This window comes from Herbidospora sp. RD11066 (genome assembly GCF_054661255.1).
Genome location: NZ_BAAGDO010000018.1, coordinates 1 through 57015 on the forward strand (window position 1 = coordinate 1; position 57015 = coordinate 57015).

At 69.7% G+C, this 57015-nt stretch carries 53 protein-coding genes and 1 pseudogene (1 of these 54 only partly in view); 31 read left to right on the forward strand and 23 right to left on the reverse strand.

From position 1 onward, the window contains the following. A pseudogene (locus ACYQ78_RS38575) lies at positions 1–501 on the forward strand (NDP-hexose 4-ketoreductase); the annotation flags it as partial. Positions 502–797: 296 nt separating this feature from the next. Next, positions 798–1715, forward strand: a complete 918-nt coding sequence (locus ACYQ78_RS38580) for a TIM barrel protein (RefSeq protein WP_459805954.1) — start codon at positions 798–800, stop codon at positions 1713–1715. Here the strand turns inward: ACYQ78_RS38580 and ACYQ78_RS38585 are convergent. Next, entirely contained in the window at positions 1712–2608 is an 897-nt protein-coding gene (locus ACYQ78_RS38585; RefSeq protein ID WP_459805955.1) for a HEAT repeat domain-containing protein, read from the reverse strand. The two genes, ACYQ78_RS38580 and ACYQ78_RS38585, sit on opposite strands and share 4 nt — an antisense overlap. A 53-nt stretch (positions 2609–2661) precedes the next feature. Continuing rightward, positions 2662–3708 carry an NAD(P)-dependent alcohol dehydrogenase gene (locus ACYQ78_RS38590; RefSeq protein WP_459805956.1) on the reverse strand — a complete coding sequence of 349 codons (1047 nt, stop codon included), beginning with the start codon at positions 3706–3708 and terminating at the stop codon, positions 2662–2664. Positions 3709–3829: 121 nt separating this feature from the next. Between ACYQ78_RS38590 and ACYQ78_RS38595 the strand changes: the two genes are divergently transcribed. Continuing rightward, a complete protein-coding gene (locus tag ACYQ78_RS38595; RefSeq protein ID WP_459805957.1) occupies positions 3830–4675 on the forward strand; it encodes a helix-turn-helix transcriptional regulator in 846 nt (281 codons plus the stop codon). On the opposite strand, the gene ACYQ78_RS38600 is transcribed toward ACYQ78_RS38595, so the two are convergent. Continuing rightward, the gene (locus ACYQ78_RS38600; protein ID WP_459805958.1) at positions 4657–5523 is read right to left on the reverse strand and encodes an HhH-GPD family protein; all 867 of its coding nucleotides are present in this window, start codon (positions 5521–5523) and stop codon (positions 4657–4659) included. The two genes, ACYQ78_RS38595 and ACYQ78_RS38600, sit on opposite strands and share 19 nt — an antisense overlap. A 77-nt stretch (positions 5524–5600) precedes the next feature. Between ACYQ78_RS38600 and ACYQ78_RS38605 the strand changes: the two genes are divergently transcribed. From ACYQ78_RS38605 to ACYQ78_RS38615, 3 genes are all read left to right on the forward strand, one after another. After that, a complete protein-coding gene (locus ACYQ78_RS38605; RefSeq protein WP_459805959.1) occupies positions 5601–6272 on the forward strand; it encodes a hypothetical protein in 672 nt (223 codons plus the stop codon). A gap of 72 nt (positions 6273–6344) precedes the next feature. Continuing rightward, positions 6345–6752, forward strand: a complete 408-nt coding sequence (locus tag ACYQ78_RS38610) for a hypothetical protein (RefSeq protein ID WP_459805960.1) — start codon at positions 6345–6347, stop codon at positions 6750–6752. 8 nt (positions 6753–6760) lie between these two features. Further along, the gene (locus ACYQ78_RS38615; protein WP_459805961.1) at positions 6761–6961 is read left to right on the forward strand and encodes a helix-turn-helix transcriptional regulator; all 201 of its coding nucleotides are present in this window, start codon (positions 6761–6763) and stop codon (positions 6959–6961) included. Here the strand turns inward: ACYQ78_RS38615 and disA are convergent. The 3 genes from disA to ACYQ78_RS38630 all read right to left on the reverse strand — a co-directional run bounded on the left by disA (position 6952) and on the right by ACYQ78_RS38630 (position 10419). Beyond that, complete coding sequence (disA, locus tag ACYQ78_RS38620) at positions 6952–8037, reverse strand: DNA integrity scanning diadenylate cyclase DisA (protein WP_459805962.1); 1086 nt, start codon at positions 8035–8037, stop codon at positions 6952–6954. The genes ACYQ78_RS38615 and disA overlap by 10 nt on opposite strands. A 59-nt stretch (positions 8038–8096) precedes the next feature. Further along, on the reverse strand, positions 8097–9530 hold the full coding sequence (gene radA, locus ACYQ78_RS38625) for a DNA repair protein RadA (RefSeq protein WP_459805963.1): 1434 nt from the start codon (positions 9528–9530) through the stop codon (positions 8097–8099). A 187-nt stretch (positions 9531–9717) separates the two neighbouring features. Continuing rightward, positions 9718–10419: a class I SAM-dependent methyltransferase gene (locus ACYQ78_RS38630; protein WP_459805964.1), complete on the reverse strand. Its 702-nt coding sequence runs from the start codon at positions 10417–10419 to the stop codon at positions 9718–9720. Positions 10420–10472: 53 nt separating this feature from the next. Between ACYQ78_RS38630 and ACYQ78_RS38635 the strand changes: the two genes are divergently transcribed. The 6 genes from ACYQ78_RS38635 (at position 10473) to ACYQ78_RS38660 (ending at position 16833) form a co-directional block, all read left to right on the forward strand. Further along, positions 10473–11327, forward strand: a complete 855-nt coding sequence (locus ACYQ78_RS38635; RefSeq protein WP_459805965.1) for a sugar phosphate isomerase/epimerase family protein — start codon at positions 10473–10475, stop codon at positions 11325–11327. Between the two features lie 13 nt (positions 11328–11340). After that, entirely contained in the window at positions 11341–12081 is a 741-nt protein-coding gene (locus ACYQ78_RS38640) for a class I SAM-dependent methyltransferase (RefSeq protein WP_459805966.1), read from the forward strand. After that, a complete protein-coding gene (locus tag ACYQ78_RS38645) occupies positions 12078–12662 on the forward strand; it encodes a TetR/AcrR family transcriptional regulator (protein ID WP_459805967.1) in 585 nt (194 codons plus the stop codon). Before ACYQ78_RS38640 ends, ACYQ78_RS38645 begins: the two co-directional genes overlap by 4 nt. Before the next feature lie 69 nt (positions 12663–12731). Beyond that, a complete protein-coding gene (locus ACYQ78_RS38650; protein ID WP_459805968.1) occupies positions 12732–14846 on the forward strand; it encodes a (Fe-S)-binding protein in 2115 nt (704 codons plus the stop codon). A 131-nt stretch (positions 14847–14977) separates the two neighbouring features. Beyond that, positions 14978–15763 (forward strand): hypothetical protein, encoded by a 786-nt coding sequence (locus ACYQ78_RS38655; protein ID WP_459805969.1) that lies wholly within the window; start codon positions 14978–14980, stop codon positions 15761–15763. Then, positions 15760–16833: a glycosyltransferase gene (locus tag ACYQ78_RS38660; RefSeq protein ID WP_459805970.1), complete on the forward strand. Its 1074-nt coding sequence runs from the start codon at positions 15760–15762 to the stop codon at positions 16831–16833. The genes ACYQ78_RS38655 and ACYQ78_RS38660 overlap by 4 nt, the downstream gene beginning before the upstream one ends. Before the next feature lie 446 nt (positions 16834–17279). On the opposite strand, the gene ACYQ78_RS38665 is transcribed toward ACYQ78_RS38660, so the two are convergent. Next, positions 17280–18644, reverse strand: coding sequence for a hypothetical protein (locus ACYQ78_RS38665; RefSeq protein ID WP_459805971.1), 1365 nt, complete (start codon positions 18642–18644; stop codon positions 17280–17282). Between the two features lie 112 nt (positions 18645–18756). Here ACYQ78_RS38665 and ACYQ78_RS38670 point away from each other — a divergent pair, with 112 nt between their 5' ends. Further along, positions 18757–19920, forward strand: coding sequence for a mannosyltransferase family protein (locus tag ACYQ78_RS38670; RefSeq protein WP_459805972.1), 1164 nt, complete (start codon positions 18757–18759; stop codon positions 19918–19920). Beyond that, a complete protein-coding gene (locus ACYQ78_RS38675; RefSeq protein ID WP_459805973.1) occupies positions 19913–20434 on the forward strand; it encodes a gamma carbonic anhydrase family protein in 522 nt (173 codons plus the stop codon). Before ACYQ78_RS38670 ends, ACYQ78_RS38675 begins: the two co-directional genes overlap by 8 nt. A gap of 13 nt (positions 20435–20447) precedes the next feature. Here ACYQ78_RS38675 and ACYQ78_RS38680 read toward each other — a convergent pair whose 3' ends face one another. Continuing rightward, positions 20448–21239, reverse strand: a complete 792-nt coding sequence (locus ACYQ78_RS38680) for an alpha/beta fold hydrolase (protein WP_459805974.1) — start codon at positions 21237–21239, stop codon at positions 20448–20450. 143 nt (positions 21240–21382) lie between these two features. Here ACYQ78_RS38680 and ACYQ78_RS38685 point away from each other — a divergent pair, with 143 nt between their 5' ends. From ACYQ78_RS38685 to ACYQ78_RS38695, 3 genes are all read left to right on the forward strand, one after another. Continuing rightward, positions 21383–24088: a helix-turn-helix transcriptional regulator gene (locus tag ACYQ78_RS38685; RefSeq protein ID WP_459805975.1), complete on the forward strand. Its 2706-nt coding sequence runs from the start codon at positions 21383–21385 to the stop codon at positions 24086–24088. Between the two features lie 10 nt (positions 24089–24098). Beyond that, entirely contained in the window at positions 24099–24869 is a 771-nt protein-coding gene (locus ACYQ78_RS38690; RefSeq protein WP_459805976.1) for an oxidoreductase, read from the forward strand. 244 nt (positions 24870–25113) lie between these two features. Next, positions 25114–26166, forward strand: a complete 1053-nt coding sequence (locus ACYQ78_RS38695; protein WP_459805977.1) for a hypothetical protein — start codon at positions 25114–25116, stop codon at positions 26164–26166. Positions 26167–26767: 601 nt separating this feature from the next. On the opposite strand, the gene ACYQ78_RS38700 is transcribed toward ACYQ78_RS38695, so the two are convergent. Together ACYQ78_RS38700 and ACYQ78_RS38705 are read right to left on the reverse strand one after the other, a co-directional pair. Continuing rightward, positions 26768–27520: a GntR family transcriptional regulator gene (locus ACYQ78_RS38700; RefSeq protein ID WP_061291274.1), complete on the reverse strand. Its 753-nt coding sequence runs from the start codon at positions 27518–27520 to the stop codon at positions 26768–26770. 178 nt (positions 27521–27698) lie between these two features. Further along, positions 27699–28085, reverse strand: a complete 387-nt coding sequence (locus ACYQ78_RS38705) for a VanZ family protein (RefSeq protein WP_459805978.1) — start codon at positions 28083–28085, stop codon at positions 27699–27701. Between the two features lie 323 nt (positions 28086–28408). Between ACYQ78_RS38705 and kynU the strand changes: the two genes are divergently transcribed. After that, positions 28409–29626: a kynureninase gene (gene kynU, locus ACYQ78_RS38710; protein ID WP_459805979.1), complete on the forward strand. Its 1218-nt coding sequence runs from the start codon at positions 28409–28411 to the stop codon at positions 29624–29626. Here kynU and ACYQ78_RS38715 read toward each other — a convergent pair. After that, positions 29619–30020: a ClpX C4-type zinc finger protein gene (locus ACYQ78_RS38715; protein ID WP_459805980.1), complete on the reverse strand. Its 402-nt coding sequence runs from the start codon at positions 30018–30020 to the stop codon at positions 29619–29621. The two genes, kynU and ACYQ78_RS38715, sit on opposite strands and share 8 nt — an antisense overlap. A gap of 27 nt (positions 30021–30047) precedes the next feature. Further along, positions 30048–30383 carry an MmcQ/YjbR family DNA-binding protein gene (locus ACYQ78_RS38720; protein WP_459805981.1) on the reverse strand — a complete coding sequence of 112 codons (336 nt, stop codon included), beginning with the start codon at positions 30381–30383 and terminating at the stop codon, positions 30048–30050. A 69-nt stretch (positions 30384–30452) separates the two neighbouring features. Here ACYQ78_RS38720 and ACYQ78_RS38725 point away from each other — a divergent pair, with 69 nt between their 5' ends. Further along, positions 30453–30734, forward strand: a complete 282-nt coding sequence (locus ACYQ78_RS38725; RefSeq protein ID WP_459805982.1) for a YiaA/YiaB family inner membrane protein — start codon at positions 30453–30455, stop codon at positions 30732–30734. Here ACYQ78_RS38725 and ACYQ78_RS38730 read toward each other — a convergent pair. The 7 genes from ACYQ78_RS38730 to ACYQ78_RS38760 form a co-directional block, all read right to left on the reverse strand. After that, positions 30731–32020 (reverse strand): L,D-transpeptidase family protein, encoded by a 1290-nt coding sequence (locus ACYQ78_RS38730; protein WP_459805983.1) that lies wholly within the window; start codon positions 32018–32020, stop codon positions 30731–30733. The genes ACYQ78_RS38725 and ACYQ78_RS38730 overlap by 4 nt on opposite strands. Positions 32021–32089: 69 nt before the next feature. After that, positions 32090–33109 carry a polysaccharide deacetylase family protein gene (locus ACYQ78_RS38735; protein WP_459805984.1) on the reverse strand — a complete coding sequence of 340 codons (1020 nt, stop codon included), beginning with the start codon at positions 33107–33109 and terminating at the stop codon, positions 32090–32092. 211 nt (positions 33110–33320) lie between these two features. Beyond that, positions 33321–34151 (reverse strand): formate dehydrogenase accessory sulfurtransferase FdhD, encoded by an 831-nt coding sequence (gene fdhD, locus ACYQ78_RS38740; RefSeq protein WP_459805985.1) that lies wholly within the window; start codon positions 34149–34151, stop codon positions 33321–33323. Positions 34152–34322: 171 nt separating this feature from the next. Further along, a complete protein-coding gene (locus ACYQ78_RS38745) occupies positions 34323–35189 on the reverse strand; it encodes a 2Fe-2S iron-sulfur cluster-binding protein (protein WP_459805986.1) in 867 nt (288 codons plus the stop codon). Then, positions 35186–37069, reverse strand: coding sequence for an NAD(P)H-dependent oxidoreductase subunit E (locus ACYQ78_RS38750; protein WP_459805987.1), 1884 nt, complete (start codon positions 37067–37069; stop codon positions 35186–35188). The genes ACYQ78_RS38745 and ACYQ78_RS38750 overlap by 4 nt, the downstream gene beginning before the upstream one ends. A 7-nt stretch (positions 37070–37076) precedes the next feature. Then, positions 37077–39002 (reverse strand): molybdopterin oxidoreductase family protein, encoded by a 1926-nt coding sequence (locus ACYQ78_RS38755; RefSeq protein WP_459805988.1) that lies wholly within the window; start codon positions 39000–39002, stop codon positions 37077–37079. Between the two features lie 103 nt (positions 39003–39105). Then, positions 39106–40089 carry a 2-dehydropantoate 2-reductase gene (locus ACYQ78_RS38760; RefSeq protein ID WP_459805989.1) on the reverse strand — a complete coding sequence of 328 codons (984 nt, stop codon included), beginning with the start codon at positions 40087–40089 and terminating at the stop codon, positions 39106–39108. 73 nt (positions 40090–40162) lie between these two features. Here ACYQ78_RS38760 and ACYQ78_RS38765 point away from each other — a divergent pair, with 73 nt between their 5' ends. The 8 genes from ACYQ78_RS38765 (at position 40163) to ACYQ78_RS38800 (ending at position 50395) form a co-directional block, all read left to right on the forward strand. Continuing rightward, positions 40163–41392 carry a molybdopterin molybdotransferase MoeA gene (locus tag ACYQ78_RS38765; RefSeq protein ID WP_459805990.1) on the forward strand — a complete coding sequence of 410 codons (1230 nt, stop codon included), beginning with the start codon at positions 40163–40165 and terminating at the stop codon, positions 41390–41392. Positions 41393–41534: 142 nt separating this feature from the next. Continuing rightward, on the forward strand, positions 41535–43217 hold the full coding sequence (locus ACYQ78_RS38770) for a thiamine pyrophosphate-binding protein (RefSeq protein ID WP_459805991.1): 1683 nt from the start codon (positions 41535–41537) through the stop codon (positions 43215–43217). A 10-nt stretch (positions 43218–43227) separates the two neighbouring features. Then, on the forward strand, positions 43228–44454 hold the full coding sequence (gene frc, locus ACYQ78_RS38775) for a formyl-CoA transferase (protein WP_459805992.1): 1227 nt from the start codon (positions 43228–43230) through the stop codon (positions 44452–44454). A 1-nt stretch (position 44455) separates the two neighbouring features. Continuing rightward, positions 44456–46582, forward strand: a complete 2127-nt coding sequence (locus tag ACYQ78_RS38780; protein WP_459805993.1) for an acetate--CoA ligase family protein — start codon at positions 44456–44458, stop codon at positions 46580–46582. Between the two features lie 238 nt (positions 46583–46820). Further along, entirely contained in the window at positions 46821–48227 is a 1407-nt protein-coding gene (locus ACYQ78_RS38785; protein WP_459805994.1) for an Nramp family divalent metal transporter, read from the forward strand. A gap of 1 nt (position 48228) precedes the next feature. Next, entirely contained in the window at positions 48229–48777 is a 549-nt protein-coding gene (locus ACYQ78_RS38790; protein WP_459805995.1) for a hypothetical protein, read from the forward strand. Continuing rightward, a complete protein-coding gene (locus ACYQ78_RS38795) occupies positions 48774–49802 on the forward strand; it encodes a TerC family protein (RefSeq protein ID WP_459805996.1) in 1029 nt (342 codons plus the stop codon). Before ACYQ78_RS38790 ends, ACYQ78_RS38795 begins: the two co-directional genes overlap by 4 nt. Positions 49803–49894: 92 nt before the next feature. Continuing rightward, entirely contained in the window at positions 49895–50395 is a 501-nt protein-coding gene (locus ACYQ78_RS38800) for a TilS substrate-binding domain-containing protein (RefSeq protein WP_459805997.1), read from the forward strand. A 78-nt stretch (positions 50396–50473) separates the two neighbouring features. Here ACYQ78_RS38800 and ACYQ78_RS38805 read toward each other — a convergent pair whose 3' ends face one another. From ACYQ78_RS38805 to ACYQ78_RS38820, 4 genes are all read right to left on the reverse strand, one after another. Next, positions 50474–50650, reverse strand: coding sequence for a hypothetical protein (locus tag ACYQ78_RS38805; RefSeq protein WP_459805998.1), 177 nt, complete (start codon positions 50648–50650; stop codon positions 50474–50476). A 250-nt stretch (positions 50651–50900) separates the two neighbouring features. Then, on the reverse strand, positions 50901–51041 hold the full coding sequence (locus tag ACYQ78_RS38810) for a hypothetical protein (RefSeq protein ID WP_459805999.1): 141 nt from the start codon (positions 51039–51041) through the stop codon (positions 50901–50903). A gap of 83 nt (positions 51042–51124) precedes the next feature. Continuing rightward, positions 51125–51853, reverse strand: coding sequence for a GntR family transcriptional regulator (locus tag ACYQ78_RS38815; protein ID WP_459806024.1), 729 nt, complete (start codon positions 51851–51853; stop codon positions 51125–51127). Between the two features lie 163 nt (positions 51854–52016). Next, positions 52017–53291, reverse strand: a complete 1275-nt coding sequence (locus tag ACYQ78_RS38820) for an MFS transporter (protein ID WP_459806000.1) — start codon at positions 53289–53291, stop codon at positions 52017–52019. Positions 53292–53403: 112 nt separating this feature from the next. Here ACYQ78_RS38820 and sucC point away from each other — a divergent pair, with 112 nt between their 5' ends. The 4 genes in view from sucC to ACYQ78_RS38840 are tightly spaced (at most 13 nt apart) and all read left to right on the forward strand, a layout consistent with a single transcriptional unit that may run on beyond the window. Then, positions 53404–54555, forward strand: a complete 1152-nt coding sequence (sucC, locus tag ACYQ78_RS38825) for an ADP-forming succinate--CoA ligase subunit beta (RefSeq protein ID WP_459806001.1) — start codon at positions 53404–53406, stop codon at positions 54553–54555. 13 nt (positions 54556–54568) lie between these two features. Continuing rightward, positions 54569–55438, forward strand: a complete 870-nt coding sequence (gene sucD, locus ACYQ78_RS38830; protein ID WP_459806002.1) for a succinate--CoA ligase subunit alpha — start codon at positions 54569–54571, stop codon at positions 55436–55438. Next, complete coding sequence (locus ACYQ78_RS38835; RefSeq protein WP_459806003.1) at positions 55435–56229, forward strand: hydroxypyruvate isomerase family protein; 795 nt, start codon at positions 55435–55437, stop codon at positions 56227–56229. Before sucD ends, ACYQ78_RS38835 begins: the two co-directional genes overlap by 4 nt. After that, a protein-coding gene (locus tag ACYQ78_RS38840) for a 2-hydroxy-3-oxopropionate reductase (protein ID WP_459806004.1) crosses the window boundary here: on the forward strand, positions 56226–57015 show its 5' portion. Its footprint extends 80 nt past the window's final position; only the first 790 of its 870 coding nucleotides appear in the window; the start codon lies at positions 56226–56228; its stop codon lies off the right edge, out of view. The genes ACYQ78_RS38835 and ACYQ78_RS38840 overlap by 4 nt, the downstream gene beginning before the upstream one ends.

Below are 57015 nucleotides of genomic sequence, written 5' to 3' on the forward strand. Positions count from 1 at the left end.
TCCAAGGGCATCGGGGTCGGGTTCGCCAAGAACAACGACGTCGAGGGCAACTACGACCGGATGAAGGCCAAGGTCCAAGAGGAGCTCAAGCAGCACTTCCGGCCCGAGTTCCTCAACCGCGTCGACGACACCGTCGTCTTCCACCAGCTGACCATGAACGAGATCATCAAGATCGTCGACCTCATGCTGGCTCAGGTCGACGCCCGCCTGAAGGACCGGGACATGGGCCTCGAGCTCACCCCGGCCGCCAAGCAGGTGCTCGCCGACCGCGGTTACGACCCGGTCCTCGGCGCCCGTCCGCTCCGCCGGACGATCCAGCGTGAGCTGGAGGACTCGCTGTCGGAGAAGATCCTCTACGGCGAGCTGCGCCCCGGCCAGATCGTCAAGATCGACGTCGAGGGTGAGGGCGAGGCCGCGAAGTTCGTCTTCGTCGGTGAGGCCAAGACCGAGGGCGTGCCCGACAGCGCCGCGGCGATTGTCGACGCCATCACCAAGAGCTAGTCACAGAGCCGGCCACAGCGGTTCACCAGCGGGCCGTCCCTTCGGGGGCGGCCCGCTGTTTTACGTTCACGTCACAACTGGGTGAAGGTACGTCGCAGCACCACCAAAGGTAGTACTACACTCCGTAGAGCGAAGGGACGTCCACCTACAGGCGTACCTCCGAATCAACTGCGGGGTGGACGCACCGGAGCGCCGTACGACGGCATGCTCTGGAATCCCGGCGTCCCGGGACTCAGGCCCCATGCGATCAGGACAGATGGCGTGAGTGGATTTGAGTCGGACCTTTGGAGGCATCGATGCGGCTGCGCCACGACGACGGAACCGTTGTCCACCTGGCCTACAACGCGGGCGTTCACCCGGCTGAGGATCTGGAGAACCTGATCGCCCACCTCACCCGCTACGCCGTGCCGGTCCGGAAGAAGCTCGGCGTCGACCGCCTGGGCATCGGCCTGTGGCTGGCGCCCAACGTGGCCGACAACCTGGTCTCCGACCGCATCGAGCTGGTGCGCCTGCGGCGCTCGCTCGAGGAGCGCGGCCTGGAGGTCGTGAGCCTCAACGGCACCGGCGGCCGTCACCAGGAGACGCCCGGTCCCGACTGGGCCAAGCCCGAGCGCTACCGCTACACGATGTCGCTGGCGAAGATCCTCGCGTTCCTGCTGCCCGACGACGTCCAGTTCGGGTCGATCTCGACGATCCCCATCGGCTGGCGCCGCGACTGGCCCGCCGACCTTCACGCCATCGCCTCCCGGCGGCTGGAGCGCCTGTCGCGGGAACTGCGCGGGATCTACAGCGTGACCGGCAAGCACATCCGGGTCGGGTTCGAGCCGTGGCCGGGCTGCGTCCTCGAAACCACCGAGCAGGCCCTCCAGCGGGTGTGCGGCATCGACTCCGAGCACCTGGGAGTGTGCCTGGACGCGTGCCATTTGACCTGTGGCGGCGCGGAGGAGGCCGGGAAGGCTCTCCGTGGGCTGGCACAAGCCGGGGCGCCTGTCGTCAAACTGGGGCACGTCCACAACAACATGGACGAAATCCCCAACACGCTGAACGCCCTGCTGTCGGGCGCGGTGCACAAGAGCGCGCACATCGAGGTCGAGGCCCACGAGTGGGTCGCCCCGAAGACCAAGGGTCCGGCGGCGCTGGTGGCCCGCCTGGCCGACGACCTCGACTGGACCAGGCGGAACCTGACGGCGTTGGGCCTGAAGCTGGCCGCCTAGCGGTGTTTGGGGGGATTGATCCGGCACCGCATCGGGGAGTGGGATCGGGGCCGTTTCTCCCCTCGGGTGTAGATCACGCCATGCGGTGGCGGCGGGGGTGGGGTGCAGGCCTCCATGGCCACCGAGAGGTCCTCGTGGCTCCAGCCCTCGCCCGAAAGCCGTCTGAGCAGCGGTAGCAGGCGTGGATCGCCGATCTCCCCGGCGGCCTCGACATAGAGGCTGCCGACGTCCGGATCGGCGAGTTCCCGCAGCAGGACGGGCATGACCCGCGCGTCGCGCCGTTTGGCCAGGCCGAAGGCGGCCTCGGCGGCCGTGTCACCTTCGGGGTCGTCGAGGCGTTCGAGGAGGGCGTCGCGGATCTCCGGCGAGTCGGTCCCGCCGCTGTAGGCGAGCGCGAAGGTGGCCCAGTCGCGCACCCCTCCGTCGGGGTCGCGCATGAGCGTCAGCAGCACCCGCACGACCTGCTCGGGATACACGTCGAAATAGGGCATTCCGCGCGCCACCTGCCAGCGGACGTCCCGGTGGGCGTCGTCGGCGAAGCGCAGGAGCGAGCCGAGGGCCTCCGGGTTGTCGTTGAGCGCGCTGAGCGCGTGGGCGGCGCACCAGCGCAGTTCGTAGGGGGCCGTACTGAGGGGGACGGCGTCGGCCGCCTCGATGAGGGCCTGGACGAGGTGGGCGCCGTCGTCGTCGTGGAGGGCCAGCAGGTCGAATCCGAGCGTCTGGACCCGCCAGTCGGGATCGGCCCACCAGAAGCGGGCCTGCGCCAGGACCTCCTCCGGGGTGGAGAGCGTGGCGGTGAGGTGTCTGAGCTTGTCGAAATGCGCGTCGAAGGTGTGCTCGTCCCAGTCGTTCAGGTCGGCGAGCTGACCGGGGGAGAGCTGAATGATCGACATGCTTCCGAGTATGCGTAGGCGCTTCCGGCGAAGTCGATCCCATTTCTGGTGGTTTAGATCGTCGCGTTGTCGATGACGAAGCGGTAGCGGACGTCTCCCTTGTTCAGGCGCTCGTAGGCGGTGTTGACGTACGCGGCCTCGATGGTCTCGATTTCGGTCTCGATGCCGTGCGCGGCGCAGAAGTCGAGCATCTCCTGGGTCTCGGTGAGGCTGCCGGCCGCCGAGGAGGTGAAGGAGCGGCGGCCCATGATGATCGGGAACATGCTCATCGAGATCGGTCCGTCGGGCACGCCGAGGTTGACGAGGGCGCCGTCGAAGGCGAGCAGCCCGAGGACGTGGTCGAAGTTCAGGCTCGCCGAGACCGTCGAGACGATGATCGCGAAGTGGTCGGCGAGGTCGGTCAGGGTGGCCGGGTCTTCGGTCGCGCGGTAGTCGACGGCGCCGTAGGCCAGACCGTCGTCGCGCTTGCCCAGGGTCCGGCTGAGCACGGTGACCTCGGCGCCGAGCGCGACGGCCATCTTCACGGCGAGGTGGCCGAGGCCGCCCATGCCGAGCACGGCGATCTTCGTGCCGGGGCCCACTCCGAAGCGCTTCAGGGGGGCGTACACGGTGATGCCCGCGCACATCAGCGGCGCGGCCTTGGCCAGGTCGAGCGCGTCGGGGACGCGGACGACGTAGTTCTCGTCCACGACCACTCCGGTCGAGTAGCCGCCGTGGGTGGGGGTGCCGTCGGCCTCGTACCCGCCATAGGTCAGCACCGAAGATCGGCAGTAGGTGGGCTCGCCGGCCAGGCAGAACGCGCACTCGCGGCACGAGTCGACCAGGGTGCCCACGCCGACCCGGTCGCCGACGGCGAACCTGGTGACACCGGCGCCGGTCGCCGAGACGACGCCGGTGAACTCGTGCCCGGGCACCATCGGGAAGCTGCCGCCGCCCCAGGCCCCCTCGACCTGGAGGACGTCGGAGTGGCAGATGCCGCTGTACGAGATGTCGATGCGCACGTCGTGGTCGCCCACGGCCCGGCGGGGGATCCGGATCTTCTCCAGCGGGGCCTTCGGAGCGGGCGCGGCGTAGGCGTCGACGAGGGTGGAGGTGTTCATGCGTCCATCCGAACAGGGCGCGCTGGGGTGCCGGTAGAGGTTGGCGGGCACCCTCGCACCTGGCACTGGCAGTACCAGCCAGGACCGTCCACCACCTGGTCGGCGGCGTGAGAATGGGAGGGTGAACCCGCTCAAGGAGTTCCTGACGTCCCGGCGTGCGCGGATCGAGCCCGGCGACGTCGGGCTGCCTCCGTCGACCACGCCGCGGCGCTCCAAGGGCCTGCGGCGTGAGGAGGTCGCGATCCTGGCCGGGGTCAGCGTCGACTACTACACGCGGCTGGAGCAGGGGCGGGTCGGCAACGTCTCCGACCAGGTCCTGGTGGCGGTCGAGAACGCCCTGCGGCTCGACCCGCTCGAACGCGACCACTTCCGCACCCTGATCACCCCCGCTCCGGCGCGGCCCAGGCGTGATCCCGCGCCCAGGGCCGGGGCCCGCCCGGCGCTGCGGCGGATGGTCGACGTGCTCGACCCCGTTCCCGCGCTGCTCCAGGGCCCCCGCATGGAGATCCTGGCGATCAACGGCGCCGCGAAGGCCCTGCTCGCCGACTTCGGCGCGATGCCGGTCGCCGACCGGAACATCGCCCGGTGGGTGTTCCTCGATCCGCGCGCCAAGGTCGTCTTCCCCGAGTGGGACATGATCGCCGCCGACATCGTGGCCGCGCTGCGCCGCAACCTCAACCCGCGCCGGGCCGACGAGGCGCTCAACCGGGTCGTCGGCGAGCTGACCTGCGCCTCTCCCGAGTTCAGCCGCCTGTGGGCCGACTACAAGCTGTTCCAGCACGGCCACGGGCGCAAGAAGTTCTTCAACGAACTCGTCGGCACGCTGACCCTCAACTACGAGACCTTCCACCCGCCGGGCGGCGAGGGCCAGGCGTTGTCGATCTACACCGCCGACGCGGGCTCCCCCGACCAGGACAAGCTCGACCTCCTGGTGAACTGGGCCGGGGTTCAGGCGGGCAGGGCGTAGAGGTCGTCGTCGACCAGTTCGGCCAGGCCGTCGGTCAGGAGGCCGTCGAGGGCGCGCTCGCGCTGGACGGCGTCGGCCCAGACCGCGTCCAAGAGCGCCTTCTCGACCGGGCCGGGGGCGTCGCGCAGGACCGCCAGCAGGCGGCCGCGGCACTGGCGGTCGGTTCCGGCGTAGGTCTGGCCCTTGCGTTCGGGGCCGTCGTGGGCCGGTTTGCCCGCCAGGAGCCAGGCGCAGCGGCCCGCCACCGGGCAGTCGGCGCAGCGCGGGGAGCGGGCCGTGCAGACCAGCGCGCCGAGTTCCATGACCGCGACCGCCCAGCGAGGGGCCCCGACCGGCGGGATCAGCGACTCGGCCAGGCGCTTCTCTGGCGTGGTGGTGGCCTTGGGGGGATGTTCGTCGCCGGTGATCGTGCGGGCCAGCACCCGGCGCACGTTGGTGTCGAGGACTGCGTGGCTCTTGCCGTAGGCGAAGCTGGCGACGGCCGCGGCCGTGTAGTCGCCGATGCCGGGGAGGGTGAGGAGTTCGTCGTAGGTGGCGGGGACCGTACCGCCGAAGTCGTCGGTGATCGCCTTGGCGCAGGCGTGCAGTCGCAGCGCCCGCCTCGGGTAGCCGAGGCGGCCCCAGTGGCGGACCGCCTCGCCGGACGCCTCTTTGGCCAGCGCCTCGGGGGTGGGCCAGCGGGCCATCCACTCTTCCCAGATCGGCAGGACGCGCACCACGGGCGTCTGCTGGAGCATGATCTCGCTGACCAGGATGCCCCACGGCGTCGCCTCGGGGCGGCGCCAGGGGAGGTCGCGGTTGTGCTCGGCGTACCAGTCGAGAATGGGGGAGTGAAGCGGGTGGGCCACGTTTCCGCACTGTAGTTGACCCGGCTCCCCGGCGAGGCGCGTCCGCCGAGACCTGCGCGTCTATGAATACTGTGAGTATGGATCCGGACACCTTCCGTGGTGAGGTCGTCGAGGGCCCGGACGTCTACTGGCGGCGCCGAGTGCTGGTGCTGACCGGCATGCTCGTCGTGGGGGCCGTGGTCGCCTGGGCCTGCACGAGCGGGCCCGACACGCCGCTGACCGGCGCCGCCCCCGCCAAGGGCGCGTCCGACGCACTGATCGTCTCGCTGCCCTCACCACCCGCCCCAAGCCCTTCTTCTTCCGGTACGCCCTCGCCTTCGGCCACCCCGTCGCCCACACCCGCGCCGGACAAGCGCGAAGGCGACTCGTGCAGCCCGAAAGACCTGGTCGTCAGCCTGACGGCGGGCCGGGAGATCTACACGGGCGCCGACCGGCCGGGGTTCGTGCTGACCGTGGTGAACACCGCGAAGAGCCCGTGCAAGGTCGACGTCGGCCCGCGCGCGCTGGAGATGCGCATCACCTCGGGCCCGGCCCGCATCTGGTCGACCGCCGACTGCGTGGCCGGTTCGGGCACCGACCGGCAGACCCTGAAGCGCGGCATCCCCTACGTCCGCTCGATCGAGTGGGACCGCAACCGGTCGGGTGACTCGTGCGCCGCCAAGACGACCTCGGCCGGCAAGGGGACGTACGTCGCCATCGCCCGTGCGGGCAGTCTCCGCAGCCAGAAGAACGTCTTCCACCTGCGCTAGAGGATGTGAGGTCAACCTTCCATAAAGTCAGGGTCACTTGACCTTATGGAAGGGAAACCTTACATTCGATGCATGGCAGAGCAGGTACGGCAAGACCAGGTGACACGCGCGGCGCGCCGCGCGGTCCTCATCGACGGCATCCCGGTGGCCGCGCTGGGCGTGGTCGCCCTGGCCATGGGCAGCAGCCCCGACCAGACCACCACCCAGAAGACGTGGTGGATCGTGGCCACCATCGTGTTCACCCTCGCGATCGCCTTCGTGCTGTGGCGGGCGTTCCGGCGCGCCGACGAATACGTGCGCAGAATCCAGCTGGAGAGCATGGCCGTCGCGTTCGCGGCGGTGCTCGTGGCGCTGCAGGTGGCCACGCTGCTCGACGCGGCGGGGGTGGTCACGCTCCAGCAGTGCGCCCAACTGATCCTCATCGGCGGAGTGGCGCTCTGGCTGCTGATCGCCGACCTGCGCACCCGCCTGCACCGGTGATCGCCGGCATGAAGAATCGGCTACGCGAACTGCGGGCGGCCCGCCGGTGGAGCCAGGCCGACCTGGCCGACCGCTGCCAGGTCTCCCGCCAGGCCATCAACGCCATCGAGACCGAGCGCTACGACCCCAGCCTCCCCCTCGCCTTCACCATCGCCGGCGTCTTCGGCCTGGCCATCGAGGAGATCTTCCACCCCGACCCTCACACGTAGCGTTCGAGGATCGACGACTCGGCCAGGCGCGACAGCCCCTCCCGCACGCTGCGGGCCCTGGTCTCGCCGACCCCGCCGACCATCTGGAGGTCGACGATGCTGGCCGCGAGGAGTTTCTGCAGGCCGCCGAAGTGGTCGACCAGCCGGTCGACGATCGAGGCGGGCAGCCGGGGCACCCGGGCCAGCAGGCGGAACCCGCGCGGGCTGACGGGGGAGTCGAGCGCCTCGGGGCCGGTGATGCCGAGGATGCCGGCCACCCGTGACAGGTCGAGCAGGTCGGTCGAGTTGAGGTCGTCGAGCTCGCGCAGGGCGTCGCTGAAGCCGCGCTGCCGGGGGCCCAGGGCGTCGGGCAGGTAGTCGCGGACGATGAACGAGCGGTCTTCCTCGACCCCGGCCAGCAGTTCGTCGAGCTGCAGAGAGACCAGGCGGCCGTCGGTGCCGAGTTCGACGACGTAGCCCTCGATCTCGCGGGCGATGCGGCGGACCATCTCCATGCGCTGGACGGTCGAGGCCATGTCGCGCACGGTCACCAGGTCTTCGATCTCCAGCGCCGAGAGGGTGCCGGCGACCTCGTCGAGACGCGACTTGTAGCGCTCAAGAGTGGCCAGGGCCTGGTTGGCCTTCGACAGGATCGCGGCCGACTCTTCGAGGACGTGTCTGACACCGTCGAGGTAGACGGCGATGATGCGCATGGATTTGCTGATCGCGACGACCGGATAGCCGGTCTGGCGGGCCACCCGCTGGGCGGTGCGGTGGCGGGTGCCCGACTCGTCGGTGGGGACACTGGGATCGGGCACCAGGTGGACGGCCGCCCGCACGATCCGGTGATCGCCCTCGTCGAGCACGATCGCGCCGTCCATCTTGGCGAGTTCTCGCAGGCCGGTGGCGGTGAACTCGACGTTGAGCTGGAATCCCCCGGTGCACAGCTCTTCGACGGTCGGGTCGTATCCCAGCACGATCAGACCACCGGTGTGGCCCCGGAGGATGCGCTCGAGCCCGTCGCGCAACCCCGTTCCCGGGGCGAGTATGGCCAGGACGGCACGCCTGCGCTCGTCGGCCTGTTTGTCGTTTTGCACGTAAGTGACCCCCGCTGGTTCACACGGCTACTACGCAGTTTACCGACGTAACGGCATCCTCACCGGATGTGTGTCAGAGCGTCCCAGACGTTCTCGGCCTCGGTGACCACGAATCCGGGGGCGAAGTTGGTGGTCTTCAGCGATTCGCGCACCGGCACGACCTCGCCCCGCCTGCTCTTCGGCGCCGGGTCGAGGCGGGGTGGCGTGGCGACCTTCATCGACCCGGCCGGGACCAGCGCGCGGGTGAAGCCCAGGCGGGCGGCCTCCGCGAGGCGGCGGCGGACGTCGCGCACCGGCCGCAGCTCACCTGCCAGACCCACCTCGCCCAGCGCTACCAGGCCCTGGGGGAGCGGGTTGTCTCCGGCGGCGCTGACCACCGACAGCATCAGCGCCAGGTCGACGGCCGGGTCGGTGAGGCGGATGCCGCCGACGGTGGCGGTGAAGACGTCGCAGCGGCCGATCTTGGCGTTGAGGCGGCGCTCCATGACGGCCAGGACCATCGCGACGCGGTAGGAGTCGAGGCCGGAGGAGGTGCGGCGGGGCTGGGGGGCCTCGGTCGGGCCGACGAGGGCCTGGAGCTCAGCGGGGATCGGGCGGGTGCCCTCGATCGTGACGGTCACGCAGGTGCCGGGCACCGGCTCGGGGTGGCGGGAGACGAACAGGCCGCTGGGGTCGGTGATCCCGGTGATGCCCTTGTCGTGGAGGTCGAAGCAGCCGACCTCTTCGATCGGGCCGAACCTGTTCTTGATCGCGCGGACCATGCGCAGCCGCGAGTTGCGGTCGCCCTCGAAGTGGAGGACGACGTCGACCAGGTGTTCCAGCACCCGCGGCCCGGCGATCGACCCGTCTTTGGTGACGTGGCCGACCAGGACGGTCGCCATGCCCCGCTCCTTGGCCAGCCGGACCAGGTTCCCGGCCACCTCGCGGACCTGGGTGACCCCACCCGGCACGCCCGTGGCCTCGGCCGAGCCGATCGTCTGGACGGAGTCGACGATCAGCAACCGGGGGTTGACCCGCTCGACGTGGGTGACCAGCGCGCCCAGGTCGGTCTCGGCGGCCAGATAGAGGTGGTCGACCACGGCGCCGATGCGATCGGCGCGCAGGCGCACCTGGGAGGCCGACTCTTCACCCGTGACGTAGAGGACGGTGTCTCTCCGGCCGACGTTGGCGGCGGCCTCCAGCAGCAGGGTCGACTTCCCGATGCCCGGCTCCCCGGCCAGCAGCACCACCGCCCCCGGCACCAGCCCGCCGCCGAGCACCCGGTCGAGCTCGCTCACACCGGTCGGCCTGGCGTGGGCCTCTTCGGCCTTGACCTGCCCGATCGGCACGGCGGGCGAGGTGATCGCCCCCGCCTTGACCTCGGTGACCCCGGCCCGGACCCCGGCCTCCTCGACCGTGCCCCACGCCTGGCACTCGCCGCACCGGCCGACCCACTTGACGGTCAGCCAGCCGCATTCGCCGCACCGATAGGACACCTTGGTCGCTTTAGCCACGAGCCGCAGGCTACCGGCGGGCCCCGACAGATTCAGCCCACCCGCCCGGGGGCCGGATCAGTGTCTCCCCTGGGACCGACATTCTCGTGATCGCCGGCACTCCCCTGTGGAGAACGCCGCACCCGGCCGACTTGCCCGCGCATTGAGGTCGGCGCCGGGGCCGGATCATCCTGCCCGCGTGATCGACTCAGTAGAGGCGCCACCGCAGGATGTTCGGGTAGGGGATCTCCAGTCCCTCGGTCTCCTTGATCGCTGCCTTGGCCACCGTGGGGGCGAACTCGATCTTCAGGACCGCCTCCAGGTCGGCGCGGCGTTCGAAGACCATCCGCAGGTCGAGCTCCTGACGCGACCACCCCTGGCGAGACCAGAAGGCCTCGACCGCGTCCGGTGAGTAGGTCGGCGGGACGGTTGCGGAGAACCAGCGTCCAAAAGCACCCCGGGTCGCGTCGAGGTCGACCACGAAGGCCGCGCCGCCCTTCCGGAGCACGCGGGACAGCTCGGCCAACCCCGGTTCGCAGCCGGGGCCGAAGAAATAGGCCCAGCGGGCCATCGCGACGTCCACCGAGTGATCGGGCAGGGGGATCGCCTGGGCCGTCGCGGTGTGAACGGTCACATTCGCCTGGCGCGCACAGCGCTTCCGTGCCAGGGCCGCCAGGTCGCCGTGGGGTTCGACGCCGATCACGGAGGCGGCCTCGGTGGCGAGGCCGGGCAGGTGGTAGCCGGTGCCGCAGCCGATGTCGAGGACGGTCGCGCCCGCCCAGGGGCGCAGGGCCCGCATGGCCGATTCGACCCGCCGGTCGGGGTCGACCGCGTGGTTCTCCAGCTCGTAGACCTGCGGGGTGTTCCAGATGTTGGGGCTGGGCACGGCGCCCTTCACGATGCTGGCCATGACGCAACCCTAGGTTCGCCTCGACCGGACACACGCCCGCTTAGTCTGGCAGTGTGAGCAAGAGTCGTGGCGAGCGTACATATATCGGAAGGAGCGAGGTCGTCCGGGTGCCGAATGCGAAGATCGCATTGTCGACCGCATCGGTCTATCCCGAGCGAACCCCCGACGCCTTCGAGCTCGCGGCACGCCTGGGATACGACGGCGTCGAGATCATGGTCGGGCAGGATCCGATCAGTCAGGACGTCGAAGTACTCGAGCGTCTCCGCGACCACTACGAGCTGCCCATCCTCGCGATCCACGCGCCCTGTCTGCTGGTCACCCAGCGCGTGTGGGGCAAAGATCCGTGGCTCAAGCTGCGCAAGGCCCAGGACGCCGCCGAGCGGCTGGGCGCCGAGACCGTCGTGGTGCATCCCCCGTTCCGGTGGCAGCGCGACTACGCCCGTGACTTCGAGATCGGGCTGGCCCGCATGCGCGACGAGACCGACGTGACCTTCGCGGTCGAGAACATGTTCCCCCTCCGGGCCCGGGGCAACGAGGTCGTGCCCTACTCGCCCGACTGGAACCCCCTCGACTACGACTTCCCCCACGTCACCCTCGACCTGTCCCACACGGCGGTGTCCGGGTCCGACGCGATGGAGATGGCCACCAAACTGGGCGATCGGCTGGCGCACCTCCATCTGGCCGACGGCGTGGGCACCACCAACAAGGACGAACACCTCGTTCCGGGACGAGGCAACCAGCCCTGCGCTCCCATGCTGGAGCGGCTGGCGAACGCGGGCTATGGTGGGCTGATCGTGCTGGAGATCAACACGCGGAGGGCGGCGACCCGCAGCGAGCGGATCGACGACCTGGCCGAGGCGCTGGCCTTCGCCCGGCTCAACTTCGCCGCCTCGCCCGCGAGGAAATGAGCGCAACCACCCCATGAGTCACCTGGTCTTCGACGCGCCCAGGGTGGCCGAGGCGTACGACGCGGCCCGTCCCGAATACCCTCCCGCGTTGTATGACGCGTTGTCCGAACTGTCCGGCGTCTCGCTCGACGGCGCCCTCGTGGTCGACATCGGGGCCGGAACCGGCATCTCCTCCCGGGGCATGCTCCAGCGGGGCGCCCGGGTCGTCGCCGCCGACCTGGCCGGTCACATGCTGGCCTACTTCTCCGGCGCCTCGGTGCTGGCCGACGGCAACGTGCTGCCCTTCCGCGACGGCTGCGCCGATCTGGTGACCTACGCCCAGGCGTGGCACTGGCTCGATCCCGGCAAATCGATCGCCGAGGCCTCCCGGGTGAGCAGGAACGCCGTGGCCGGCTGGTGGAACTCGGTCGACACCCGCAAGGCCGGCTGGCTGGCCGAGTGTCAGATCCGGCTGGCCGAGGTCCCTGGCTACACCGGCCCGGAGGGCCGCAACCTCCCGGCGATCGCGACCGCGATGGCCGAAGCGGGTCTCGACGTCCACGACCAGTGGATCTACTGGACCCGCCACGTCGCGGTCGAGACCTTCCTGACCAACCTGCGCTCCCACTCCTACATGGCCAGGCTCGATCCGGCCGAGGCCGACGAGCTGATCGAACGGGAGCGGGCCGAGGTCCTGCGCGTCTTCCCTGGTGGTGATCTTGTCGTGCCGATGCGCGTTTACCTCGCGGTGGGCCGGAAAGTGCCCGCCGGATGACGGAACAGAAGCGCAGGCCCGGCAGGCGTCCCGGATCGCTCGACACGCGGGGTGACATCATCACCGCGGCTCGGGGGGTCTTCGCGGAGAAGGGGTTCGACAAGGCGACGGTCCGGGGGATCGCCCGGGAGGCCAACGTCGATCCGGCGCTGGTTCACCACTACTTCGACACGAAAGAGGGCCTGTTCGTCGCGGCGATGCAGTTTCCGGTCGAGCCGAGCGTGGCGGTGCCGATGATCCTGGCCGGGCCGCGCGAGGAAATGGGGGAGCGGCTGATCCGGTTCATCCTGACGGTCGCCTCCGACGAAGACCGGCGGGCGCCGATCATCGCGATGATCCGGTCGGCGATGTCGAACGAGCAGGCGGCGACGATGGTGCGCGAGTTCCTCGGGGAGGCGGTGCTCCACCGGCTCGCCCACGGGCTGGGCATCGATCCGATCAGGATCGAGGCGGCCTTCGGGCAGATGATCGGCGTGGTGATGCTGCGGTATATCGTCAAAATCGAGCCGATCGCGTCGGCGTCGGTCGACGATCTGGTCGCCCTGCTCGCGCCCACCTTGCAACGCTATGTGGACCCCTGACGGAGAGTCTTCTAGAGGTTTGTTCTAGGGTCTCATATGGTGGTCACTACGGCGATTTGGGAGGGCCCAGTGTTGCTGGTCTGCATAATCGGGCTGCTGATGACGGCGCTCACGGTCGCGGTGGTGGCCAGGCGGGTGGGATTCCTCTATCGGCTGGCCACGGTGGGGCAACCGGCCCCCGAACGCATTGAATACGCCCGCGCGAACATCGGGACCGAGATAAAGGTCCAGCTCGTCGAGGTGTTCGGGCAGAAGAAGCTGCTCAAGTGGACGCCGTCAGGTATCGCCCACTTCTTCGTTATGTGGGCGTTTTTCATTCTTTTGACCGTTTATGTAGAAGCCTATGGCGCGATGATCCAGGGGGCCATCACCGGGCGCCCCGACTTCCACATCCCGCTGATCGGCCGCTGGGCCGTCTTGGGCTTCCTGCAGGACTTCATCGCGCTGGCCGCGCTGCTCGGCCTCATCGCGTTCGCGGTGATCCGGATCAAGAACGCGCCCTCGAAGCTGGGCCGAAACTCGCGCTTCTCGGGGTCTCACCTGGGCGGCGCGTGGGTCATCCTGTTCATGATCTTCAACATCATCTGGTCGCTGTTCCTGTTCCGGGGCGCCGCGATCAATACGGGCAACTTCCCCTACGAGTCGGGGGCGTTCGTCTCGGAGCTGGTGGCGAAGATCCTGCCGACCTCCACGCTGCTGGAGGAGATCGCGCTGCTGCTGCACATCGGCCTGATGCTGGTGTTCGCGGTGATCGTGGTCAACAGCAAGCACCTGCACATCTTCACCGCCCCGCTCAACGTGCTGTTCTCGCGGCGCCCCGACGGCATGGGCGCGGCCCAGGAGATGCGCAGCGGCGGCAAGGTCCTCGACTTCGAGGAGGCCGACCCTGAGACCGACGTCTTCGGCCGCGGCAAGATCGAGGAGACGACCTGGAAGGGCTTCCTCGACTTCTACACGTGCACCGAATGCGGCCGCTGCCAGTCGCAGTGCCCGGCGTGGAACACCGACAAGCCGCTGTCGCCCAAGATGCTCATCCTCGACCAGCGTGACCACGCCTTCGCCATCGCGCCCTACCTGCTGATGAGCGAGGAGCAGCGCGCCCACCAGGGACAGGACGTGCTGGCCTTGCTGGAGAAGCCCCTCGTCGGTGAGGAGGGCGTGATCCATCCCGACGTGCTCTGGTCGTGCACGAACTGCGGCGCCTGCGTCGAGCAGTGCCCGGTCGACATCGAGCACATCGACCACATCCTCGACATGCGCCGCTACCAGGTCATGATCGAGTCGAGCTTCCCGTCCGAGGCCGGCGTGATGCTGAAGAACCTCGAGAACAAGGGCAACCCGTGGGGCCTGCCCGAGATGAAGCGCGCCGACTGGATCGAGGAGCTCGACTTCGAGGTCGAGATGATCGACGAGAAGATGCCCGAAGACACCGAATACCTCTTCTGGGTCGGCTGCGCGGGCGCTCTCGAAGACCGGGCGAAGAAGACCACCAAGGCGGTCGCCGAACTGCTCCACATCGCGGGCGTGAAGTTCGCGGTGCTCGGCCCGATGGAGGCCTGCACCGGCGACCCGGCCCGCCGCCTGGGCATGGAGTTCCTGTTCAACATGCTGGCCCAGCAGAACATCGAGACCCTCAACGAGGCCGGGGTCAAGAAGATCGTGGCCACGTGTCCCCACTGCTTCAACACCCTGGCCAACGAATATCCGCAGCTGGGGGGCACATTTGAGGTCGTACACCACACTCAGCTGCTGTCTCATCTGGTCGACACCGGGAAGCTGACCCCGATCACGCCGATCGAGGAGAAGATCACCTACCACGACCCGTGCTTCCTCGGGCGGCACAACAAGGTCTACTCGCAGCCGCGCGACATCATGGCCAAGGTGCCCGGCGTGGTGACCCAGGAGATGCACCGCCACAAGGACCGCGGGTTCTGCTGCGGCGCCGGCGGCGCGCGCATGTGGATGGAGGAGCGGATCGGCAAACGCATCAACACCGAGCGGGTCGACGAGGCGCTCACGACCGATCCTGACACGGTCTCCACCGCGTGCCCCTTCTGCCTGGTGATGCTGGGCGACGCGATCAACGAGAAGAAGAACTCCGGTAAGGCCAAGGAGACGCTGGAAGTCGTCGACGTGGCCCAGTTGTTGATCAAGTCGGTGAAGGGACAGGCCGTCCAGAGCTGACTGTGCCGTTGATCAGTTGTCGAATCCGCTGGTCATGGCCACATGCGCGCCATCCCGTTCTCCACATAACGGGAGAATCACGGTAACCTCAACGTTGGCTCAATCAACGGGGAGGGGGCTGAACGGTGGGCGTGGTCGTCACTGACGCGGAAGTAACTCTTGCCGACGTGCTCTCCCTGCGGATGGCGATCGACCATCCGCTGGGAACGGGCACGGATCTGGTGCTCCGGCACCGCGGCACCGGCTCGGAACGGAAGGTACGGCTCGGAACCCCCGGGCCGCCGACCACGGACGCCACCGTCGCCGTCTCACTGGCCGGGTTGAAGCTGACGCCCGGCCGCTGGGACGCCTATCTCCAGCAGAGCGGTCCTCGCACCCGCATGCAGAGCGTCGACCCGGGCTTCTCGCTCGACCGCCTCGACGCCTACGCGCTCGGCCGCCGCACGATGTCCTACCGCGCCTACCGCACCCGCAACGGCTTCCTGGCCATCAAGATCGCCGAAGCCGAGCCGGTCGCCGACGTGCGGGCGGTCTGGTTCCGCGAGGGCCGGTTCGAGGTGACGGGGCTGCTGGCGTACACGGGGCTCGGAGACGACGACCAGCACCACCGCGCCCGGCTCTCTCTGACGCAGGGTGAGGCCACCGTGACCGCGACGGCCACGGTCCAGGGTGTGCGCTTCCACGCCGCTCTGTCCCTCTGTGACGTCCTGGCGGCCACACCCGACTCCGAAGGTGTGTGGGAGCCCTCCCTCGAAGTCGACGGGGTCGAGGGGCCGATGGCCCTGGGAGCGCTCCTCGACGACGTCGAGGGCAAGCGCCGCCGGGTGCACTACCCCGCGACGAAGATCGACGGCGTGCCGATCAAGCCGAGCTTCTCCCCGGCCGACCACCTCCGTCTCGAGGTGGGCGCGGCGTGAGGATCACGTTCCTGGTGCCGTCCGCATACGGGATGCGCGGCGACATTCGGGCGACGCTCAACCTGGCCGCCGCGCTGGCGAGCGGCCATCACGTGGAGATCGTCAGCGTCAAGCGCACCAGGGACGTGCCGTTCTTCCCCATCGACCCCGCGATCAGGCTGCGCTGGCTGGTCGACGCCCGGCCCGGCCGCCACCTGCTGCCACGCGGTCAGGTGCGCACCGAGGTCGCCCTCTGGCGGGCACTGCGGGCGCTGCGCTCGGAGGTGCTGGTCACCGCCCGGCCGGCGCTGAGCGTGCAGTCGGCGCGGTACGCCCCCCGCGAGGTCGTCAAGATCGCCCGTGAGTGGACCCGCCCGGCGGTGCCGACGCCCGTCCAGCGCTACTACCCCCGGCTCGACGCCGTGGTGACCCACTCGGAGACCGGCCGGGCCGAATGGACCCGCCTGCTCGACGACGAGCTCAGCGTGCACACCATCCCCGACCCGCTGCCGACCGGCCCGTGGCCGAGGTCGCGGATGGACAACCGGATCGTCAGCGCGGGTGGCCGGTGGGTGCCCGACAAGGCGTTCGACCGGCTGGTGCGGGCGTTCGCGATGGTCGCCGACAAACGGCCCGACTGGCGGCTGCGGCTCTACGGCGGCGGCTCGGAGGAGAAGCGGCTGCGCGCCCTGGTCGCCGAGCTGAACCTGCACAACCACGTCTACTTCATGGGCACCACCCCCGACCTGCCCGGCGAGTTCGCCAAGGCGTCGATCGTGGCGGTCTCCTCGCGCCGTGAGGTGCTCGGCATGGCCGTGAACGAGGCGCTGAGCTGCGGGGTGCCCATCGTGGGCTACGACGGCCCCAAGGGGGTCTCCCAGTTCCTGCGGCCCGGTATCGACAGCGTGCTGGTCGGAGAGGGCGCCGGGGAGATCGAGGCCTACGCCGGGGCGCTGCTCTCGCTGGTCGACGACGAGCGTAAACGGATGACGCTGGCCGCCGGGGCGCTCGAATCGGCCACGCTGCGCGCGGCACCCGCCATCGCGGCGCGCTGGCAGGACCTCATGTACGGCTTGCGCTCCCGCCCATGAACCTCGTGGAATAACAGATCCCGAGCTCCCCGCAATCGGAAGCCCGGGATCATGATCTTCAAGCTTCAGCGACCCGCCGAAGTCCGCAACCCGAGCGCGTTGTCGAGCTCTTCCAAGGTCAGTCGGTCATCCGTGAAGTTGACGGCCTCCAGAACCTCGGCGTAGAGCGCGATTTCGTCCAACGCGACACGGTCATGGACTCGCAAGTCCAAGTACTCGTGCCCCACCGCGTCGTCCTTCCTTCCGCAGCCCACACCCTCTTCGAGGTTACGTCCGCGTCGGTTTCGGCGACATGGCCCATCGGGACCATTCCCGCCGCCGGACCCCCCTCGACTAACCATTTCCCGCTAAGCCCCATCACAATTCGGCCAATTTCGCAGGGTAGGTGGGGTCTGATTGCTAAAGGATGATTTATCGGTCTTTGCGGGGTAACTGGGATGTGGCTGTCAGGAGTGGTACAACCACTCTGAGGTGATCTCCGAGACGGGCCTTCCGGGCATCCGCAACGGCGAAGGAACAGTGTCATCACGTTCGTGAATCAACTTCCCAGAGACGGCCGAAGCCGACGGGAATCCTCTTTCCGGCACCGCCCTGCCGATCATGGCAGACCATGCCAGACCTGTGGCGTAGGCCGCACCGAGCAGAGTCGAGGCGGCCTCCCGGCCGGGCGGGAAAAGCGCGTCGGGCAGGGCGCCGTCGACGGGCCACAGGGTTCTCAGGGGGTGGGCCGAATCGTCAAGGGCTTTGCGCACGGCCCGGCGGAGTTCTTCGTCCAACAGGGGGAAGACATCTGTCACCTCGGCGTCAGCCGCCGTTGACAGGTCACAGGCGAGGAGGCTCGCCGCCGCGACGCGGGGCTCGATCTGCCGCCCGGCGACATAGCCCAGTGCCTCGGTCAGGTCGTAGAAGGTGTGCTGGAAGTGGTCCTTCGGGGCGGTCTCGTGAATGGTCGTACTGGTCAGATGGGGTGGCAACCGGTGCAGCCAATGTCTGGCCAGGTCGGGTTGGCCGTGGTCGAGCCAGGGCTGCCTGAGCAGGGGCTCGATCATCACCGTGAGGGCCTGGGCCCGCGGGCGGAAGCGCGGGTCGTCGCTCAGCACGGTCGCGACCTCGGCCGCCAGCCCGGCCAGGCGCAGCGCCGTCTCGTGGGCCCCGGCCTCAAGCCTCTCCTTGTACGGCCCCAGCACCGTCTCCAGCCGCATCCCCGGCAGCCACCTGACCCAGTCGTCGCCCGGCAGCGGCCTGCCGAGGAACTCGCCGAACATGGTCAGCAGGTGTTCGTTGCCGTCGAAGGCCGGCGCGTAGGCGCACCACATGATCACGGCCCACACCGTCGCGATGGGTGAGGTGACCTCGGGGGCGAACAGGTCTTTGAGCGGGCCGTCGGCGAGCGGGAAGTCGTCGTGGCCCAGCCCCCGGTGGGCGGCCAGGATCGCCCGGATGCGCTCGGTCACCTCGGGGAGCACGTCGGGCCCCACGAACCCCTGCGTCGACCCCCGGTCGGCCGCGAAGTCGGGCCCCTGCGGCACCAGCCACCACGGGATGGCGGGGTTCACCCGGACACACGTCTCGCGCAACCCCGGCTCGGCGGGAGGCGCCGACAGGATCCACTGGCCGTCGGCGTCACGGCGGTACCAGCGCGCGCCCAGCCCGAAGATCCAGCACGAGCCGTCGTGGGCCGCCAGGCCGCCCCGGCGGGCGAGCGCGTCGGCGCGCACCTCCATGCGGTGGAGCGACCACTGAGGGTCGGCCACCATGGCCCGGACATCCTTCTCCACGGCGCTGAAACCGTCCAACTGCACGATGGCCATGCTAGAACACATGAAACTTTCACCCCGGTGAGCTGGATAAATGGCTCTGAGCTGGGGGACTCGCGACACAACCTCTTGGCATGTCCGCTGTTGTTCCACTTCGATGGACTTCGTGACGGAGACCCAGCAGGCCAAAAGCGATGCGGACCAGCCGGAAAACGCTCCCCCGACGACCGGGCGAAGGTGGCTCGCCCAACCCGGCGACCGCACCGCGCTGGGCATCTGGTTCTTCTGGCACGTGGCGACGTACATCTACATGGTCCTGGCCGCCCCCGGCCGGACCGAGGCGCCGCTGCTCGACCGGCTGACGCCCTGGGACGCCGAGAACTTCATCACCATCGCCCAGTTCGGCTACGACGGCTCGCCCGGGATGACCGACGCGCCCAAGCTGGTGGCGTTCTTCCCCGGGCTGCCGTTGCTGCTGCGCGATCTCAACTGGCTCATCCCCAACTACGACCTGCTGATCGTGCTGGTGTCGGTCGTGGGGAGCGCGGTGGTCGCCGTGGCGCTGTCGCGGCTGAGCAACTCGTACAAAGAAGGAACCGGCCCCTGGACGACGCTGGTGTTCTTCCTGTCGCCGTTCGCCGTATTCATGTGGGCGGGCTACTCGGAGGCGCCGTTCCTGGCGCTGGCGATCCCGGCCTGGCTGCTGGCCCGCCAGGGGCGCTGGGAGTGGGCGGCGGTCTGCGCGGCGTTCGCGTCGTCGATCAGGATCTCCGGGCTGTTCCTCGCGCTGGGGCTCGCGGTGATGTTCCTGGTCTCCGAGAAGGGGCTGCGGGCCGACTGGCGGAAACTGCCGTGGCTGGTGGTGCCGGGGCTGCCGGTGCTGGCGTACATGATCTTCCAGTGGACGCGGACCGGCGACCTGATGGCCTGGAAGAACGTCGAGGCCGAATATTGGGGCCGCTACGCCGAGGCGCCCTGGACGGTGCTGGCCAACACGTGGGACCGGTCGCTCCAGGAGCCGGTGCTGGCGACGTCGTACCGGATGGAGATCGCCGCGGCGCTCGTGCTGGTGGCGCTGATCGTCTGGCAGCTCGTGCGGTCGCGGTGGGCGGAGTTCGCCTATTTGTTGCCCCAAGGCGTCGCGCTGCTGGCCATGTCGTCGTTCTACATGTCGGTCGGGCGGGCATCGTTGCTGTGGTGGCCGCTCTACATCGGGATCGGCATCTTGGCGGCCCGCAACCGGTGGGTGCTGATGGCGTATGTGGCGGTGGCGGCACCGGTGATGCTGATCAACGTAGGAAACTTCACCACGGGGGCATGGGTTGGCTGAGGTATTCGCTCTGGACGACGACCTGCCGTCGATCGACCCCACCGCCTGGATCGCGCCCGGCGCGGTCGTGGCCGGGCGGGTGCGCGTCGGCACGCAGGCCAACGTCTGGTACGGCAGCGTGCTGCGGGGAGACGACGAGACGATCGAGGTCGGCGCGCAGTGCAACGTACAGGATCTGTGCTGCCTGCACGCCGACCCGGGTTTTCCCGCGGTCCTGGAGCCGCGGGTGAGCGTCGGGCACCGGGCGGTGGTCCACGGCGCCTACGTCGAGACGGGCGCGCTGGTGGGCATCGGCGCGATCCTGATGAACGGCGCGCACATCGGCGCGGGCACCCTGGTGGCCGCCGGGGCGCTGGTCACGCCGGGGAAGAAGTTCCCGGGCGGCGTCCTGCTCGCGGGCGCGCCCGCCAAGATCATCCGTGATCTCGACGAAGACGACGTCGCCGTCTTCGCCGAGACCCCCGACCGCTACATGGACAAGGCGCGGAGGCACGCCCGAGCCCGGCGCTGGTGACTGGCGCTGGTGACTAGCGGGTGGCGCGGTCGGCCGCGGTGACGAGGTCGGCGGCGGCTTCCGCGTGCGAGACCAGGACCAGGTGGGAGGCGCCCTTGACCTCGGTGGTGTGCGCCCCGGCGCGCTTGGCCATGAACTTCTGGGCCGCGGGCGGGATCGCCTGGTCGGCGCCCGACACGAGGTACCACGACGGGATCTTCTTCCACGCCGCCACCGTGGCCTTGGCGTCGAGCGCGGCGTAGGAGACCGGACGCTGGGTCGCGGCGATCAGGGCGACGTCGCGCGAGGGCAGGTCGGCGGCCGCGGCGGCGCGGAACTTGGCCGGGTCGACGTAGACGTCGGTGCCGCCCGGGTAGTCACGGGTGAGCAGGCTGGTGGGCAGCGTGCTGCCGGGGAACTTGCCGGTGAGGTCGAGCGCCGACTCGCCCACCTCGGGGGCGTACCCGGCGATGTAGACCAGCGCCTTGACGTTGGCGTGGCCACTGGCGGCGGCGCTGATGACCGAGCCGCCGTAAGAGTGGCCGACCAGGATCACCGGGCCCGGCACGGTGGAGATGACGCTCGACACGTACTCGGAGTCGCCCTTGAGGTCGCGGAGGGGGTTGGCGGGCGCGATCACCGGATAGCCGGCCGCCTGGAGCTTGGCGACGACCTTGGTCCAGCTCGACGCGTCGGCGAACGCGCCGTGCACCAGCACGACGGTGGGCTTGGTCCCATGGTGGCTCGTCGTGGCGGAGGCCGGAGTGGACATGGCGGGGACCATCGCGGCGAGCGCGACGGCGGCCAGCAGAAGCCTTTTGGGCATGGTGTTCTCCAAGAAGGAAGACGGGATTTCTGCGGCCTAAGCTAGGAACCGGCGGCCGGGCGCGGCATGCGTCACGTGACTGCGTCACCGACTGCGTTCGGCCGGTTGGACAGGGCCCCGGCCCGAGACGAAAATAGTTACGTATGTCGCAAGACGCGCTTTTCGGCCGTGAGTTCGAGCGGGGACGTCTCGCCGATCTGGTCGACCGTGTCCGCGAAGGCGGCGCGGCGATCCTGGTCCGAGGCGACGCCGGGGTCGGGAAGTCGGCCCTGCTGCTCGACACGGCCGGGGCCGCCGCCGCGCGGGGCGTGCGGATCCTGCGGACGGCCGGGGCGCAGGCCGAGACGCACATGCCGTTCGCCGGTCTCCACCGGCTGCTGCTGCCCCTCCGGGCCGGGTTCGGTGAGCTGCCCGCGCCGCAGCGCGACGCCCTGGGAGCGGCGTTCGGGCTGATCGACGCCCCGACGCCCGACGTCTTCCCCGTCGCCCTGGGCACGCTGAGCCTTCTGAGCGAGGCGCCCGTGCTCCTGCTGGTCGAAGACGCCCACTGGCTCGACCGGCCGAGCGCCGAGGTGCTCGCCTTCGTCGCGCGGCGGCTGGAATCCGAGCCGATCCTGCTGGTGGCCGCGCTCCGCGACGGGTCGCAGAGCCCGCTGGAGGCCGCGGGGCTGCCCGAGCTCGTGCTCGACCGGCTCGACGACGACGCCGCCACCGCCCTGCTGGAGGCCCGCAGCCCCACCCTGACACCGGAGGCCCGCGCGCGAGTGCTCCGGGAGGCGGCGGGCAACCCGCTGGCCCTGGTCGAACTGCCGATCGCCGTGGAGACCCTGCGGCCACAGCCCGGACGGCTCCCGCTGACGACCCGGCTGGAACAGACCTTCACCGCCCGCATGTCGGGGCTGCCCGCCGCCACCAGGACCCTCCTGCTGGTGGTCGCGATCAACGACTCGACCGCGCTGTGCGAGGCGCTCGACGCCACCACGCTGCTCCTCGGCACCGAGGTGACGGCCGACGACCTCGCGCCCGCGGTGGCCGTCCGGCTGGTCGACCTCCACGAGACCGTGGTCTGGTTCCGCCATCCGCTCATGCGCTCGGCGATCCAGCAGGAGGTGCCCAGGTCCCGGCGGCACGCCGCGCACGCCGCCCTTGCCGACGTCCTGGCCGGTCAGCCCGACCGCAGCCGCTGGCACCTGGCGGCCTCGACCAACCGTCCCGACGAGGAGATGGCGGCCGAACTGGAGACGGCGGCCCGCCGCGCCCGGCTGCGGGGAGACCTGCCGTCGGGCGTCGAGGGCCTCGAACGCGCCGCCCGGCTCAGCGAGGACCCCGAACTCCGGCGCGAACGCCTGGTCCGCGCGGCCGAATGGGGAGCGGAGGCGGGCCGCCGCGACCTCTCCTCCCGGCTGGTGACCGAGGCCGAGCCCTGGACGCTGTCGCTCCGGCAGCGCGCCCGAGTCGTGTGGATCCGCGAGAGCTTCGAAGAGGACGTCCGCGACGACGTCGCGGCGGTGCGCTCCCTGGTCGACCTCGCCGAGGCCGTGGCGAAGGAGGGCGAGCTCGAACTGGCGTTGAAGCTGCTGTCGAGCGCGTCCCTGCGGTGCTTCTGGACCGGCGTCGACGCCGGGACGCGGGACCTCGTCGTCGCCGCGGCCGAGCGCCTGCCCGCCGACGAGGACGACGGGTGGCTGCTGTCGATCCTGGCGTACGCCGCCCCGATCGAGCGCGGCCGGGTGGTGCTCGACCGGCTCCGGCGGCTGGCCGCCGACCGGCCCGAGGGCTGGCGGGCGGCCCGGCTGCTCGGCAGTTCGGCGCTGATGGTGGGGGCCTTCGACCTGTCGGAGGACTTCTGCGCCCTGTCGCTGCCGCGGCTCCGCGTGCAGGGCCGGCTCAGCCACCTGTGCCGCGACCTCGGGGCGCAGGCGTGGAGCGCCGCCCGGCTGGCCGATCTCGGCGTGGCGATGTCCGCCGCCGAGGAGGCCGCGAGGCTGGCCCAGGAGACGTCGCTGCCGCTGATGCACGCCATGGCCCACGCCTCGGGCGCCGTGGTGGCCGCGCTCCGGGGGAACCCCGACCGGATGGAGGGCCTCGCCTCGGTGGCCGAGCAGGCGGCCCTGCCCATCGGGGCGCGTCCGGTGCTGGCCACCGTCCAGCACGCGCGCGGGCTCGCCGCCCTCGGGGAGGGGCGCTACTCCGACGCGTACGACCACCTGCGCCGCGTGCACGACCCCGCCGACCCCGCCTTCCACCCGGCCCTGCGCTGCTTCAGCGTGGCCGAGCTCGCCGACGCCGCGACCCACTGCGGCCAGGGCCCCGCGATCGCCGGGATCGTGGCGGAGATGGAAGAGGTGGCCCTCCTCACCCCGTCGCCCGCCCTGCACGCCGACCTGCGCTACACCAGGGCCGTGCTGGCCGACGAGACCGCCGCCGAGTCGCTCTTCACCGCCGCGCTCGACGCCGACCTGCGGCGGCTGCCCTTCGTCCGGGCGCGGGTGCAGCTGGCCTACGGTGAGTGGCTGCGCCGCCAGCGGCGCACGGCCGAATCACGGGCGCCGCTGCGCACGGCCAGGGAGACCTTCGACGCGCTCGGCGTCATCCCGTGGAGCGAGCGGGCCTGGCAGGAACTACGCGCCTCCGGCGAGAGCGGCCGCCGCCCCACCGGCGACGCCCGCGACGTCCTCACCGCCCAGGAGCTCCAGATCGCCCGGATGGCGGCCGAGGGCATGACCAACCGGGAGATCGGCGAGAAGCTCTTCATGTCCCACCGGACCGTCGGTTCGCACCTCTACCGGATCTTCCCCAAACTGGAGATCACCTCGCGCTCGGCACTGGCCGCCGCCCTGGGCCTGTAGACAGGAAGACATGGATCTGAACCTGAAAGACCAGGTCGCCGTGGTGACCGGCGCGAGCAGGGGCATCGGCCTGGCCATCACCCGGACACTCGTCCAAGAGGGTGTACGTGTGATCGCCGGCGCCCGGCACCGCACACCCGAACTGGCGGAACTGAGCGGCGTCGAGGTGGTCGAGGCCGACCTGTCCACCCCGGCGGGCCCCGCCGACCTCGTCGCCGCCGCGCACGGCCGCATCGACATCCTGGTCAATAACGTCGGCGCGGTCACACCTCGCCTGACCGGCTTCCTGGACGTCACCGACGACCAGTGGCTCCAATCGCTGAACCTCAACCTGATGGCCGCGATCCGCACCACCCGCGCCGCGCTGCCCTCGATGATCGAGGCCGGACACGGCTCCATCGTGACGGTGAGCTCGGTCAACGCCTTCCTGCCCGACCAGCTGGTGATCGACTACAGCGCCGCCAAAGCCGCCCTGACGAACTTCTCCAAGGCCCTGTCCAAGGAGGTCGGCGCCCACGGCATCCGGGTGAACACCGTCAGCCCCGGCCCGGTCACCACCGACCTGTGGCTCGGTGAGAAGGGCATGGCCGCCACCGTCGGCCAGGCCAAGGGGGCCGACCCGGGCGGCGTGGCCGAAAGCGTCGCGGCCCAGGCCGAGACCGGCCGGTTCACCCATCCGCAGGAGGTGGCCGACCTGGTGGTGTTCCTGGCGAGCGACCGGGCCGGAAACGTCACGGGCACCGATTTCGTCATCGACGGAGGCCTCACCAAGACGCTGTGATGGTCACTATCCACCGGTATGGATCTTGTGCGCCCGAATGTCACACAATTGTCCCTTGATGTTCGCGCGGTCCCGCTCGGGCCAGGCGTGGGACCGCCGTGGACCGTGGTGACGAGCCAAGACGCGAGCTTGGACCGTCTCCGCTCGGCGTGTCCAAATAACAGGGTTCGGGTTGCGGCGGCGGCCTGATAGCAGGAAAGTCGTGTCTTGATACGTCTTCCCGCCATCTCCCCCAAGGCTCTTCATGACGAACCAGACTGACAGTTTCCCCGACCTCATGAGCGACGACTCGTTCGAAGTCGTCATGCGTGGATACAGCCGCCGTCAGGTGCACGACTACATGATCCGTACCCGGAACCAGATTCGTGATCTTGAGGAGCGTCTGGCACGTACCATCGACCAAGCCGAGCAGAGCCGGCTGGAGCTCGCCGAGGCCCGCCGGAAACTGACTGAGGCTCCGCAGAGCCCCGACGAGCTGGGGGAGCGGCTCAGCCAGATCCTCAAGCTCGCCCACGAAGAGGCGCGGGCCAACAAGGAGGCCTCGGAGAGCGCGGCGTCGCAGACCCGCGACATGGCGGCGAGCGAGGCCGACCGTGTGGTGACCACGGCGCGGGAGCAGGCCGACTCGATCAGGGCGGCGGCGCAGGAGGAGGCCGAGCGGCGCATCCACGACGCCACCTCGTCGGCGGAGCGCCTGCTGGCGCAGGCCGGGGCCGAGGCCGAGGAGAAGGTGGCCACCGCCAACGCCGAGGCCGAGGAGACGGTGCGGGACGCGCGGGCCGAGGCCGACCGGCGGGTCACCGCCGCGACGCTGGAGTCGGAACGGCTGGTCGCCGAGGCGAACGCCGCCTCCGACCAGACCTTGACTTCGGCCAAGCAGCGTGCGGGACTCCTTGACGAGCACACCGGGCGGCGCGTGGTCTATCTGACCGACACCCACACCGAGGTGATGCGCCGCCTCAACGAGATCGGCGCCGTGCTGGGCGATCTGCTGCACCGCGAGCAGGCCGCCGGTGCGCTGATCGACGAGGCGTCGGTGCTGCCGCCGGCTCCCTCGATCGACGAGGAGATCCCGGTCGTACGCGTCCAGGAAGAGGAAGAGGAGGTTCCGGCGCCGGCCGCGCGGCCGGCAGCCGCGCCTTCCCCGGCCGCCGCCGGACCCGATGTGCAGGACCAGGCCGCCGCGGAGGATGACTCCGACGACGAGCACGTGATCGTCGATCGTGATCCGGCCGTCGCTGCCGCGCCGGTGGATCTGCGACGCGGGCTGCCTCCGATGGATGCCCGCGGCGCGTAGTGGAGGAGATGGGCCCGCCAATGGGGTGGCGGCGGGCCCATCACCGTTCGTGGAGCGGGGACGGCTGCCGGTCGTACCCGCCGTGAAGCCCCGGCCGACGACGTTGGCGGCCGGTGTGGTGCCCCGTGAGAGCGCCCTTTATTTGGCTGGCACCAGTGGAAAGCGCCCCCACGGGGGTCTGTGTATGAGAAAGCGGAAGCCTCCGCCCCCGATAGGGTCGGAGGCTTCCGCGCTTCGGTGGGTCATGGTTCCGCAGAGTTGGCACGTTCCTCTTGGTCGCGTAACAACTGGCGTAACCCGTCGGGCTCGTCGGCGTCGATGGTCATCGCGCAGCCGACGTCCCGTTGCGCGGACGTCAGCGGATGGTGCCGGGTAGCCCACCACCGTCCCGCGTCACTCCGCCAGATAGTCCATTCCGGATACTCGCGTGCTATCTCGGCAAGATGCCGGTCAAAGGACATCTGCCCACCTTTCCCTCGCCGAGCCGCCCCGGGTGTACCCCGATCTCCTTGACGTCTCCCTCTCAAGGTGCGGGACATCTCTAGAGAAGACAAGATCCTGGGAGGACAGGTCCACCTATCGTCCGATTTTTCAAGTTGAACTACGCATCGAAGTCGTACTGGAGTACATACGACGCGGCGTCGAGTGTCATCTCGTTCAGCTCAACCGGTATGCCTCCCGATGTGTACGCCGTGCGCACGACCACGATGATCGGGTTGCCCGGGGGGAGATGGAGGAGTTCGGCCTCCTGGGGCTGGGGCATCCGTGCGCGCAGTTCCTCGGTGAAGTGGGCCGGGAGGTAGCCGAGGTCGCCCAGGCGGGCGTAGACGCCGCCGGGGCCCGTGTCGGGCAGCGTGATGGCGGTCCCCTCCACCAGGTCGGCGGGGAAGTGGGAGACGGCCAGTTGGACGGGCCTGCCGTCCACGTTGTAGCGCCTTCGCCGGATCCAGACCTCGTCGGCGTCGAGGACGCGCCCGATGTCCTCGCTCGCCGGCAACCGTTCGATGTGGACCTCGTCGACGGTGTAGGCCCTGCCTCGGGTGTCGGAATCCCAGATCGCACGTCCTTGCCCCCACTGTTCGCGGGACAGTCGTCGTGACCCATGCCGTCTGATGGGTCGAAAAAGCCTCACATAGACCCCCGAACCTCGCCGCGGAACAGCCAGGCCCTCATTGATCAAGACGGCCAGCGCCTGCCGTGCGGTCGCACGCGCTATGCCGTACTCGGTCATGAGGGCGTTTTCGCCCGGTAGCCGCTCCCCATCACGGAGTTCGCCGGACAGGATCTGCGCGCGCAGCCGGTCGGCGATACGCCGGTAGATGGGGGGCTCGTGATGCACCGGGGACTCAGTCACGTTTGATCACCCTCTGTCACCAACGGGGGGTTAGCGTCTCCAGAGAACTTGCCCCGTCTTGTCCACGATCGCACAGCGAGAATGGTTGGTCCCGAGCCGAATTTGAGCGAATCGTGCCCCTGTGGCGATCTTCAGCGGTTTGTGCAGCCCGTTACCATGGAACGGTGCAAGCCGGTATTCACCCGGACCACCAACGCTGTGTCATGGCCGCAGCCAGGACCGCACCCGTCGTGTTGAGCAGGATGTCATCGACCGACGACACACGGTGGAGCTCCAGGCCGTACTGAAGTAACTCGACGGTAAGAGATCCGGCCGCCGCGACGGCTGCGACGATCTTCAAACGAGCCAACTTTTGAGACCTGAGGGGCAAAAGCGCCCCCAGTGCGGCGAACACCAGAAGGTTGCCTCCCACCTGCACGAACGCCGTCGAGGCCGGGCCGGTCACTACCTGTGCAAGATCGTGAAACGGGACCAGACCGACCGCCCGGCCAGGAGTCGAAGGGTCACCCGGAGTGAGGATCATCCAGATCCAGGGCGCCGTTCCGATCACGATGAAGACGTCCACGTACGCCGTCCGCGCAGGTTCCGGGTGGTTGGAACGCTCCCGCGCCCGAGTGAGCAGGTGAGCGACACCCCATCCCACGGGAATGGTCAAGAGGGTGGCGATGACGACATGTCCCCATAGAGCCCACGCCAGCAACATGACTGTGTCCTTTTTGGCATCCATCGGGCCCGTTGTTCCGGACAGCCCATGGCACTTGCGGTCAGGTCCTAAAGCGACAAAGAACTTAGCCGTAAACAGTCACCAGAAGGTGGCCCAATGGGAAGCCAGCCATTGGTGACGCATTGGGCTGCCGAGTCAGGATATTTCTGGAGATGATGTCTCGCATGAGCATCACCCGCGCCGGCTGCGCCGCACTCGACTCCGCCGACCCGCTTCGTGGTTTCCGTGCGGAGTTCGTCCTGCCGGAGAACGTGGTCTACATGCTCGGCAACTCCCTCGGCGCGCTGCCGCGGCGCACGGCCGAGGCCGTCGCCCACACGGTGACCACCGAGTGGGGGCGTGACCTGGGCCAGAGCTGGAACACCGCCGGGTGGTGGAATCTCCCCGAGGTGATCGGCGACCGGCTCGCCCAGCTGATCGGCGCGGCCCCCGGCACGGTGCTCTGCGGGGAGTCGACCTCGGTCTCGATCTTCAAAGTGATGTCGGCCGCCGTCCGGCTGCGTCCGGGCCGCCGGACCGTTGTGGTGGAGTCGGAGGGCTTTCCGACCGATCGGTACGCCGTTCAGGGGCTCGCGGCGGGCTTCGACCTGAACGTGCGTGATTTCGGTCCCGGCTCCTCGCTCGCCGAGAACCTCGATGACGACGTCGCGGTGGTCCTGCTGTCGCACGTCGACTACCGGACCGGCGCGCTGCGCGACATGGCCGCCGACACGGCGCTCGTGCAGGCCGCAGGGGCGCTCGCGGTCTGGGACCTGTGCCACAGCGCGGGGGCGCTGCCCGTCGAGGTGGGCTCGATCGACTTCGCGGTCGGGTGCACGTACAAATATCTGAACGGCGGGCCCGGGGCGCCGGCCTATCTCTACTGCGCGCCCGCTCACCTGGCCGAGGCCGAGCCGGTGCTGCGCGGCTGGCACGGCCACGCCGCGCCGTTCGCCTTCGAGCCCGACTACCGTCCCGCCGACGGGATCCGCCGGTTCGCCGTGGGCACCCCGCCGATCCTGTCGCTGACCGCGCTGGGCGCTTCGCTGGACCTGTGGCAGAAGGTCGACATCCGCTCGGTGCGGGCCAAGAGCGTCGCGCTGACCGAGCTGTTCATCGAGCTGACCGAGCACCTCGGCCTCGAACTCGCCACCCCGCGCGACCCGGTCGGACGCGGCAGCCAGGTCAGCTTCCGGCACGAGAACGGCTATCCGATCATGCGCGCCATGATCGAGCACGGCGTGCACGGGGACTTCCGCGCACCCGACATCATGCGGTTCGGGTTCACCCCGCTCTACCTGCGCTACGTCGATGTGTACGACGCCGCCGACACCCTCGCCGAGATCATCGGCAAGGGCATCTGGCGGGACGAGCGGTTTCAGCGCCGGGTGACGGTCACTTAGATTTCGCCTTGTCCGCGACGATCTCGGCGGCCAGCGCGACGCACTCGGCGCAGATCCGGCCACCCTCGCCGTAGACCATGTGCAGGTGTGGGTTCGGTGGCTTGCGGCAGAACGAGCAGGCCGCCGCGCGCCGGACCTTGCGGGCCGTGAACGGGTGGGTGAAGTTGCGGGTGAAGCGCTTACGGGCGGCCTGCTTCGACACGCCGAGGCGGTCACCGATGGCCGTCCAGGAGGTGCCCGCGGCGCGGGCGTCGCGGACCGCCAGATCGATCAGGGCGTCGGCGTCGCGGGTCAGCTCCTGGCTCAGCTCGTTGGCTGCGGCCAGGGTGTCCAGCGGGTCAGAGGGGTTGGCCGCGCGTTTGCGTGCGCGGGCGAGTAACTCTGATGGCTCCATGTCGACAACTTTAGGTTGTCATCTGGGTCAGAGCAACTTACCGAGCCGTTTCGGCGCGACGAGCCGGTAACTCTCCTCGACCCAGTCCTGGAGGACGTCGAACTCGGGCAGGTCGGTCTCGAACGGCACGGTCACCCAGCCCGCGCGGCCCAGGCCGTAGCGGCTCGGGGCGGCGCCGGGCACGCTCAGCGCGTGGCCGTGGGAGGTGACGAGCTTGACCCCGAAGCTCGTGCTCCGCTCGGGGGAGCCGAGGAACAGGAAGATCTTCTTGTTGACCTTGACGACGGCGTCGCCCTCCCAGGGGAAGTCCTCGAACGCCTCGGGCAGGCTGAGGGCGAACTCGCGCAGGGCGGCTCTACTCATGTGCTACTCACCGGTAACTTAGGCTGGTGGGCTCAGGTTCGCCCTCTGCTGGGCCTCCAGGATTGCCCCATGACCAAGCCCGTGCCAAACAAGACCACGTCCGCCTACTTCGCCCAGTCCGTCATCTCGTTCGGCCTGGCGCTCGGTGCCCTCACCCTCGGTGTCGCCTACCTGCCCGTGGATCCCTGGATCCGGTCGTTCTTCGCCGTCGGCGTCTTCTACCTGGTGACCGCGTCGTTCACGCTGGCCAAGGTGATCCGCGACCGGCAGGAGGAGACGGCCGTGGTGGCCCGGGTCGACCAGGCGAGACTCGACCGGCTCCTCGCCGAGCATGATCCCTATCAGAACTAGACATACTTGCTTTGGGCGCCGAGGACGTGCACCGGCTCGCCCGTCTTGACCAGGTTGTAGACGATCTTCGAGGTGTGAATCGGAATCCGGATGCATCCGTGTGAGGCCGGATATTTCGGGACCTCCGAGGATCCGTGCATGGCGATGCCGCCGTTGAAGTAGATCGAGTTGAACATCGTGCCGAGCGGGCTCGTCGTCCAGCCCGGAGCGCGCGTCCCCGCCGAGAAGGTGCCCGCGGGGGTGCGGGCGAACCCGCAGTGGCCGTTGTCGCAGTACGACCGGTTGGCGCCGGTCGAGATGTGCGTGGTGAGATCGGCCCTGCCGTCCCGCCAGATGGTGAGCAGCTGGCGCCTGACGTCGATCTCCACCCGGTTGGTGAGCTTGGGGCGGACCAGCGGCTTGATCCGGCGCGGATGGCGTAGCGCGCGCATGGTGTCCTGGTCGATGCGGTTGGTCATGCGCAGGCCGTTGACCTTCTGGAAGGCCCAGACGGCGTAGCGCGTGGTCTCGCCGTAGCGGCCGTCGTCCCGGCCGGAGTCGAAGCCCAGCATCCGCAGCCGCTGCTTCATCGCCCGGATCTGGTGGCTCTTCTCCCCGAACTTCATGACCTCGGGGCGGCGGTGCTCGCGGCGGTGGTGGCTCGCCTGCTGGGCGTGGTGGGTGTTCCCGTTCCCCGAGTGCGCGTCGCCGTGGTGGCCGTTTCCAGAGTGCGTGTTGCCCGGATGCGTGTTGCCGTGGTGGCCGTTCCCACGAGAGGCGTTGCCTTGGTGGGCATTTCCGGCATATTCGGCGCGGGCGTCGTGATGCCGCGTGTGTGCGCCTTGGCGGCCCTGATGCGAGTCCTCGTGATGCCGGGCGTGGCCGCCGGGATGCGACTCCTCGTGGCGGTGATGTGAGGTCGGCCGGTCGTTGCGCGGGCCGGCGTACCGGAAATGGACGTTACGGCGGTCGCCGCCGTTGATCGTGCGCGCGCGGCTCACCGCCGGGCGCGCCGGGGCGATGACCGCTCGGCGTGCTTGAACCGTGGCCGCCCGGCGTGCTTCGGTGGTGGCCGTTCGCTGGTGCACGGCCGTCGGGGTGCGCGTCGCAGTGGGGCGCCGGTCCCGTGTGGTGTGGTCACGGTGCACGGTCGGGCGCCCGTGCTGCTTGTTCTCCTGTACGTGCTTGTGGTGCCGGTCCTTCACGGCGTGTCGGCCGTGTTCTCTATCCGCCGAGTCGGCGAAGGCCGCCGATCCGGTGATCAACGCCAGCCCGAATCCGAGGCTGACGACCATATATGTCCGCATGGGGGCGAAATTCCCAGGATGATCACCGGACAGACCGGACTTAGGCGATCTTGGCGGAAAGATGATCCTTTAGTAGGCGAGTGCCTTTGTCTTCGCGCCCGGTGCCAGCATCGTCTCCTGGAACTTCGGGAACGCGACCGTGCGCGGGTCGCCGTCACTGGTGTAGCGCTCGCCCGGGTTGTCCTTCAGCCAGTCGAGCCAGCCGGTCGAGCAGAACTTCGTGCAGTCGCCCTTCTTGTCCATCGAGCGGATCCGCGGGATGCCCAGCGGGTCGAACGCGCTGCTGAACGGCGACTGCGCCGGCATGTAGCCCGCCAGGAACACGCCGGAGTAGCTGTAGTTCACTCCCTTCTCGGAGCCCTTGAGCGCCCACTCCTTGGTCTTCGGCTGGTTGCCGTAGGGGAGCGCGAGGGTCACGACCGGGCCACCGTTGAGGTCGGTGATCAGCTTGTGGCCCGCGGTGACCTCGTCGAGCACGATCTGCTTCGACTTGCCCATCAGGTTGGTGTGGTCTTTCGTGTGGTTGCCGAGCTCGAAGCCGCGCTGCTTCATCCAGGCGATGATCTGCGCCTGCTCGGCCTTGCTGCTCTTGCCGAACATGTCGCGGGTCACGTAGAAGGTGCCCACGGGCCGGAAGCCCGGGTGCTTCGCGCCCGCCTCCAGCAGGATCGCCGCCGCCGTGTCCTTCGCGGGCGTGCCGCTCCCGTCGAGGGTGACCTGCGACGGTGACGAGTCGTCGAAGGTCAGCACGACCGGGTGCTTCCCGGCCGGGATGTCGATCTTCCCTGTCACGTATTCGGCCGCCGTGACCGGCACGTAGCCTTCCTTGGCCAGCCGGTCGAGCTCGGTGCGGAACTGCTTGGGTGTGCGGTCGTCCTGGGTGGCCGGGTTCTCGATGATGCGGTGATACATCAGGACCGGGATCTGGCCCAGTTCGTTGGCCTTGACCGCCTTGGCGTTGGCCGCGCTCACGGGCTTGATCGCCGCCGGTTTGACCTCGACCGTCGTCGCGGCCTTCTGCTCCTGGTTGGCGCCACATGCCACACACCCGGCCAGCACGATCAATCCGACAGCTACCGCGGCTCTCATCTGTTAGCCCCTCCGGTTCGTCACGTCATTGACACGGAGAGTGATCCCCTTTGGTGAGGACAAAGAGGGCTAAGAAATTTTAAAGTTCGCGTACAGGGCGAAATGTGGCATTCGGGATGCCGGCGGTGAGGGGGCGAAGCGTCACCGGCCGGCATCCCGTCCGCCATCGCCGAGACGCCACCGGCCATGCCCCTGACCTCTGGCGGCGATCTCACGATGACGTGGTGATCCGCTCCTCTCCGGAGTAGACGTTCATGGACCGGCCACGGACGAACCCGAGCAGGGTCAACCCGGATTCGGCGGCGAGCTCCACCGCCAAGCTTGACGGCGCGGACACCGCCGCCAGCACCGGAACGCCCGCCATGACGGCCTTCTGGACGAGTTCGAACGAGGCCCTGCCCGACACCATGAGCGCCGTTTGCCGAAGGGGCAGCCGGTGGTCTCTCAGGGCCCATCCGACGAGCTTGTCGACCGCGTTGTGCCGCCCGACGTCCTCTCTGACGCAGAGGGCCTGACCGGCCGGGGTGAACAGCCCGGCGGCGTGCAGGCCGCCCGTGCGGTCGAACACCTTCTGGGCGGTGCGTAGGCGTTCGGGCAGCTCGGCGATGACCTCTTCGGAGAACGTGACGTCGTCGGGGGCGACGTCCCAGCGGGCGACCGTCCGGACGGCGTCGAGCGAGGCCTTGCCGCACACCCCGCACGACGAGGTCGTGTAGAAGTTGCGCTCCAGCGAGGTGACCGGCAGGGTCACGCCCGTCGTGAGCCGCACGTCGAGCACGTTGTAGGTGTTCTGGCCGTTCTCCAGCGCGCCCGCGCAGTAGCGGATCGCCTCGATGTCGCCCGCCTTGCCGATCACGCCCTCGCTGACGAGGAACCCGGCGGCGAGGTCGAAGTCGTCGCCGGGGGTCCGCATCGTGATGGTGAGCGGCTTGCCGTTGAGCCGGATCTCCAGCGGTTCTTCCGCGGCCAGCGAGTCGACCCGATGACTCGGCCCGGTCTCCCGCAGGCGCAGAATCCGCCGCTGAACCGTCACCCTGCCCATGGCGTGGGCCTCAGGTCGAGGGAGATCCGGGCCGGACGGCCGGCCCGTGGAAGGCCGGACGGCATCGTGGGCACCCGGATCGGCCGCGCCGAGCGGCGGTCGGCCTGTGCCGGTGCCCGCCTCACCCCACCGGCCGCGATCCGCAGTGTCCGGACAGCGCGCCGGGGCTGGTCAGCCATCGGAGGCCACGTTCTGGACGTGCTGGAAACCGAACCTTCCCTTGATGCACAGGTTGCCGTGGGTCACCGGGTTGTCGTGGGGCGAGGTGACCTTGACGATCTTGTTGTCCTGGACGTGGAGGGTCAGGTTGCAGCCGACCCCGCAGTAGCTGCAGATCGTCGTGGTCTGGGTCTGCGACTCCTGGTCCCAGCTGCCGTCGGCGCGCATGTCGAACTCGTTCTTGAACGACAGCGCGCCGGTCGGGCAGACCTCCACGCAGTTGCCGCAGAACACGCAGGCCGAGTCGGTCAGCGGGGCGTCGAACTCGGTGGAGATCGTGGCGTCGAAGCCGCGCCCCGCCACCGAGATGGCGAAGGAGTTCTGCCACTGCTCGCCGCACGCGTCGACGCACTTGTAGCAGAGGATGCACTTGCTGTAGTCGCGTACGTAGAGGTCGTTGTCGACCTTCGCGGGCTCGGCCACCGTCGCGGCGTCGTCGCCGAAGCGGGCCGGGTCGGCGCCGTATTCGGCCATCCACTCGGCCGCGCGCGGTGTGGTCGACAGGTCGACCGAGGAGCCGAGCAGCTCCAGGACCACCTTGCGGCTGTGCTTTGCCCGGTCGGAGTCGGTCTTCACGACCATGCCCGCCTCGGCCTTGCGGGAGCACGCCGGGGCGAGGGTGCGGGCGCCCTCGACCTCGACGACGCAGACCCGGCAGGCGTTCTTCGGGTTGAGGGTGTCGCCGTAACAGAGGGTCGGGATGTCTTTTCCGGCCGACGCGCAGGCGTCGAGCAGGGTGTCGCCCTCGGGGACGCGCATCGCCTCGCCGTCGACGGTGATCTCGATGAGCCGCCGGGGCGGACGCAGGGGGACGCTCATGAGCTCTCCTTAACCGTGTCTTTGGTGGCGAAGACACCGAGACGGTCGATGGCCGACTCGACGGCGTTCCAGGCGGTCTGGCCCAGGCCGCAGATCGAGGCGTCGCGCATGGCCTGGCCGACCTCGCGCAGCAGCACCAGATCGCCCTCGTCGCGCCGCTTGGAGAGCCGGTGGAGGGCCTCCTCCTGGCGGACCGTGCCGACCCGGCAGGGCACGCACTGGCCGCACGACTCGTCGCGGAAGAACTCGGCGATGCGCAGCAGCACCCCCGGCAGCTCGACCGTGTCGTTGAGCACCAGCACGACCCCCGAGCCGAGCGTGGCCCCGGCGGCGCGGGTGCCCTCGAACGTCAGCGGGATGTCGAGCTCGTCGGCCCGGACGAACGCCCCCGCCGCGCCGCCCAGCAGCACCGCCCGCAGCTCACCGGTCGCGCCACCGGCGAGCTCCAGCAGATCGCGCAGCGTGGCGCCGAACGGGAGCTCGTAGATGCCCGGCCGCTCGACCGTGCCCGACACGCAGAACAGCTTGGTGCCCGTCGACGAGGAGGTGCCGACGGCGGCGTAGGCGGCGGCGCCCATCTCGAGGATGTGCGGCACGTTGACCAGGGTCTCGACGTTGTTGACGACCGTGGGCTTGCCGAACAGGCCCTTCTCCACCGGGAACGGGGGCTTGGTGCGGGGCTCGCCCCGGAAACCCTCGATCGAGTTGAAGATCGCGGTCTCCTCGCCGCAGATGTAGGCCCCGGCGCCCCGCCGGATCTCGATGTCGAACGAGAACCCCTGGCCGAGGATGTCGTCGCCCAGCAGCCCGCGCGACTTCGCGACCTCGATGGCGTTCTCGAGCCGCCGCACCGCGCGGGGGTATTCGCCCCGGATGTAGAGGTAGCCGAGGGCGCAGCCGTTGGCGTAGCCCGCGATGGTCATGGCCTCGATCAGGGCGAACGGGTCGCCCTCCATGACGACCCGGTCTTTGAAGGTGCCCGGCTCGCTCTCGTCGGCGTTGCAGACGAGATAGTGGGGACGGTCGAGCTGGCGGGCCGTCGCCTCCCACTTGCGGCCCGTGGGGAAGGCGGCGCCGCCCCGGCCGACGAGACCCGACTCCAGGACCTCGCGGATGACGCCGGAGGGGCCGAGCTCGAAGGCCCGGCGCAGCCCGGTGTAGCCACCGGTGGCCCGGTAGTCGTCGAGACTCAGGGGATCGACGACCCCGATGCGCTTCAGCAGGACCAGAGACGCTCCGGGCCCGTCACCGGCCTCGGCCGGGGACTCGTCGGGTGACTCGGAGGCCGGGGAGAGCCCGGTCTGGGGCACTGCGGCCTCGACCGGGGGCTCCTCGGTGATGTCGGGCCACGCCTGACCCGCCGAACAGGGCGCGTAGACCGCCGCCGACGGGGGATCGCCCGCCTCCAGAGCCAGAGCGGCCGGGGCCCGCTCGCACAGACCGAGGCAGGGGCTCGGCTGCCACGAGACGCCGGGCGGGCCGAAGCGCTCCTCGACGTCTTTACGGACCGCCTCGGCGCCCACGGCCGCGCAGGCCAGGTCGGTGCAGACGTGGAGCATGCGCGGCTGGCGGGGCTTGACCGAGAAGAGCGAGTAGAACGTGGCCACCGAGTAGGCCTCGGCGGGCGGGATGGTCAGGCGCCGGCAGATGTAGTCGAGCGCGCCCTCGCTGATCCAGCCCACCCGGTCGTTGACCGCGTGGAGGGCGGGGAGCAGCAGGTCGCGCCGGTCACGCGCCACCCGGGGGGCCTGGGTGGCGAAGCGCAGGTCGAACTCGGTGCGGTCGCCGCCGTCCCATGCGGACGACGGCGCTCCGAGGAGCGCGTCGACTGCGGCGCGCTCCTCGGCGGTCGGTTCGGCGTCGCGGAACCGAAGATCCATGTGCCGGTCACCCTGCTTTCGCGGGTACGAGACGGTCGATGCGCACGGCGGCGGCCTTGAACTCAGCGGTCCCGGCGATCGGGCAGGTCGCCTCGATCGTCAGGGCGTTGGTGTCGACCTCGTCGGGGAAGTGCATCGTCATGAACACCAGGCCCGGACGCAGGGCCGGGTCGATCCAGACGGGGGCCACGACGGTGCCCCGCCGCGAACTGATGCGGACCTCCTCACCGGCGCCGACCCCGAGCTGCTCCGCGTCTTCCGGGGAGAGCTCGATGGTCTCGCCGCGCCGCAGCGGGGAGGCGAAGCCGGAGCTCTGCACCCCCGTGTTGTAGGAGTCGAGGCGGCGGCCGGTGGTGAGGCGGAACGGATATTCGTCGGACAGCAGGTCGACCGGCGGCGAGTGGCGCAGGATGGCGAACGGCGCCGCCTTGCCGCGCTTCTCGGGGTCGGTCTCCCACAGCCGGGCGTGGAGGTAGGACGGTTCGAAGCCGTCGAGCGAGGGACAGGGCCACTGGATGCCCTGGTTCTCCGCCAGCCGGTCGTAGGTCATGCCGTAGTGGGCGGGGGAGACGGCGCGCAGTTCGTTCCAGACCTGCTCGGAGGTCTCGTAGGCCCAGTCGTGGCCCATGCGGCGGGCCAGCTCGCACAGGATCCAGATGTCGTCGCGGGCCTCACCCGGCGGCACCAGCGCGGCGCGCACCCGCTGGACGCGGCGCTCGCTGTTGGTGAACGTGCCGTCGGACTCGCACCAGGCCGCCCCGGCGGGCAGCACGACGTCGGCCATCTGGGCCGTCTTGGTCAGGAAGATGTCTTGTACGACGAGGTGGTCGAGCATGCTGAGCCGCTTGATGCAGCTCAGCGAGTCGGCCTCGGACTGGACCGGGTTCTCGCCGATCAGGTAGCAGGTGGTGACCTCGCCCTCGGCCATGCCCTCGAGCATCTCGGTGAGGTTCAGGCCGTAGCGGGGCTGGATCGGCACCTGCCACGCCGATTCGAAACGGGCCCGGATCGCGGGGTCGAGGATGTCCTGGAACCCGGGGAGACGGTTGGGGATGGCGCCCATGTCGCCGCCGCCCTGCACGTTGTTCTGGCCGCGCAGCGGCGACAGGCCCGAGCCGTAGCGGCCGACGTGGCCGGTCAGCAGGGACAGGTTGATGAGGGCGCGCACGTTGTCGGTGGCGTTGTGGTGCTCGGTGATGCCGAGGGTCCACACCATCTGCGCGCGGTCGGCGCGGGCGTAGGCGTGGGCCATCTCGCGGATGGCCTCGGCGGGCACGCCGGTGACCTGCTCGGCCGCGGAGAGCGTCCACGGTTCGACGCTGGCGGCGTATTCGGCGAAGCCCTCGGTGGCGCGCTCGATGAACGTGGTGTTGTGGAGCCCGGCGTGGATGATCTCGCGCGCCACGGCCGCGGCGAGCGGGATGTCGGTGCCCACGTTGAGGCCCAGCCACCGATCGGCCCACTGGGCGGTGCCGGTCCGGCGGGGGTCGACGGCGAACATCCGGGCGCCCTTGCGGATGCCCTTGAGGACGTGCTGGAAGAAGATCGGGTGGGCGTTGCGGGCCGCCGAGCCCCACATGAGGATGACGTCGGCGTCTTCGACCTCCTGGTAGGAGGAGGTGCCGCCGCCGCTGCCGAACACGGCGGACAGGCCCGCCACACTCGGCGCGTGGCAGGTGCGGTTGCACGAGTCGACGTTGTTGGTGCCGATGACCACACGGGTGAACTTCTGACCTATGTAGTTCATCTCGTTGGTCGACCGGGCGCACGACAACATGGCGAAGGCGTCGGGCCCGTGGGCCGCCACGTTGCGCCGGAACCCCTCGGCCGCGCGGTCGAGCGCCTCTTCCCAGGTCGCCCGTCGTAACACGCCGTCTTCCCGCACCAGGGGATGGGTCAGACGGTCGTAGTGTTCGGCCTTCCTTTTCTTCATCACCCTCACCTGTCCTTTAGGCAGATTCCAGGGCGCGAGCCACGGCCGTCCTTCGGCCGTCCGCGCCTCGCTATATTCTGTATGCAGACTACGGTATGCCCGCTCATGCGGCGCCAACAAGCCGGGTCTGGGTGTCGAGCAGGTCGGTGACGGCGTGGATGGCCCGGAGGGTGGGCACCGGGGTGCCGGTCAGGTCGGCCAGTTCGACCACCGCCGCGAGCAGCACGTCGAGTTCGAGGGGCTTGCCCTTCTCCAGATCCTGGAGCGTGGAGGTCTTGTGCTCGCCGGCCTTCTCGGCCCCGGCGAGCCGCCGCTCGATCGAGATGTGGGGGTTGCAGCCGACCGCCTGGGCGACCGCGACCGTCTCTTCCATCATGGTCCGTACGAGCTCGCGGGCGCCGTCGTGGCGGCAGATGCCCGCCATCGTGGCCCGCGCGAGCGCGCTGATCGGGTTGAAGGCGACGTTGCCCATCAGCTTGACCCAGATGTCCTGGCGCAGATCGGCCTCGACCGGGCATTTGAGGTCGCCCGCGACCATGGCGTTGCCGAACTCGACGCACCGGGCGGTCAGTTCGCCGCTGGGCTCGCCGATGGAGAACCGGGTTCCTTCGAGGTGGCGGATCACGCCGGGGGCCTCGATCTCGGTGGCGGCGTAGACGACGCAGCCGATGGCGCGCTCCAGGGGGAGCGCCTCGGTCACCGAGCCGCCGGGGTCGACGCTCTCGATGCGGTAGCCGTCGTAGGGGCCGCCGAGGCGGTGGAAATACCACCACGGGATGCCGTTCTGGGCGGCGATGAGGCTGGTGGTGTCGTGGAGCATCGGCGCGATCATCTGACCGGCCGCGGCGTAGGAGTTGGCTTTCAGGCCGAGGAAGACGTGGTCGACCGGGCCGACCTCGCGGGGATCGTCGGTGACGTGTGGGTGGGCGGTGAAGTCACCGCGTGGGCTGAGCACGCGCACGCCTGACTCACGCATGGCCGCGAGGTGTTGCCCGCGGGCGATGAGATGGACCTCGACGCCGGCGCGATGCAGGGCGGCCCCCACATACGCGCCGATGGCGCCGGCGCCAAGAACAGCGACCTTCACACTAGCTCCGTTCTCGCGTCGACAGTGCATTCGGTATACGGTATGGCAGCAGTGTCGTCAAGGAGGTCGACCCATGACCGTGCTCTCCCACGCCCCGCCCGATCACGGCGCCGAGCCGAGCGAAAGGCCCGGAGAAAGGCCCGCCGCCGGGCACTCCGACCTGCCCTGGGATCGGGCCCGCCGCCTCGCGGCGGCGGCCTCGTTGCCCCTGCCCGAGGCCGAGGTGCCCCTGTCCGACGCCTGTGGCCGGCGGCTGGCCGCGCCGCTCCGCGCGCTCGTGGCGCTGCCGGGCACCGACGTCTCGGCGATGGACGGCTACGCGGTCGGCGGCCCCGGCCCGTGGCTCGTCGTCGGCAACGTGCTCGCCGGAGGCGCCCCGTTCCCCCGGCGGCCCGGTCCGGGCGAGGCCGTGGAGATCGCCACCGGGGCTCCCGTGCCCGCAGGGACCGTCTGCGTGGTGCCGTACGAACAGGTGGAACACGCCGGGCTGTTGATCAGCGGTCACTGTGAGCCGGGCCGCCACATCAGGCGGCGGGGGGAGAACGTGTCCGAGGGCACGGTCGTGCTGACCTCGGGAACCACGGTCACGCCCGCCGTGCTCGGGCTGGCCGCCGGGCTCGGCCACGACACCCTGTGGGTCAGGCCGCGGCCCGTCGTGTCGGTGCTGGTCACCGGCGACGAGGTGGTGGACGCGGGGGTGCCGGGGCCGGGCCTCGTGCGCGACGCCGTGGGGCCGATGCTGCCCTCACTGATCGCCTCGGCCGACGGGAGGGCGCTGCCGGTGCGGCACCTGCCCGACGGCGCCGAGGTGCTGGAAACCGCCATCCGTGAGTCGGGGGCCGACGTCGTCGTGGTCTGCGGCGCGTCGTCGAAGGGTCCGGCCGACCACCTGCGCGGGGTGCTCGGCCGGCTCGGCGCGGCGGTCCTCGTCGACGGCGTGGCGGTCAGGCCCGGCCACCCGCAGGCCCTCGCCCGGTTGCCGGGTGGGCGGCTGGTGGTCGGGCTGCCCGGCAATCCCTTCGCCGCGCTGGCGGCGGCACTCACGCTCCTGGTGCCGGTGCTGCGCGCGCTCAACGGGCGGCCCGAGCCCGAAGGCGAGCTCAGCGCCCTCACCGGGGCGGTGCGCGGTCACCCGCGCGACACCCGCCTGGTGCCGGTCTGGAGATCGGCCCGCGGCGCCATCCCCGTGGGCCATGACCAGCCCGGATCACTGCGCGGAGCGGCGATGGCCGACGCCCTGGCGGTCGTTCCGCCCGGCTGGGCGGGCGAGCCGGTCGAGTTGCTGGCCCTCCCGGGCCAGTAACCAGTTCGAAATCTTGTAACCCGCCGGAAAGGTATGGACATCCTCGAAGCCCGGGGGTAACCATAATCCTCATACGGTATGCAGTATGGCGTAGACGCAATTCAGAACGTTCTGACAGAACGTCTTTGAGAGGACGGCCCTGATGACGGAACCAGCCCCGGACCAGATCTCCGGAGGTCACCTGGTCGCGAAGGCGCTCAAGGCGGAGGGGATCGACGTGATCTTCACCCTCTGCGGCGGCCACATCATCGACATCTACGACGGCTGTGTCGACGAGGGCATCGACGTGATCGACGTGCGTCACGAGCAGGTCGCCGCCCACGCGGCCGACGGCTACGCACGCATCACCGGAAAGCCCGGCTGCGCCGTGGTGACCGCGGGCCCCGGCACCACCGACGCGGTGACGGGCGTGGCCAACGCCTTCCGCGCCGAGAGCCCGATGTTGCTGATCGGCGGCCAGGGCGCCCTGAGCCAGCACAAGATGGGCTCGCTGCAGGACCTGCCCCACGTCGACATGATGACGCCGATCACCAAGTTCGCCGCGACCGTCCCGTCGACCGAGCGGGTGGCCGACATCGTGTCGATGGCCTTCCGCGAGTGCTACAACGGCGCCCCCGGCCCGTCGTTCCTCGAGATCCCGCGCGACGTGCTCGACGCCAGCGTGCCGCTGGCCAAGGCCCGCATCCCCGAGGCCGGCCGCTACCGCGCCTCCACCCGCCAGCTCGGCGACCCCGACGCGATCGAGCGCCTGGCCGACCTGCTCGTCCACTCCGAGAAGCCCTGCGTGCTCCTCGGCAGCCAGGTCTGGACGACCCGCGGCACCGACGCCGCGATCGACTTCGTCCGCGGCCTCAACGTGCCCGCCTACATGAACGGCAGCGGCCGGGGCACCCTCCCGCCCGGCGACCCCCACCACTTCCAGCTCTCGCGGCGCTACGCCTTCAACGAGGCCGACCTCATCATCATCGTCGGCACCCCGTTCGACTTCCGCATGGGCTACGGCAAGCGCCTGTCGCCCACGGCCAATGTGGTGCAGATCGACCTCGACTACCGCACGGTCGGCAAGAACCGCGACATCGACCTGGGCATCGTCGGCGACCCGGGGCTGATCCTGGCCGCCGCCGCGCAGGCCGTCTCGGGCCGCGTCGACACCGGTGCCGCCAAGCGCAAGGTGTGGATCGAGGAACTGCGCACGGTCGAGACCCAGGCCTTCCAGAAGCGCCTGCCGCGCCAGCTCTCCGAGTCCACGCCGATCGACCCCTACCGGCTGGTCCACGAGATCAACGAGTTCCTCACCGAAGACACCATCTACATCGGCGACGGCGGCGACATCGTCACCTTCTCCGGCCAGGTCGTGCAGCCCAAGTCGCCCGGCCACTGGATGGACCCGGGCCCCCTGGGCACCCTCGGCGTCGGCATGGCCTTCGCGATGGCGGCCAAATACGCCGAGCGCGACAAGGAGGTGCTGTGCCTGTTCGGTGACGGCGCCTTCTCCCTCACCGGGTGGGACTTCGAGACGATGATCCGCTTCGACCTGCCGTTCATCGGCGTCATCGGCAACAACTCGTCGATGAACCAGATCCGCTACGGCCAGGCCGCCAAATACGGCGAAGACCGCGGCCGCATCGGCAACACCCTCGGTGACATCCGCTACGACGAGTTCGCCCGCATGCTCGGCGGCTACGGCGAAGAGGTCCGCGACCCCGCCGACATCCAGCCGGCCCTCCAGCGCGCCCGCGAGTCGGGCAAGCCCGCGCTGATCAACGTGTGGGTCGACCCGGAGGTCTACGCCCCCGGGACCATGAACCAGACGATGTACAAGTAGGGAGCGCGGCATGCCCAAGGCCTTGGAGGGCGTCCGCGTCCTCGACATGACCCATGTGCAGTCGGGCCCATCGGCGACCCAGCTGCTCGGCTGGCTCGGCGCCGACGTCGTCAAGGTGGAGGCCCCGACCGGCGACATCACCCGCAGCCAGCTGCGTGACGTGCCGGGCGTCGACAGCCTCTACTTCACGATGCTCAACTGCAACAAGCGCTCCGTCACGCTCAACATGAAGAGCCCGCGCGGCAAGGAACTGTTCACCCAGCTCGTCCAGGAGTCCGACATCCTGGTGGAGAACTTCGGTCCCGGCGCCGTCGACCGGATGGGCTTCCCGTGGGAGCGGCTCCAGGAGCTCAACCCCCGCCTGATCTACGCCTCCATCAAGGGCTTCGGCGCCGGGAAGTACGCCGACTTCAAGGCCTACGAGGTGATCGCCCAGGCGATGGGCGGCTCGATGTCCACGACGGGCTTCGAAGACGGCCCGCCGCTGGCCACCGGCGCCCAGATCGGCGACTCCGGAACCGGGATCCACGCTGTGGCCGGCATCCTGGCCGCGCTCTACCAGCGTGAGGCCACCGGCCAGGGCCAGCGGGTCCAGGTGGCCATGCAGCACGCCGTGCTGAACCTGTGCCGGGTCAAGCTCCGTGACCAGCAGCGCCTGGGCGCCGGTCCGCTGCGCGAATACCCCAACGAGACGTTCGGCTCGGAGGTGCCGCGGTCGGGCAACGCCTCCGGCGGCGGGCAGCCCGGCTGGGCGGTCAAGACCGCGCCCGGCGGGCCCAACGACTACGTCTACGTCATCGTCCAGCCGGTCGGCTGGAAGCCCATCGCGGAGATCATCGGCCGGCCCGAGCTGGCCGACGACCCCGAGTGGGCCACCCCCGAGGCGCGCCTCAACAAGCTCGACAAGATGTTCCAGCTCATCGAGGACTGGGCGACCCACCACGACAAGTGGACCGTCCTCGACCGGCTCAACGCGGCCAACGTGCCGTGCGGGCCGATCATGTCCACCGCCGAACTCATCGACGACGAGTCGCTGCGCGCCGAGGGTGCGGTCGTCACCGTCCCCCACCCCGCGCGTGGTGAGTTCACGACGGTCGGCAGCCCCCTTCAACTCTCCGCCTCCCCGGTCGACATCACGACGCCGCCGCTGCTCGGAGAGCACAACCACGAGATCTACACGCGGCTCGGAGTGACGGCCGAGGAGCTGGCCGAGCTGAAGACGAACGGAGTGATCTGAGATGTCGGCAGAGGTTCGCGAGATCCTCGACAAGGCGCGCGCCGAAGGGCGCACCGCGCTGACCGCCCCCGAGGGCAAGCGCGTCTGCGACGCCTACGGGATCGCGACCCCCGGAGAGGGGCTGGCCACCTCGGCCGACGACGCCGTCGCGCTGGCCACCTCGATCGGGTTCCCGGTGGTGCTGAAGATCGTCTCCCCGGACATCCTGCACAAGACCGAGGCCGGCGGCGTCCTGGTGGGCGTGGGCTCGGCCGAGGCCGTCCGCGCCGGCTACGAGCAGATCCTGGCCAACGCCCACGCCTACAACGCCGGAGCCGTCATCGACGGCGTCCAGGTGCAGCAGATGGTCGGCGGTGGCCACGAAGTGATCATCGGCGCGGTGACCGATCCGACCTTCGGCAAGGTGGTCGCCTTCGGCCTCGGCGGAACGTTAGTCGAAGTGTTAAAGGACGTGACCTTCCGGCTCGCCCCCCTAACAGTGCATGATTCCCTGGCGATGCTGGACGACATCAAGGCGGCCGAAGTGCTGCGTGGGGCCCGCGGAGCCGCACCGGCCGACCGGGCGGCTCTGTCGACCATGATCGAACGCGTCGGCGCGCTGGTCGCCGACTTCCCCGAGATCGCCGAGGTCGACCTCAACCCCGTCTTCGCCTCCGCGAACGGCGCCGTGGCCGCCGACGTGCGCATCATCCTGTCGGCCGAGGCTCCCGTGGAGACCCCGCGCATCCCGCGCGAGGAGATCCTGGCCAAGATGAACCGCATCTTCCACCCCCGCGCGGTCGCCGTCATCGGCGCCTCCGGTGAGAACGGCAAGATCGGCAACTCGGTCATGCGCAACCTGATCAACGGCGGCTTCCGGGGCAACATCTACCCGATCAACCCGAAGGCGACCGAGATCCTCGGGTTACCGGCCTACAAGTCCATCGCCGACGTGCCCGGCGAGGTCGACGTCGCGGTCTTCGCGATCCCGGCCGCGTTCGTGCCGTCGGCCCTGGAGGCCGCAGGCGAGAAGGGCGTCGCCGGGGCGATCATGATCCCCTCGGGCTTCGCCGAGACCGGCAACGTCGAGGGTCAGCAGGAGATCGTCGAGATCGCCCGCAAACACGGCGTGCGCATGCTCGGGCCCAACATCTACGGCTACTACTACACGCCCGAGAACCTCTGCGCGACCTTCTGCACCCCTTACGACGTGCAGGGAAGCGTCGCGCTGACGTCCCAGAGCGGTGGCATCGGCATGGCCATCCTCGGCTTCAGCCGCACCACCCGCATGGGGGTCTCCGCCATCGTCGGAGTCGGCAACAAGGCCGACGTCGACGAAGACGACCTCCTCACCTTCTTCGAGCAGGACGACAACACCAACTGCGTCGCCATGCACCTCGAAGACCTCAAAGACGGCCGCGGCTTCGTCGAAGCCGTGCGGCGGGTCGTCACCAAGAAGCCGGTGATCGTGCTCAAGGCGGGCCGCACCGCCATGGGCGCGAAGGCCGCCGGCTCCCACACCGGCGCCCTCGCCGGCGACGACAAGGTTTACGACGACATCCTCCGGCAGGCCGGTGTCGTCCGCGCTCCGGGCCTCAACGACATGCTGGAATACGCCCGATCCCTGCCGATCATGCCGACTCCCCAGGGGGAGAACGTCGTGATCATCACCGGTGCGGGCGGCTCCGGCGTGCTCCTCTCCGACGCCTGCGTCGACAACGGGCTGACTCTCATGGAGATCCCGCCCGACCTCGACGAGGCGTTCCGCGCCTACATCCCGCCGTTCGGAGCGGCGGGCAACCCGATCGACATCACGGGCGGCGAACCGCCCGCGACCTACGAGAACACCCTCAGGCTGGGCCTCACCGACCCCCGGATCCACGCGCTCGTGCTCGGTTACTGGCACACCATCGTCACCCCCCCGATGGTCTTCGCCGAACTGGTCGCCCGAGTCGTGGCCGAGGAAAGGGCCAAGGGCAACCACAAGCCGGTCGTCGCCTCACTGGCCGGTGACACCGAGGTCGAAGAGGCCTGCGAATACCTCTTCGACCACGGCGTGGTCGCCTACCCCTACACCACGGAGAAGCCCGTCGCCGTGCTCGGCGCGAAATACCGCTGGGCCAGGGCGGCGGGACTCATGCCCGGCTGACGCACCACCCGCACCACAACTTGCGGCGGCCCGCCGCACCTGAGCACGGCGGGCCGGCGCACGATGCTCCGGGTTCCAGGACCGGAGACCCAAGAGGGGGGCGAATCGGGGACAGGCGGGACCAATCAACTCCCGAGGAGGTCCATACGTGGACACGTCAAGTACACCGGCGACCGAACCCACGGCTGCCAACGCAGGACAAGAAGAGAAAGTGTGGCGGGCGGGCAAGCTTGAGCCGATGCCCATCCGCACCCTGCCCGACGCGCCCCCGTCGGTGCACATCCTCGGGCCCACCGTGTTCCTCGTGGCGCTCGGCGTGGGCATGGGCGAGTCGTACATGTGGCCCCGGCTGGTGCTGCTGTTCGGACCGGAGATCCGCTGGCTGTTCCTCGTCGGCGTCACCCTGCAGGCCGTCGTCATGCTGGAGATGGCCCGCTACGCCATGGCGACCGGAGAGAGCATCTTCTTCGGCGCGGCCCGCGTCTTCAAGCCGCTGATGTGGTTCTTCTTCGTCGTCGCCATAGCCGTCTACATCTGGCCAGGCCACCTGTCGGCGGGCGCGGCGGCGTTCGAGGAGATAACCGGCATCCCATGGACGGTGACCGCGGTATGCGGCCTGCTCCTGGTCGGGGTGGTGTTCAGCCTCGCCAAGGTCATCTACTCCTTACTGGAGACGCTGTTGTCGATCCTCATCGGCGCCCTGGTCATCGGCACGGCCATCGTCGCCGCGATGGTCGGCACCTGGGGCGACGTCGTCAGCACCGTCACGGGCATGTTCTCCATCGGCTACATCCCGCAGGAGGCGCTGACGGCCGCGTGGTTCCCGGTGATCGTCGGGTCGATCGCGTTCGCCGGTCCGTCCGGAATGCAGCAGATGTGGTACACCCTGCACCTGCGTGACTCCGGCGCCGGAATGGGCGCGCACATCCCGCAGATCCGCGGCCTGCGCCACGCCGGCGAAGAAGAGGCCATGCCGTCGCGGGGCTTCATGTTCGACACCGACAACCCCGAGGAGATGAAGAAGTGGCGCGGCTGGCGCCGCTGGGTCACCTTCGACGCGCTGCTGCTGTTCTGGGGCGTCACCATGCTGGTCACCATCTCGTTCACGGTGATCGCGCAGGCGGCGGCCCGGCAGACGCCGGGCGTCAAGGAGGTCATCGCGAGTGGTGAGCGCGAGGCCGCCCTGTCGGCCATGGCCGACTCGTTCGCCTCGGCGGGCAGCTCGGTCCTGGGCGTCATCTTCCTCGGGTTCATCGCGCTCATCGGTCTCAACGCGACGCTCGGCCTGTTCGACTCGTTCTCGCGCGGTCAGGCCGACATGACCTACCACTTCGTGAAGGGGGCGAAGAAGATGCGCATGTCGTATCTCTACGCGGCCTTCCTGTGGGGCGTCATCGCGTTCGGCATCCTCATCCTGCTGTTCGGCCCGGCCGACGGTCCGAGCGGCATCCTCGACACGCTGGCGTTCCTGTCGACCTTCGCCATGGGCGCCTACTGCGTGACGTTGCTGCTGGTGAACAACCGCATGCTGCCGAAACCGATCCGCCCCAAGTGGTGGTCGAACCTGATCATCGGCTTCGGCGCGGTCTTCTACCTCGGCATGCTGCTCTACAGCCTGCTCGCCTACGGCGTAGTGGTCGGCTGACATGGCGGCCGACGGAACCTCCATCCGGCTCGCCGGGGAACTCGCCCTCCCCGGTGTCGCGATCGGGGCCGTCGGCGGCGCCATGGCCGGCGGGCTGACCCTCTTAACGGGTCAGCCCGTCGGCTGGGCCGCCGTCGCGGCGCTCACGCTCGCCCTCCCGCTGGCGCTGTTCGGCGGCGTCTACAGCACGCTGCTGGGCCTGCCCGGGCCGTTCCGGCCGGGCCTGTTCGCCCCCGCCGGCCTGTTCTGGTTGGTCGGCTTCCCCCTGGCCCGGTTGACCCAGGAGGTGAGCACGGGCCTTATCCTCGACGGCCGGGTGCTACTGGCGGGCGGGGTGTTCGGCTTCCTGGCCTACCAGGCGCTGGTCAGCCTCGGATTCGCGATCGGATTCGTCTGGCTGCACGAGCGCCTCATGCCGCACTGGCTCGTCCAACTGGCTCCCCGCAACGCGGTGGCGCGCTCGCTGCTGGCGCGCTACATCGAGCACGCCGAGGCCCTGAGCCGTGGGCGTAGAGCCCGTGGTAAAGGCCAGACGAAAGGAGTCCGATGAACCTTCCCGCCTGGGTCTGGTTGGCCACGGTCGCGGGATTCGCCCTGGTGCTGGCGTTCGACTTCTGGCTGGTCGCACGCAATCCCCATGAACCCTCTTTCCGCGAATGCGTCGGCTGGGTCGTCTTCTACGTGGGCCTGGCCGCCGCGTTCGGAGTCGGCCTCTGGATCCTGTGGGGGAGTGACCACGGCGGAGAGTTCTTCGCCGGATGGATCACCGAATACTCCCTGAGTGTCGACAACCTGTTCGTCTTCTTGATCATCATGAGCCGGTTCCAGGTACCGCGGCAGTACCGTCAGAAGGTCCTGCTGATCGGCATCATCATCGCCCTGGTCATGCGCGGCGCCTTCATCGCCGCCGGGGCCGGCGCGATCTCCCGGTTCGACTGGCTCTTCTACATCTTCGGCGCCTTCCTGATCTACACGGCGTGGAAGCTCATCGGCCACGAGGAGGACGAGGCCGAGTTCTCCGAGAACATCGCTCTGCGCACCGTCCGCCGGGTCCTGCCCTCGACGGACAAATACCAGGGCGCCGCGATGACCGCCCGCATCGACGGCCGCCGCGTGGTGACCCCGATGCTCATCGTCATGGTCGCCATCGGCACCACCGACCTGTTGTTCGCCCTCGACTCGATCCCCGCCATCTTCGGCCTGACCCGCGAGCCCTACATCGTGTTCACCGCCAACGCGTTCGCGCTGATGGGCCTGCGGCAGCTGTTCTTCCTGATCGGCGGCCTGCTCGACCGGCTCGTCTACCTGAGCAAGGGCCTGTCGGTCGTGCTCGCGTTCATCGGCGTGAAGCTGATCATGGAAGCCCTGCACCACGACGGCGTCCCGTGGGCCCCCGAGGTCCCGATCTCGGTCAGCCTGGGCGTGATCATCGGCACGCTGATCATCACCACCATCGCGAGCCTGATCAAGACCCGCATGGACGACCGCCGCGCCGCCGCCGCGCCCCCCGCACCTCCCGCGCCGAAGGACGACGCGGGCGAGGAGGGCCGCACGAAGGCCGACATCGACAGCTGACCCGCTTCACCGGCCTCCGCGGGGTGTCCGCCCCGCGGAGGCCGATTCCTCTGTACGACCCCACACCGGCCATCGCTGTTTGGTTTGGCGGGATGAAAGCTCTGGATCAGTTGTTCATCAACTTCCGCGACTTCGGCTTCGACGGTCACGCGTATCGCTGGGTGGACATCAAGCGCTTCGGCCTGTCGCGCCCGGTGGCTGCCGACGAGGATCTGCTGAAAGACCTGATCGGCCATGAGCACTATCGGGACGACTACGCGGGAGGGGGAGTCGAAGCCGGCGGAGAGCGTCACGGCCCCTACTGGCTGAGGAACGTCGGCCCCGACGCCTTCGCGGCCATCTCCGAGACGGAGGCGAGTGCTGTTCTGCGCGACTGGGCGAACCGGTTCGGTGCCCTTCCCGATCCCCTGGCCGCCCGGCTCGAGCGAGAGGTCCATCCCCTGGTGAGAGGAGCCACGGTGAGATACCGGCTCCAGGACCTCGGCGTGGAGGCCTTCCACGACTGGGGCGGGGTGCACGGTGAGTTCCACGAGCTGGTTCTGCTGGACCGCCAGGCCGCGACGCTGTCACTGCTGGTCGCCGCCGACGACTGAACGAGGGCCGCCGCCACGATGACGTCGGACCCCGGCGCGGGAGGTGCGCCGAGTCCGACGCCGGGTGGCAAGCGGCGGTCAGTGCTGTTCGGCCTTGACGGGCTCGGTGGCCCACTGGCGGACGTGGGTCTCGACGCCTTCGGCGGAACGGGCCTTCCGCAGCGCGGTGGCGAGGCCCAGCCCGATCGGGTGGCCGTCGGCCGAGGCGCCCAGCGGGCCCTCGAAGGCGCGCAGCTTCTTGAAGAACGACTTCATGCGAATACACCTCCTTCGCGAACTGGTTCGACTACCCGGGACGGTCCCGGGAAATCCTGAACGTCGGCAGAAAGAGCGGCCGGCGGTTCAGAGACGATCGACGGGCGGCGGGTGCCTTTTCCGGCTCGGGCCGCGACAGTGCTGGAATCGATGGTCGGCGACATCGCATCGGGTGACGCCGGATGTTTCCGGGAAATCGCGTTCGGGCTTTCCGTGCGGATAAGCCTGTTCCGATTTTCCCGGTCGGTTATTAGGTCAGGGTTTCCGGCAGGGAAACACCAGGGTGGCGTGGGGATATTTCCTCGGCGATTTCCGTGAGACATTCGGGCATGCCGGAATGATTCACCTTGCCAAGACGATAGGTGATCGGCAGAAGGCGGCCGATATCCACCGCTCCTTGCCGATTGATGGCCAGGCGCCGGTTCGCCTGGGTGATGTGACGGCGTCCAGCCGAGTGAACGGCCGGACGTCGGTTCAGCTGGAAACGGCGCGCGGACGGCGGCGGCGGATCGGGGCCGGGGGCTCCTCCTCCGGGTGCTGGGCGCGCGACTCCAGGTAGGACTGGCGGGTGTGCTCGGTGTGGCGGCGCATGATGTCGGCGGCGACGTCTTCCTCGCCCGCCTCGATCGCGTCGATGAGGGCGGCGTGCTCCTCCCACGAGGCCTTGCCGCGGTGGCGGGCCACGGGGGTGTGGTACCAGCGCACCCGGCGGGCCACCTGGGAGGCCAGGTCGGCCAGCACGCGGTTGCCCGACATGTTGACCACCGCGGTGTGCAGCTCGCTGTTCGCGGCGACGGCGGCGTCGACGTCGTCGGCGACACAGGCGGCCAGGCCGCGCATGCAGATGTCGCGTAGCACCGAGATGTCTCTCTTGTCGGTGTTGCGGGCCGCCATGCGGGCCGACTCGGCTTCCAGGAGAGTGCGGACGGCGAGGAGCTGGTCGGCCTCCTCGACCGTGGGGGCGTGGACATAGGCGCCGTGGCCGGGTCGCAGGTCGACCCAGCCTTCGCCGCTCAGCAACTGGAGGGCTTCCCTGACCGGCTGGCGGGAGACGCCGAGGTTGTCGGCGAGTTCGTTCTCGACGAGGTGCTGACCCGGCTTCAGGCTGCCGATGATGATGAGCTCGAGGATCCTCTCCAACACGCTCTCCCGCAGGGTTGTGGGACGAACGATCTTCGCGGTGGAGCCCTGGTTGGCCAGCATCGGGTTTCTCAACTCCTGGAAACGACCACTAAAATGTTTGTCGTCGACTGCCTACAGCATACATTCCTGACATTCTGGCTGGCCGTGACATCGCTCACACCAGCCTGCCCACTCTGTCAGCACTCTGACGCGTCGCGCATCCCATGCGCGTACACAGCGATCTTCAGAGGGATGGCACGGGCAAGGTCGCGGGGACGCCCGGGCGGCGCAGAGCGGCGCACAGCAGGGCGGTGACGGCGGCGAGGGCGGTGGCGGCCACGAAGACCGGCGCGCCCGCGTTGCCCGCCAGGGCGGGCTGGGCCAGGATCGCCAGGCCCACGCCGGCCGGGCCCGCGATGGCCTTGGCGGTGTAGACCAGGCCGTGGATTCCGTGCACACGGTCTTCGCCGAAGTATTCGCGCACCAGGGCGGCGATCAGCGGATAGATGGCTCCGCCGCCCAGTCCGGCCGGGACGGCGGCGACGACCGCGACCATGTCGGCCGCGGCGACGGCGGCGGCCCCGGCCAGCATCCCCTGGGCGATCGCCAGCAGGGTCAGCGCGGCGGCGAGGACCTTCACCCGGCCGAACCGCTCGGCGAGGGGGACCGCCGTCGAGCGGCCGAGGCCGGTGAGGGCCAGCAGGACGGCGAGCGCGAGCCAGGCGGGCTCGGGGCCCAGGAAGGCCAGGGCGATCACGTCGAAGATCGCGACGGTGCCGGCGCCGATGAGGATCACGGTCAGCACGACCAGCGTGGGGGTGCGCACCGCCTCACCCAGCGAGAACTGGCGGGCGGCGCGGGGCTGGCGGTGCAGGACCCGCCGGTCGAGGGCCCACTCGCGCGGGTCGATCTCGGGCGGCCACCAGTTGGCCGGGGGAGTGCGCAGAACCGCCGCCGCCCAGGCGATCGCGGCCAGCCCGAAACCGGCCATGACCGGCCATAAGCGCATGTCGAGCATGAGCGGCAGGGCGCTGCACGAGTAGGCGCCGGTCACGAAGGCGACGCGCACCCCCGGTCGTTCGGGATACCAGCGGGCGAGGGTCTCGGTGCAGGCGGCGTACACGAGCCCTGCGCCGGTGCCCCCGAGCAGACCGTAACCCACCAGCAAAGGCACGCCGGGGGCGGCCAGCGACGGGATCGCGAGCGCGCAGAGCAGCGCGCCGAGCCAGAGCGCGACGCGGACGCCGACGACCCCGCGCGAGAGCAGGCGGGTGGCGGGCAGCGCGACGGCGGCCTGGCAGGCCAGCCAGACCGCCAGGGGCAGCAGGACCTCGGCGGCCGAGACGGCGTGGGCGCGGGCGATGGACGGGGCGAGGGCGGCGTAGCCGTATTGCATCGGGCCCACCGCGGCCATGGCGGCCATGGCGGGCCAGAGCATCGCCGATCTTGGACGGCCGATGAGCTGAGGGGCCGCCGGGCCCACCTGGTAGACGCGCCCGCGCCAGTCTCTGACTTTCAATGTATCCTGCATACCGTATGGGATATCCCAGCACCCCGCCTCTTGTCGAGAGGCCTTTACGACGCCCGTTCCATACGGTATACCGTCTACAAGATGCGTTGAGGGAGGCCCTGTGGACCTGTTCGAGCACCAGGCGAAGGAGCTGTTCGCGCGCTACGGCGTTCCCGTCCCCGAGGGGGCGGTGGCGGCGACGCCTGAGGAGGCGCGCGCCATAGCCGCCGAGCTGGCCGGGCCGGTCGTGGTCAAGGCCCAGGTGAAGACGGGCGGTCGCGGCAAAGCCGGCGGCATCAAGCCCGCTCCCGGCCCGGCCGCGGCGGAAGACGCCGCCCGCGCGATCCTCGGAATGGACATCAAGGGTCACCTGACCCGAAGTGTCCTGGTCGAGGTGGCCAACGTCCCGGCAGAGGAGTATTACGCCGCGTTCCTGGTCGACCGCGCCGCCGGGAACTTCCTGGCGATGTGCTCGGCCTCGGGCGGCATGGAGATCGAGGAGCTGGCGGTCACCGACCCGGGCGCGCTGGTCAAAGTCCCCATCGATCCGCTGCGCGGCGTCGACCACGAGACGGCGGCGTTCATCGTCACCGAGGCGGGGCTGCCGTCCGACATCGCCGACGAGGCGGTCGACATCCTCGTCGGCTTATGGAAGGTCATGGCCGGTGAAGACGCCGTGCTCGTCGAGGTCAACCCGCTGGCCCGCACCGCCGACGGCCGCGTGCTCGCCCTCGACGGGAAGGTCACGCTCGACGAGAACGCCGACTACCGGCACGAGCGCCCCGCCGACGCCGCCCAGGGCGGCGACGACCTGGAGAGCCGGGCCAAGGCCAAGGGGCTCAACTACGTCAAGCTCGACGGCTCGGTCGGCGTGATCGGCAACGGCGCGGGGCTCGTCATGAGCACCCTCGACGTCGTCGCGCAGGCCGGGGCCAAGCCCGCCAACTTCCTCGACATCGGTGGCGGCGCCTCGGCCAAGGTCATGGCCGACGGCCTCGGCGTCATCCTGTCCGACCCCGACGTGAAATCGGTGCTGGTCAACGTGTTCGGCGGGATCACCGCCTGCGACGCGGTGGCCGACGGCATCGTGGCCGCCCTCGCCACGCTCGGCGAGCAGGGTGCGACCCACCCGATCGTGGTGCGGCTCGACGGCAACAACGCCGAGGCGGGCCGCCGGATCCTCGATCAGGCAGCGCATCCCGCCGTCCGGCAGGTCCCGACCATGGACGGCGCCGCCGAAGAGGCGGCCAGGCTGGCCAACGCGGCCGCGTGAGGAGACCCCCAGAATGTCGATCTTCCTGAACAAGGACAGCCGTGTCGTCGTGCAGGGCATGACCGGCTCCGAAGGCGGCAGGCACACCGCCCGCATGATCGCGGCCGGCACCAACGTCGTGGCCGGGGTGACCCCGGGCAAGGGCGGGCAGGTCAGCCAGGGCGTCCCGGTGTTCTCGTCGGTCGCCGAGGCGATGGACGCCACGAACGCCGACGTCTCGGTGGTGTTCGTGCCGCCCCGGTTCACCAAGGGCGCGGTCCTGGAGGCGGTCGACGCCGGGATCGGGCTGTGCGTGGTGATCACCGAGGGCGTGCCCGTCCACGACAGCCTCCACTTCCTGAGCCTGGCCAAGGAGAGCGCGACCCGGATCATCGGGCCCAACTGCCCCGGGCTGATCTCGCCCGGCGCCTCCAACGCGGGGATCATCCCGGCCGACATCACCGCCCCCGGGCGCATCGGTCTGGTGTCCAAGTCGGGCACCCTGACCTACCAGTTGATGTACGAACTGCGTGACATCGGCTTCTCCACAGCCGTGGGCATCGGGGGCGACCCCGTCATCGGCACCACCCACATCGACTGCCTCCAGGCCTTCCAAGACGACCCCGACACCGACGCCATCGTCATGATCGGTGAGATCGGCGGCGACGCCGAGGAGCGGGCCGCCGCCTACATCGAGAAACACGTCACCAAGCCGGTCGTCGCCTACGTCGCCGGGTTCACCGCGCCCGAGGGCAAGACGATGGGCCACGCGGGCGCCATCATCTCCGGCTCGGCCGGCACCGCCCAGGCCAAGAAAGAGGCCCTGGAGAAGGTCGGCGTCAGCGTCGGCCGCACCCCCAGCGAGACCGCCCGGCTCATGCGGGCGCTGCTGGAGGCGGCATGACCGGGCTCCGGTTCGATGTCAACCTGTCGATCCTGTTCACCGAACTGCCCCTGCTCGAACGGTTCGAGGCGGCCGCGAAGGCCGGGTTCGACGCCGTCGAGCTGTGGTGGCCCTTCGACGGTCCGCAGCCGTCCGAGCCTGACCTCGACCGGCTGCGGACGTCCATCACCGACGCCGGGGTGCGGCTGGTCGGGCTCAACTTCGACGCCGGGAACATGGCCGGGGGCGACCGCGGCCTGGTCTCCTCGCCGGGCGGGTCGGCGCGCTTCCGGGCCAACGTCGAGGTCGCGGCCGGGCTGGCCGAGTCGCTCGGGTGCCGGCGGCTCAACGCGCTCTACGGCAACGCCGAACCCGGCGTCTCGCCCGAGGCCCACCGGGCGATCGCGGTGGAGAACCTGCTCTACGCCGCCGAGGTCGCCGACCAGGCCGGGGCGATGGTGATGGTCGAGGCGCTCAACTCCTACGAGAGCCCGGCCTATCCGATCGTCTCGTCAGAAGAGGCGTTCCGGCTGCTCGACCAGGTGGGCGTGGCCAACATCGGGTTCCTCGCCGACCTCTACCACCTGCACCGCATGGGAGAAGACGTCGTCGAACTGATCGACCGCCACTGGGAGCGGTTCGGTCACGTGCAGATCGCCGACGATCCGGGGCGGGGCCAGCCGGGCACCGGCGCCATGCCCTACGACCGGATCTTCGAGCGGCTGGCGGCCACCGGCTACGACGGCCACGTGGGCCTGGAATACCGTCCGGTCGGCCCGAGCGCCGACAGCTTCGCCTGGAGGAACGGATGAACATCGGCTTCATCGGGCTCGGGATCATGGGCACGCCCATGGCCGCCAACCTCGTACGGGCCGGGCACACGGTGGTCGGCTACGACGTCAGCGCCACCCGGCTCGACGAACTGGCCGAGCTCGGCGGCAAGGCCGCCACCAGCCTCGGCGAGGCGGTCGCGCAGGCCCACGTGGTGATCACCATGCTGCCCGACTCGCCCCAGGTCGAAGAGGTCGTGTTCGGTGAGGGCGGCGTGCTCGACCACGCCCCCGCCGGGCTGCTCCTGATCGACATGAGCACCATCAAGCCCGAGACCTCGCGCCGGGTGGCGCAGGCGGCGGCGGTCAAGGGCGTCCACGCGATCGACGCGCCGGTCAGCGGCGGGGAGAAGGGCGCCATCGACGGCACCCTGTCGATCATGATCGGCGGCCGGGCCGAAGACGTCGAGTCCGCCCGTGAGGTCCTGCGGGTGCTCGGCACCACGATCGTCCACGTCGGGCCCGCCGGGGCCGGGCAGACCGTGAAGGCCGCCAACCAGCTCGTCGTCGGCGGCATCTACGGCCTGGTCGCCGAGGCGATCGTGCTGCTGGAGGCCTCCGGCGTCGACCCGAAGGGCGGCCTCGACGTCCTCGCGGGCGGCCTGGCCGGGTCGCGGATCCTGGAGCTCAAGCGCCATTCCATGGTCGAGCGCAACTTCCAGCCGGGCTTCCGCATCGACCTGCACCACAAAGACATGGGCATCGCCACGGCCGCCGCCCGCGAGGCCGGGATCGCGCTGCCCCTGACCGCGCTGGTCGCCCAGCTCA

Coding starts and splice junctions, on each gene's coding strand:
- kynU (WP_459805979.1), top strand. CDS start 28,409: ATGAGCATCACCCGCGCCGGCTGCGCCGCACTCGACTCCGCCGACCCG.
- ACYQ78_RS38630 (WP_459805964.1), bottom strand. CDS start 10,419: ATGGCCAGCATCGTGAAGGGCGCCGTGCCCAGCCCCAACATCTGGAAC.
- ACYQ78_RS38665 (WP_459805971.1), bottom strand. CDS start 18,644: ATGGCCATCGTGCAGTTGGACGGTTTCAGCGCCGTGGAGAAGGATGTC.
- ACYQ78_RS38610 (WP_459805960.1), top strand. CDS start 6,345: ATGGCAGAGCAGGTACGGCAAGACCAGGTGACACGCGCGGCGCGCCGC.
- ACYQ78_RS38785 (WP_459805994.1), top strand. CDS start 46,821: ATGCCCATCCGCACCCTGCCCGACGCGCCCCCGTCGGTGCACATCCTC.
- ACYQ78_RS38715 (WP_459805980.1), bottom strand. CDS start 30,020: ATGGAGCCATCAGAGTTACTCGCCCGCGCACGCAAACGCGCGGCCAAC.
- ACYQ78_RS38750 (WP_459805987.1), bottom strand. CDS start 37,069: ATGGATCTTCGGTTCCGCGACGCCGAACCGACCGCCGAGGAGCGCGCC.
- ACYQ78_RS38645 (WP_459805967.1), top strand. CDS start 12,078: ATGACGGAACAGAAGCGCAGGCCCGGCAGGCGTCCCGGATCGCTCGAC.
- ACYQ78_RS38735 (WP_459805984.1), bottom strand. CDS start 33,109: ATGAGAGCCGCGGTAGCTGTCGGATTGATCGTGCTGGCCGGGTGTGTG.
- ACYQ78_RS38780 (WP_459805993.1), top strand. CDS start 44,456: ATGTCGGCAGAGGTTCGCGAGATCCTCGACAAGGCGCGCGCCGAAGGG.
- ACYQ78_RS38790 (WP_459805995.1), top strand. CDS start 48,229: ATGGCGGCCGACGGAACCTCCATCCGGCTCGCCGGGGAACTCGCCCTC.
- ACYQ78_RS38605 (WP_459805959.1), top strand. CDS start 5,601: ATGGATCCGGACACCTTCCGTGGTGAGGTCGTCGAGGGCCCGGACGTC.
- ACYQ78_RS38795 (WP_459805996.1), top strand. CDS start 48,774: ATGAACCTTCCCGCCTGGGTCTGGTTGGCCACGGTCGCGGGATTCGCC.
- ACYQ78_RS38835 (WP_459806003.1), top strand. CDS start 55,435: ATGACCGGGCTCCGGTTCGATGTCAACCTGTCGATCCTGTTCACCGAA.
- ACYQ78_RS38800 (WP_459805997.1), top strand. CDS start 49,895: ATGAAAGCTCTGGATCAGTTGTTCATCAACTTCCGCGACTTCGGCTTC.
- ACYQ78_RS38590 (WP_459805956.1), bottom strand. CDS start 3,708: ATGAACACCTCCACCCTCGTCGACGCCTACGCCGCGCCCGCTCCGAAG.
- ACYQ78_RS38615 (WP_459805961.1), top strand. CDS start 6,761: ATGAAGAATCGGCTACGCGAACTGCGGGCGGCCCGCCGGTGGAGCCAG.
- ACYQ78_RS38685 (WP_459805975.1), top strand. CDS start 21,383: ATGTCGCAAGACGCGCTTTTCGGCCGTGAGTTCGAGCGGGGACGTCTC.
- ACYQ78_RS38765 (WP_459805990.1), top strand. CDS start 40,163: ATGACCGTGCTCTCCCACGCCCCGCCCGATCACGGCGCCGAGCCGAGC.
- ACYQ78_RS38770 (WP_459805991.1), top strand. CDS start 41,535: ATGACGGAACCAGCCCCGGACCAGATCTCCGGAGGTCACCTGGTCGCG.
- ACYQ78_RS38585 (WP_459805955.1), bottom strand. CDS start 2,608: ATGTCGATCATTCAGCTCTCCCCCGGTCAGCTCGCCGACCTGAACGAC.
- ACYQ78_RS38720 (WP_459805981.1), bottom strand. CDS start 30,383: ATGAGTAGAGCCGCCCTGCGCGAGTTCGCCCTCAGCCTGCCCGAGGCG.
- ACYQ78_RS38680 (WP_459805974.1), bottom strand. CDS start 21,239: ATGCCCAAAAGGCTTCTGCTGGCCGCCGTCGCGCTCGCCGCGATGGTC.
- ACYQ78_RS38755 (WP_459805988.1), bottom strand. CDS start 39,002: ATGAAGAAAAGGAAGGCCGAACACTACGACCGTCTGACCCATCCCCTG.
- ACYQ78_RS38690 (WP_459805976.1), top strand. CDS start 24,099: ATGGATCTGAACCTGAAAGACCAGGTCGCCGTGGTGACCGGCGCGAGC.
- ACYQ78_RS38640 (WP_459805966.1), top strand. CDS start 11,341: ATGAGTCACCTGGTCTTCGACGCGCCCAGGGTGGCCGAGGCGTACGAC.
- ACYQ78_RS38725 (WP_459805982.1), top strand. CDS start 30,453: ATGACCAAGCCCGTGCCAAACAAGACCACGTCCGCCTACTTCGCCCAG.
- ACYQ78_RS38745 (WP_459805986.1), bottom strand. CDS start 35,189: ATGAGCGTCCCCCTGCGTCCGCCCCGGCGGCTCATCGAGATCACCGTC.
- ACYQ78_RS38730 (WP_459805983.1), bottom strand. CDS start 32,020: ATGCGGACATATATGGTCGTCAGCCTCGGATTCGGGCTGGCGTTGATC.
- fdhD (WP_459805985.1), bottom strand. CDS start 34,151: ATGGGCAGGGTGACGGTTCAGCGGCGGATTCTGCGCCTGCGGGAGACC.
- frc (WP_459805992.1), top strand. CDS start 43,228: ATGCCCAAGGCCTTGGAGGGCGTCCGCGTCCTCGACATGACCCATGTG.
- ACYQ78_RS38695 (WP_459805977.1), top strand. CDS start 25,114: ATGACGAACCAGACTGACAGTTTCCCCGACCTCATGAGCGACGACTCG.
- ACYQ78_RS38580 (WP_459805954.1), top strand. CDS start 798: ATGCGGCTGCGCCACGACGACGGAACCGTTGTCCACCTGGCCTACAAC.
- ACYQ78_RS38815 (WP_459806024.1), bottom strand. CDS start 51,853: ATGCTGGCCAACCAGGGCTCCACCGCGAAGATCGTTCGTCCCACAACC.
- ACYQ78_RS38805 (WP_459805998.1), bottom strand. CDS start 50,650: ATGAAGTCGTTCTTCAAGAAGCTGCGCGCCTTCGAGGGCCCGCTGGGC.
- sucD (WP_459806002.1), top strand. CDS start 54,569: ATGTCGATCTTCCTGAACAAGGACAGCCGTGTCGTCGTGCAGGGCATG.